At 63.8% G+C, this 57,671-nt stretch carries 48 protein-coding genes (2 of these 48 running past the window's edge); 22 read left to right on the top strand and 26 right to left on the bottom strand.

The features are described from left to right. The 12 genes from HNE05_RS01955 to HNE05_RS01900 all read left to right on the top strand — a co-directional run. Nucleotides 1–560, top strand: the 3' portion of a protein-coding gene (locus HNE05_RS01955) for a TRAP transporter small permease (protein ID WP_173211502.1). 73 nt of this gene lie to the left of the window's left edge; only the last 560 of its 633 coding nucleotides appear in the window; its start codon lies beyond the left edge, outside the window; its stop codon occupies nucleotides 558–560. Further along, nucleotides 557–1,840 (top strand): C4-dicarboxylate TRAP transporter large permease protein DctM, encoded by a 1,284-nt coding sequence (gene dctM, locus HNE05_RS01950; protein WP_173211501.1) that lies wholly within the window; start codon nucleotides 557–559, stop codon nucleotides 1,838–1,840. Before HNE05_RS01955 ends, dctM begins: the two co-directional genes overlap by 4 nt. A gap of 711 nt (nucleotides 1,841–2,551) precedes the next feature. After that, nucleotides 2,552–4,084 carry a glycosyltransferase gene (locus HNE05_RS01945; RefSeq protein WP_173211500.1) on the top strand — a complete coding sequence of 511 codons (1,533 nt, stop codon included), beginning with the start codon at nucleotides 2,552–2,554 and terminating at the stop codon, nucleotides 4,082–4,084. A gap of 17 nt (nucleotides 4,085–4,101) precedes the next feature. Further along, nucleotides 4,102–5,235, top strand: a complete 1,134-nt coding sequence (locus HNE05_RS01940; protein ID WP_173211499.1) for a PilZ domain-containing protein — start codon at nucleotides 4,102–4,104, stop codon at nucleotides 5,233–5,235. A 21-nt stretch (nucleotides 5,236–5,256) separates the two neighbouring features. Next, nucleotides 5,257–6,582 carry a sel1 repeat family protein gene (locus tag HNE05_RS01935; protein WP_173211498.1) on the top strand — a complete coding sequence of 442 codons (1,326 nt, stop codon included), beginning with the start codon at nucleotides 5,257–5,259 and terminating at the stop codon, nucleotides 6,580–6,582. After that, complete coding sequence (locus HNE05_RS01930) at nucleotides 6,579–7,979, top strand: alginate export family protein (RefSeq protein ID WP_173211497.1); 1,401 nt, start codon at nucleotides 6,579–6,581, stop codon at nucleotides 7,977–7,979. Before HNE05_RS01935 ends, HNE05_RS01930 begins: the two co-directional genes overlap by 4 nt. 17 nt (nucleotides 7,980–7,996) lie before the next feature. Further along, entirely contained in the window at nucleotides 7,997–9,424 is a 1,428-nt protein-coding gene (locus HNE05_RS01925) for an MBOAT family O-acyltransferase (RefSeq protein WP_173211496.1), read from the top strand. Between the two features lie 9 nt (nucleotides 9,425–9,433). Then, the gene (locus HNE05_RS01920) at nucleotides 9,434–10,543 is read left to right on the top strand and encodes an alginate O-acetyltransferase (RefSeq protein ID WP_173211495.1); all 1,110 of its coding nucleotides are present in this window, start codon (nucleotides 9,434–9,436) and stop codon (nucleotides 10,541–10,543) included. An 11-nt stretch (nucleotides 10,544–10,554) separates the two neighbouring features. Continuing rightward, nucleotides 10,555–11,208: an alginate O-acetyltransferase AlgF gene (locus HNE05_RS01915; RefSeq protein WP_173211494.1), complete on the top strand. Its 654-nt coding sequence runs from the start codon at nucleotides 10,555–10,557 to the stop codon at nucleotides 11,206–11,208. A gap of 7 nt (nucleotides 11,209–11,215) precedes the next feature. Further along, nucleotides 11,216–12,598: an alginate O-acetyltransferase AlgX-related protein gene (locus HNE05_RS01910; RefSeq protein WP_173211493.1), complete on the top strand. Its 1,383-nt coding sequence runs from the start codon at nucleotides 11,216–11,218 to the stop codon at nucleotides 12,596–12,598. After that, the gene (locus tag HNE05_RS01905) at nucleotides 12,589–13,692 is read left to right on the top strand and encodes a polysaccharide lyase (protein ID WP_173211492.1); all 1,104 of its coding nucleotides are present in this window, start codon (nucleotides 12,589–12,591) and stop codon (nucleotides 13,690–13,692) included. The genes HNE05_RS01910 and HNE05_RS01905 overlap by 10 nt, the downstream gene beginning before the upstream one ends. Before the next feature lie 16 nt (nucleotides 13,693–13,708). Next, nucleotides 13,709–15,199 carry a right-handed parallel beta-helix repeat-containing protein gene (locus tag HNE05_RS01900; RefSeq protein ID WP_173211491.1) on the top strand — a complete coding sequence of 497 codons (1,491 nt, stop codon included), beginning with the start codon at nucleotides 13,709–13,711 and terminating at the stop codon, nucleotides 15,197–15,199. A 13-nt stretch (nucleotides 15,200–15,212) separates the two neighbouring features. Here the strand turns inward: HNE05_RS01900 and HNE05_RS01895 are convergent, their stop codons facing one another. From HNE05_RS01895 to thiI, 5 genes are all read right to left on the bottom strand, one after another. Continuing rightward, the gene (locus tag HNE05_RS01895; protein WP_173211490.1) at nucleotides 15,213–16,268 is read right to left on the bottom strand and encodes an HAF repeat-containing protein; all 1,056 of its coding nucleotides are present in this window, start codon (nucleotides 16,266–16,268) and stop codon (nucleotides 15,213–15,215) included. A 222-nt stretch (nucleotides 16,269–16,490) separates the two neighbouring features. Further along, a complete protein-coding gene (gene cptA, locus HNE05_RS01890) occupies nucleotides 16,491–18,272 on the bottom strand; it encodes a phosphoethanolamine transferase CptA (protein WP_173211489.1) in 1,782 nt (593 codons plus the stop codon). 97 nt (nucleotides 18,273–18,369) lie between these two features. Then, nucleotides 18,370–20,430 carry a methyl-accepting chemotaxis protein gene (locus HNE05_RS01885; protein WP_173211488.1) on the bottom strand — a complete coding sequence of 687 codons (2,061 nt, stop codon included), beginning with the start codon at nucleotides 20,428–20,430 and terminating at the stop codon, nucleotides 18,370–18,372. 243 nt (nucleotides 20,431–20,673) lie between these two features. Further along, a complete protein-coding gene (typA, locus tag HNE05_RS01880; protein ID WP_173211487.1) occupies nucleotides 20,674–22,485 on the bottom strand; it encodes a translational GTPase TypA in 1,812 nt (603 codons plus the stop codon). Nucleotides 22,486–22,615: 130 nt separating this feature from the next. Continuing rightward, nucleotides 22,616–24,073, bottom strand: coding sequence for a tRNA uracil 4-sulfurtransferase ThiI (thiI, locus tag HNE05_RS01875; protein ID WP_173211486.1), 1,458 nt, complete (start codon nucleotides 24,071–24,073; stop codon nucleotides 22,616–22,618). Nucleotides 24,074–24,401: 328 nt separating this feature from the next. On the opposite strand from thiI, the gene glnA reads away from it, so the two are divergent. The 5 genes from glnA to ntrC all read left to right on the top strand — a co-directional run bounded on the left by glnA (nucleotide 24,402) and on the right by ntrC (nucleotide 30,059). Further along, nucleotides 24,402–25,808 carry a glutamate--ammonia ligase gene (gene glnA / locus HNE05_RS01870; RefSeq protein WP_173211485.1) on the top strand — a complete coding sequence of 469 codons (1,407 nt, stop codon included), beginning with the start codon at nucleotides 24,402–24,404 and terminating at the stop codon, nucleotides 25,806–25,808. A gap of 132 nt (nucleotides 25,809–25,940) precedes the next feature. Beyond that, nucleotides 25,941–26,501, top strand: a complete 561-nt coding sequence (locus HNE05_RS01865) for a DUF4124 domain-containing protein (RefSeq protein ID WP_173211484.1) — start codon at nucleotides 25,941–25,943, stop codon at nucleotides 26,499–26,501. Between the two features lie 32 nt (nucleotides 26,502–26,533). Continuing rightward, nucleotides 26,534–27,154: a DUF4124 domain-containing protein gene (locus HNE05_RS01860; protein ID WP_173211483.1), complete on the top strand. Its 621-nt coding sequence runs from the start codon at nucleotides 26,534–26,536 to the stop codon at nucleotides 27,152–27,154. Between the two features lie 389 nt (nucleotides 27,155–27,543). Beyond that, nucleotides 27,544–28,623 (top strand): nitrogen regulation protein NR(II), encoded by a 1,080-nt coding sequence (glnL, locus tag HNE05_RS01855; RefSeq protein ID WP_173211482.1) that lies wholly within the window; start codon nucleotides 27,544–27,546, stop codon nucleotides 28,621–28,623. A gap of 2 nt (nucleotides 28,624–28,625) precedes the next feature. Then, entirely contained in the window at nucleotides 28,626–30,059 is a 1,434-nt protein-coding gene (gene ntrC / locus HNE05_RS01850; RefSeq protein WP_173211481.1) for a nitrogen regulation protein NR(I), read from the top strand. 389 nt (nucleotides 30,060–30,448) lie between these two features. Here the strand turns inward: ntrC and HNE05_RS01845 are convergent, their stop codons facing one another. The 17 genes from HNE05_RS01845 to HNE05_RS01765 form a co-directional block, all read right to left on the bottom strand. After that, nucleotides 30,449–35,071, bottom strand: coding sequence for a DUF6701 domain-containing protein (locus HNE05_RS01845; RefSeq protein ID WP_173211480.1), 4,623 nt, complete (start codon nucleotides 35,069–35,071; stop codon nucleotides 30,449–30,451). Beyond that, a complete protein-coding gene (locus HNE05_RS01840; RefSeq protein WP_240008803.1) occupies nucleotides 35,068–35,421 on the bottom strand; it encodes a pilus assembly protein MshP in 354 nt (117 codons plus the stop codon). The genes HNE05_RS01845 and HNE05_RS01840 overlap by 4 nt, the downstream gene beginning before the upstream one ends. A 34-nt stretch (nucleotides 35,422–35,455) precedes the next feature. Next, on the bottom strand, nucleotides 35,456–36,202 hold the full coding sequence (locus HNE05_RS01835; RefSeq protein ID WP_338053209.1) for a type II secretion system protein: 747 nt from the start codon (nucleotides 36,200–36,202) through the stop codon (nucleotides 35,456–35,458). Nucleotides 36,203–36,360: 158 nt separating this feature from the next. Beyond that, on the bottom strand, nucleotides 36,361–36,819 hold the full coding sequence (locus tag HNE05_RS01830) for a type IV pilus modification PilV family protein (protein ID WP_240008801.1): 459 nt from the start codon (nucleotides 36,817–36,819) through the stop codon (nucleotides 36,361–36,363). After that, a complete protein-coding gene (locus HNE05_RS01825) occupies nucleotides 36,816–37,265 on the bottom strand; it encodes a prepilin-type N-terminal cleavage/methylation domain-containing protein (RefSeq protein WP_173211478.1) in 450 nt (149 codons plus the stop codon). Before HNE05_RS01825 ends, HNE05_RS01830 begins: the two co-directional genes overlap by 4 nt. 7 nt (nucleotides 37,266–37,272) lie before the next feature. Continuing rightward, nucleotides 37,273–37,731, bottom strand: coding sequence for a type II secretion system protein (locus tag HNE05_RS20535; RefSeq protein ID WP_173211477.1), 459 nt, complete (start codon nucleotides 37,729–37,731; stop codon nucleotides 37,273–37,275). 19 nt (nucleotides 37,732–37,750) lie between these two features. Beyond that, complete coding sequence (locus HNE05_RS20530; RefSeq protein ID WP_173211476.1) at nucleotides 37,751–38,290, bottom strand: type II secretion system protein; 540 nt, start codon at nucleotides 38,288–38,290, stop codon at nucleotides 37,751–37,753. A gap of 18 nt (nucleotides 38,291–38,308) precedes the next feature. Next, nucleotides 38,309–38,827, bottom strand: a complete 519-nt coding sequence (locus HNE05_RS01810; protein WP_173211475.1) for a hypothetical protein — start codon at nucleotides 38,825–38,827, stop codon at nucleotides 38,309–38,311. After that, nucleotides 38,824–40,059 carry a type II secretion system F family protein gene (locus HNE05_RS01805; protein ID WP_173211474.1) on the bottom strand — a complete coding sequence of 412 codons (1,236 nt, stop codon included), beginning with the start codon at nucleotides 40,057–40,059 and terminating at the stop codon, nucleotides 38,824–38,826. Before HNE05_RS01805 ends, HNE05_RS01810 begins: the two co-directional genes overlap by 4 nt. 337 nt (nucleotides 40,060–40,396) lie before the next feature. Then, nucleotides 40,397–42,121 carry a GspE/PulE family protein gene (locus HNE05_RS01800; protein WP_173211473.1) on the bottom strand — a complete coding sequence of 575 codons (1,725 nt, stop codon included), beginning with the start codon at nucleotides 42,119–42,121 and terminating at the stop codon, nucleotides 40,397–40,399. Then, nucleotides 42,121–43,479, bottom strand: coding sequence for a tetratricopeptide repeat protein (locus HNE05_RS01795; RefSeq protein ID WP_173211472.1), 1,359 nt, complete (start codon nucleotides 43,477–43,479; stop codon nucleotides 42,121–42,123). Before HNE05_RS01795 ends, HNE05_RS01800 begins: the two co-directional genes overlap by 1 nt. Next, nucleotides 43,476–44,408 (bottom strand): ExeA family protein, encoded by a 933-nt coding sequence (locus HNE05_RS01790; RefSeq protein WP_173211471.1) that lies wholly within the window; start codon nucleotides 44,406–44,408, stop codon nucleotides 43,476–43,478. Before HNE05_RS01790 ends, HNE05_RS01795 begins: the two co-directional genes overlap by 4 nt. Before the next feature lie 4 nt (nucleotides 44,409–44,412). Continuing rightward, nucleotides 44,413–46,008, bottom strand: a complete 1,596-nt coding sequence (locus HNE05_RS01785) for a pilus (MSHA type) biogenesis protein MshL (protein ID WP_173211470.1) — start codon at nucleotides 46,006–46,008, stop codon at nucleotides 44,413–44,415. Nucleotides 46,009–46,013: 5 nt separating this feature from the next. After that, a complete protein-coding gene (locus HNE05_RS01780) occupies nucleotides 46,014–46,334 on the bottom strand; it encodes a Type II secretory pathway component (RefSeq protein ID WP_240008800.1) in 321 nt (106 codons plus the stop codon). After that, nucleotides 46,327–46,995 (bottom strand): type II secretion system protein GspM, encoded by a 669-nt coding sequence (gene gspM, locus HNE05_RS01775; protein ID WP_173211468.1) that lies wholly within the window; start codon nucleotides 46,993–46,995, stop codon nucleotides 46,327–46,329. Before gspM ends, HNE05_RS01780 begins: the two co-directional genes overlap by 8 nt. Then, nucleotides 46,988–47,596, bottom strand: a complete 609-nt coding sequence (locus HNE05_RS01770; RefSeq protein ID WP_173211466.1) for a PilN domain-containing protein — start codon at nucleotides 47,594–47,596, stop codon at nucleotides 46,988–46,990. The genes gspM and HNE05_RS01770 overlap by 8 nt, the downstream gene beginning before the upstream one ends. Beyond that, nucleotides 47,596–48,519, bottom strand: a complete 924-nt coding sequence (locus tag HNE05_RS01765; RefSeq protein WP_240008799.1) for a type IV pilus biogenesis protein PilM — start codon at nucleotides 48,517–48,519, stop codon at nucleotides 47,596–47,598. The genes HNE05_RS01770 and HNE05_RS01765 overlap by 1 nt, the downstream gene beginning before the upstream one ends. A 102-nt stretch (nucleotides 48,520–48,621) precedes the next feature. On the opposite strand from HNE05_RS01765, the gene trmL reads away from it, so the two are divergent. Next, nucleotides 48,622–49,083, top strand: coding sequence for a tRNA (uridine(34)/cytosine(34)/5-carboxymethylaminomethyluridine(34)-2'-O)-methyltransferase TrmL (gene trmL / locus HNE05_RS01760; RefSeq protein ID WP_173211464.1), 462 nt, complete (start codon nucleotides 48,622–48,624; stop codon nucleotides 49,081–49,083). A gap of 290 nt (nucleotides 49,084–49,373) precedes the next feature. Here the strand turns inward: trmL and secB are convergent, their stop codons facing one another. Genes secB through HNE05_RS01745 form a run of 3 tightly spaced genes read right to left on the bottom strand, consistent with a single transcriptional unit; the run spans nucleotide 49,374 to nucleotide 50,564 of the window. Next, a complete protein-coding gene (gene secB / locus HNE05_RS01755; RefSeq protein ID WP_173211461.1) occupies nucleotides 49,374–49,859 on the bottom strand; it encodes a protein-export chaperone SecB in 486 nt (161 codons plus the stop codon). A 35-nt stretch (nucleotides 49,860–49,894) separates the two neighbouring features. Beyond that, nucleotides 49,895–50,149, bottom strand: a complete 255-nt coding sequence (gene grxC, locus HNE05_RS01750) for a glutaredoxin 3 (RefSeq protein ID WP_173211459.1) — start codon at nucleotides 50,147–50,149, stop codon at nucleotides 49,895–49,897. A gap of 1 nt (nucleotide 50,150) precedes the next feature. Next, nucleotides 50,151–50,564: a rhodanese-like domain-containing protein gene (locus HNE05_RS01745; protein WP_173211457.1), complete on the bottom strand. Its 414-nt coding sequence runs from the start codon at nucleotides 50,562–50,564 to the stop codon at nucleotides 50,151–50,153. Nucleotides 50,565–50,706: 142 nt separating this feature from the next. Here HNE05_RS01745 and gpmI point away from each other — a divergent pair, with 142 nt between their 5' ends. From gpmI to HNE05_RS01730, 3 genes are all read left to right on the top strand, one after another. Beyond that, the gene (gene gpmI / locus HNE05_RS01740; RefSeq protein WP_173211455.1) at nucleotides 50,707–52,242 is read left to right on the top strand and encodes a 2,3-bisphosphoglycerate-independent phosphoglycerate mutase; all 1,536 of its coding nucleotides are present in this window, start codon (nucleotides 50,707–50,709) and stop codon (nucleotides 52,240–52,242) included. Between the two features lie 250 nt (nucleotides 52,243–52,492). After that, nucleotides 52,493–53,734, top strand: coding sequence for a murein hydrolase activator EnvC family protein (locus HNE05_RS01735; protein WP_173211453.1), 1,242 nt, complete (start codon nucleotides 52,493–52,495; stop codon nucleotides 53,732–53,734). Nucleotides 53,735–53,775: 41 nt separating this feature from the next. After that, nucleotides 53,776–55,083 carry a S41 family peptidase gene (locus tag HNE05_RS01730; RefSeq protein WP_173211451.1) on the top strand — a complete coding sequence of 436 codons (1,308 nt, stop codon included), beginning with the start codon at nucleotides 53,776–53,778 and terminating at the stop codon, nucleotides 55,081–55,083. Nucleotides 55,084–55,435: 352 nt separating this feature from the next. Here HNE05_RS01730 and HNE05_RS01725 read toward each other — a convergent pair whose 3' ends face one another. Further along, complete coding sequence (locus HNE05_RS01725; RefSeq protein WP_173211449.1) at nucleotides 55,436–56,197, bottom strand: substrate-binding periplasmic protein; 762 nt, start codon at nucleotides 56,195–56,197, stop codon at nucleotides 55,436–55,438. 221 nt (nucleotides 56,198–56,418) lie between these two features. Between HNE05_RS01725 and HNE05_RS01720 the strand changes: the two genes are divergently transcribed. Beyond that, nucleotides 56,419–57,671 carry the 5' portion of a type I secretion system permease/ATPase gene (locus tag HNE05_RS01720; protein WP_173211447.1) on the top strand. 469 nt of this gene lie beyond the right edge of the window, so 1,253 of the gene's 1,722 nt are visible here — the first part of the coding sequence; it begins with the start codon at nucleotides 56,419–56,421; its stop codon lies off the right edge, out of view.

Here is a 57,671-nt window from a genome sequence, read left to right as displayed (position 1 = left end):
TGGTGACCTTCGTCTACGTCATCCTCAACAACCTCTACACCCTGTTCTACAACCTGGCCGACCGCTGGCCGGCTGCCAGCGATCTGCTGTTCAGCATCGGCGACGCCATCCTCGCCGGTGCCCAGGCGATGACCTGGAGCAACGCGCTGAGCAAGGCGCTGTTCGCCTGGCTGATCTTCTTCGGCCTGTCCTACGGCGTGCGCACGGCCGGGCATATCGGCGTCGATGCGCTGGTCAAGCTGGCCTCCAAACCGGTCCAGCGCATCATCGGGGTGATCGCCTGCCTGTGCTGCCTGGTCTACGCCGGGCTGCTCAGCGTGGCCAGCTTCGGCTGGATCCAGACCCTGTTCACCGCCGCCATCGGCGCCGAAGACCTCGGTCACTACGGCGTGATGCAGTGGCATATCGGCCTGATCGTGCCGGTTGGTTTCGCCCTGGTGTTCATTCGCTTCGCCGAGGTGCTGGTGCGCATCCTGCGCGGCCAGCAGACCGGCCTGGGTCTGGCCGACGAGGCCGCCGAAGCGGTGAAACTGAGCGAACACGAGGAGCACAAGCCATGACCGTCCTGTTCCTCTTTCTGCTGTTGTTTCTGCTGATGTTCATCGGTGTGCCGATAGCCATTTCCCTCGGCCTGGCCGGCTCGTTCACCATCATCCTGTTCAGCCAGGACTCGGTGCGCTCGCTGGCGATCAAGCTGTTCGAGACCAGCGAGCACTACACCCTGCTGGCCATTCCGTTCTTCCTCCTGGCCGGTGCGTTCATGACCACCGGCGGCGTGGCGCGCCGGCTGATCGACTTCGCCAACGCCTGCGTCGGGCATATCCGTGGCGGCCTGGCGATTGCCGCAGTACTGGCCTGCATGCTGTTCGCCGCGTTGTCCGGTTCGTCGCCGGCCACGGTGGCGGCGGTCGGCTCCATCGCCATCGCCGGCATGGTCCGCTCCGGCTACCCGCAGGCGTTCGGCGCCGGCATCGTGTGCAACGCCGGCACCCTGGGCATCCTGATTCCGCCAAGCATCGTCATGGTGGTGTACGCCGCCGCCACCGAAACCTCGGTGGGCAAGCTGTTCATGGCCGGCGTGATCCCGGGCGTGCTGCTCGGTCTGACGCTGATGGTGGCGATCTACATCGTCGCAGTGAAGAAGAACCTGCCGGCGCTGCCGCGGGCGACCTTCCGCGAATGGCTGGGCGCCGCACGCAAAGCGGTGTGGGGCCTGCTGCTGATGGTGATCATCCTCGGCGGTATCTACTCCGGCATGTTCACGCCCACCGAAGCCGCCGCCGTGGCCGCCATCTACTCGGCCTTCATCGCCCTGTTCGTGTACAAGGACATGCGCGTGCGCGAGGTGCCGAGGGTGCTGGTGGAGTCGGCCAAGCTGTCGATCATGCTGATGTTCATCATCGCCAACGCCATGCTGTTCGCCCATGTGCTGACCACCGAGCAGCTGCCGCAGCAGATCACCGCCTGGGTGATCGAGGCCGGCCTGACCCCGGTGATGTTCCTGCTGGTGGTGAACATCGTGCTGCTGATCGCCGGCGCCTTCATGGAGCCTTCGGCGATCATCCTGATCCTCGCACCGATCCTCTTCCCGATTGCCATGAAGCTGGGCATCGACCCGATCCACCTGGGCATCATCATGGTGGTCAACCTGGAGATCGGCCTGGTCACCCCGCCAGTGGGGCTGAACCTGTTCGTCACCTCCGCGGTGACCGGCATGCCGCTGACTGCCACCATCCGCGCCGCCATGCCCTGGCTGATGCTGCTGCTGGCGTTCCTGGTGCTGGTGACCTACGTGCCGTGGATCTCCCTGGCGCTGCCAACCTGGCTGGGCATGAACTGACGCCCGGCAGCGCAAACCGACTGACGCAACTTTTGCCCGGCCTAGTGCCGGGCTTTTTATGCCGCAAAGCCCAGGCACCATGCTCCGGTAGACACGCCGCCCCGGCTCTGCGTCAGGCCAGTGCCAAAACCTGCCCGGCCCGCTCTCGCCGCCCCAAAATGGTCTCCCTCAGCGGTCCGTACCACCGCTTTTTAATTCCTCTTTGTTATTTATTTAGTTCAAAAAGAAATAACGCCAAAAAATCGGCGTAAAAGTAACTATCTGTTTTTATAGATTTTTATAACAAATATTGGCCATTTGTTGCGTAACTTAGGACCGCCACCCCAGGCATTCACGCAACTGCAAAAAAATTGGCGCAGCCTTTGCACTTGTAACAGCGAACGTGACCGTGACTGTGAAGTAGCTCGCTTGGCATCGGCCCTCATAAAAAGGCCTAGCCCTGTTGCCTGTATCGGTAGATGCCGTCTGGCCGCAGAACGAAAAGCCCAATCGAGCTCAGTACGCCACTGAACTGCCGTGATCTGAACCAACGATCTACCTTCCAGGATGAGGGGTTAGGCAATGGCTACGGGTATCCACGCAGCAGGCCGCACAGGACCTGCCACAACGTCAGCGCACATCAGCGAAGCCAGGGCAGGCGAGCGTGCCGAACGACATCGCCGCATCGCCGGCCTCTCTACGCGAGCCCTGCGCAAGGCCGAGGGCTGAGTCATGCCCATTCAGCTTTCGAGCAGCGCCCAGGCGCTGTTCCAGGGACGACTGTGCGCCCGGTTTTTTGCCTGGGCCTGCCTGTTCGGCGTGCTGGCCACCTTCGCCGAACTGATTGACCCGCGCCTGCTCGACCCCTCGCACCGGCATTTCATCTTCCTGATCGGCGCCATCGGCATGTGGCGCTATGGCAATGCGGCCATGCACTACCTGCGCGGCATGTACTTCCTGCGCTGGCGCTTCCCGCGCATGCGCCGGGCGGTCGAGGCCATGGGCGAGGCCGCGTTGCCGTCGCAGATGTTCATGGTGGTGACCAGTTTCCGCATCCCCACCCACACCACCTTCAAGGTCTACCGCTCGGTGTTCCAGGAAGTGCAGCGCCTGCCGGTGCCGTGCACGGTGATCGCCTCGATCGTCGAGAAGGCCGACGAGAACTTCATCAAGCAGATCATGCGTGACGAGGTGCGCGGGCGTGACGACATCAAGCTGGTGATCATCCGCGCCCGTGGCACCGGCAAGCGCGATGGCCTGGCCCACGCCTTCCGCGCGCTGTCGCGGCAGATGCCACTGGAAGACGCGGTGGTCGGCGTGGTCGATGGCGACACCATGATGCTGCCCGGCTGCGTGGAGAACGCGGTGAAATTCTTCGCCTACCTGCCCAGCGTCGGCGGCATCACCACCAACGAATTCTGCGAGGTGGAAGGCGGCAAGCTGATGCGCGAGTGGCACGCCCTGCGCTTCGTCCAGCGCCACATCAACATGTGCTCGATGGCCCTGTCGCGGCGGGTACTGACCATGACCGGGCGGCTGTCGTTCTTCCGCGCCAGCGTGATGACCGAGCCGGGCTTTATCCAGGATGTCGAGGCCGACTTCCTCCAGCACTGGCGCCTGGGCCGCTTCCAGTTCCTCACCGGCGACGACAAGTCGTCCTGGTTCAGCCTGATGCGCGCTGGCTGGGACACCTTCTACGTGCCCGACAGCAACACCCTGACCGTGGAGCATCCACCAGACAGCAACTTCTTCCGCGCTACCCGCCAGCTGATGTTCCGCTGGTACGGCAACTCCCTGCGGCAGAACTTCCGCACCACCCGCCTGCTCGGGCTGCGGCATCTGGGGCTGTTCACTATGTATGTGCTCTACGACCAACGCGTGTCCATGTGGACCAGCCTGCTTGGCCTGGTGACCTCGGTCGCGGCCGGCCTGATGTTCGGCATCGAGTTCCTGCTGGTCTACCTGTTCTGGGTGCTGCTGTCGCGCACCCTGGTAACGCTGCTGTTGCTGTTCGCCGAGCACCCGGTCGACCCGCTGTACCCGCTGGTTCTCTATTACAACCAGATCGTTGGCTCGGCGATGAAGGTCTACGCCCTGTTCCACATGGATCAGCAGAGCTGGACCCGGCAGAAGACCACCCTCGATCGCAGTAGCGAGGGCTTCGACATGGCTCTCAACCGTTGGTCTTCGAAAACCATGCTGGCCTCCTCCATCGCCCTGTTCCTGGGTGCGGTGGCCATGCTGCTGACCCTTTCCCAACCCTGATCCGAGGCGAGTGCCCCATGACGAGCGCCATTTCCAGCCCTGCGGCAAACGTGGTCCATGAAGCGGTCGACGAGCGCCAGTATGTGCGCACCAAGATCCCCGCACGCGTGCTGCTGCACAGCGGCAGCGAAGACATCGAGTGCGAGATCGAGGACATCTCCCTCGGTGGCCTCGGCCTGCGCTGCCCGCGCGAACTCAAACCCGGCAGCCTGCACAACGCTTCGATCCAGCTCGACTTGCACAAGGTGGTGCTGAAGATCGACGCGCGGATCAAGGTGACCTCGCAGCAGGGCGAGGTGATCGGCGCCCAGTTCATCGACCTCGATGGGCAGAAGCGCGACATCCTGCGCTACATCATCAGCGCCTACATGTCCGGCGAGATCGCCGACGTCAACGGCCTGTTCAACGTGATGCAGCGGGAAAACTACATCAAGCAGCGCAAGCACAAGTTCGCCGCCGAACGCAGCCTACTGGAGCGCGTACAGGCCGTGCTCGGCAGCCTCCTGTACCTGCTTGCCGGCCTGCTTATCGCCGGGGTGCTGGCCTACAAGGCCTACCTGTTCTTCTTCCGCGTGCCGGCCACCCAGGCCATCGTCAGCGCCGACGCCCATGTCATCAGCATGCCGGAAAACGGCTATGTGAAATTCCTCGTGCCGGCCGGCACCGAGCGGGTCAAGGCCGGCCAGCCGATCGCCACGGTGTCCACCCAGCTGGCCACCAGCTTCACCACCCCGGCCGATCTCAAGGCCCTGGCCGACATCAGCCAGACCGACCTGCAGGCCCTGCTCGGCCGTTCGCTGATCGAAACCACCATCGCCAGCCCGTGCGACTGCTACCTGTACCTGCCGAAGAAGATGACCGACGGCTACGGCTACAAATTCGCCGAGCTGGTGCACCTGATCCCGGTCGAGGAAAACAGCCTGTTCGTCAGGGCCAGCTTCCCCTTCGACAAGCTCAAGGACCTGGGCGACATCGGCTCCATCGACCTGCAGGTGTTCGGCGTCGGCGAGAGCCTCAGCGGCACGGTGATCGGCTCGGCCCTCGACCCGCTGACCCAGGAACTGCTGCTGCAGATCAGCCCGGCCAAACCCTTGCCCGTGACGGCCTACCAGAAGCCAGTCGCGGTCGATCTGTTCAAGCGCCTGCTGTAGGACGACCAGGAGAACCGCAGCATGACCAGGACTTTGCCGCTCAGCCTACTGCTCGCCGCGCTGGCCGCCAGCTCCGCCCAGGCCGCCAGCCTGCAGCAGATCGAATACCGCCTGCACCAGGACCCGCAGGCCGATGTCGAGGCCGACCTGCGCCTGCTCGCCGGCCGTGGCGACCGCGCCTCCATGCAACTGCTGGCCGATGTGCTGGCCGGCTCGGCGGATCAGGCGCGCCAGCAGGAAGCCGTCGCGCTGTACCAGGCAGCCTTTGCCGATGGCCAGGGCCAGCTCGGCGCCCTGGTGGCCCTGGCCAACTTCAGCGAACGCCAGGCCAACGGCCTGGAGGCCCAGCGCGGCTTTTTCCAGGCGGCCGTGCAGCGCTTTCCGGCGACCCGCGATCCGAACAGCGTGCAGGTCAGCCTCGACCTGTTCCTGGTCTACCCCGAGCTGTATCAGCCGGCCCAGGTGCGCGAGCTGATCGCCCTGCACCAGCGCGCCTGCACCAGCACCTGCGCCGCCCCGCTGTACCGCGCGCGCCTGGCCGAACAGCAGGGCCAGCGTGCACTGGCCGACAACCTCTACCTCAGCGCCCTGCGCAGCGATGCGCGGGCGGTGGATCGCTACTACCAGTTCCTCGGCGAGCAGCAGGACGAACTGTTCCCGGCCCGGGTCAGCAGCCTGCTGGGGCAGATCGACCAGTTGCCGGTGGCGGTGGTGCAAGCCATCGGCAGCCTGCTCAGCGGCATTCCCCGCGAGCATGATCCGCAGGTCATGCAGTGGCTGGACAACGCCATCGCCCGCCACGCCGACCAGGCGCTGGTGTCCAAGGCCAGCTACATGATGTCGGCGCCGCAAACCTACAGCGCCGAGGAAGTCTTCGCCCTGATCGACCAGGTCGAGCTGACCCGCCCGCAGGAGGGCCGCGCCCTGCGCGCCTCGGCCTACATGGTGCGCGGCTGGAGCAGCCTCGACCCGTTCAAGGCACAGGACATCATCCAGGGCCTGCTGGCCGAGGGTTATCAGAACGCCTACCTCAACCTCGGCGAGCTCTACAGCATGGGCGGCCTGGATGAAGTCGATCAGGCCAAGGCCATCGAGACCTACCGCATCCTCGCCGCCCGCGGCGTGCCCTCGGCCTACTACCGCATCGCCACCCTCTACGGCGGTGGCAAAGGCATCTGCCACGACAAGGTCAAGGCCTACGCCTACGCCAAGATCGCCGTGGACGGCGGCGAACTGGGCGCGCGCAAGTTCCTCAAGGAACTGGAAGCGCAGATCAGCCAGGAGCAGCTGAGCCAGGCCCTGCAGGCGCGCAGCGGAATCATCCGCGAAATCGAGGCGGCGCTATGAAGCGATCCTTGCCCCTGCGCCACTACACGCCCTGGCTGCTGGCCCTGAGCATCGGCCCGGCGCTGGCCGCGGAAACGGAAAGCGTGGTCGGCGAACCGAGCAGCCTGCCCAGCCCCGAGGCGGCCGCCGCTACGCCCAGCCCCTTCGAGCTGGGCCACAAGCTCACCGTACAGGGTGGCTATGGCCCGGAAAACTCGCAGCCCGGCAATGACGACAAGGGCTTCTACGGCCTACGTTACGAACCTTCATTGAGCTGGCGTTCGAGCGAACCACAGTGGCCGAAATGGCAAGCCTTCGGTCGCGCCTGGCTCAACTACAACAGCTCCAGCCAGGCCAGCACCGGCCTGCAGGACGAGAACAGTCAGCAGATCGAATACTTCAGCGCCGAGCTGCGCGAGTTCTATGTGCGGCGCAACCTGCTCGGTGACGACCCGCGCTTCTCCCTCAGCCTGGGGCGCCAGCGCTACGCCGACCACTTCGGCATCTGGTGGGACGACAGCCTGGAGTCGCTGCGCCTGAACTTCGACGACACCTTCGCCCGTGGTTTCGTCGCCGTTGCCCAGCAATTGCACAGCTACAACAGCGACATCAAAGCGCTGGATGACAGCGAGCGCGACATCGCCTACGCCATGGGCGAATACGCCCTGCGCTGGAGCGGCGAGAATTGGGCCGGCGTGCGCCTGCTGTTGGAGCAGGACCATTCCGGGCGCGATGCGGATGACCCCAGCGACTTCGACGGCGCCCGCGCCGGGCTGTTTTTCCACGGTGATGCGCTGAGCGTCAGCCCGCTGTTCAGCGACTACCACCTGGAACTAGTGGCGCTCGACGGCGATGTCGAGCTGGCCAGCGGCGATGAACAGGACCGCAGCGGCTGGGCCGTGCTCGGCGAGATCGGCAAGCGCTTCCACGCCCTGCCCTGGACCCCGCGCCTGGCCCTGCATGGCGGCATCACCGACAAGCCGGACGCCAGCGACGACGGTTTCTACCTCAACGCCATCCAGTCCGACCGGGTGGCCAACCCCGACACCTACAGCAGCGGCCTGGTCAGTTCCTTCATCGGCGTCGACCTGCGCAACCTGGCCTATTACGGCATCGCCCTGGAAACCCAGCCGCAGCCGCGCCACCACCTCGACCTGCGCTTCAGCGACCTGTACCTGCGCGATGCCGACGGTGCCGTGCCGATCAGCCTGGGCGAGCCGGCCGAGCAGAACGGCAGTCGCTCCCTGGGGCAGACCCTGGACCTCAATTACTACTGGGAAATGTTCCCGCTCGCCCTGCAAGACAAGCACGTGCAAGTCAACGCGTTGTTCACCGCCAGCTATTTCCGGGCGGGGGATGCCATCGGCAACCTCGACAACGATTCCCAACTGTCGTTCGGCGTCGTACTGCGCTACTAACCCACATAGGTGTCGCCATGGTCTTTACCTCGAACATCTTCCTCTGCCTGTTTCTCCCGGTATTCCTGCTGGTCTACTACCTGGTGAAGGACAGCTGGCGCTCGCATGTCATCGTACTCGGCAGCTACATTTTCTACGCTTGGTGGCGCCCGGACTTCCTCCTGCTGTTCGTCGGCATTTCCTACTGGAACTACTGGTTCGGCATGCTGATCAAGCGGCGCGTCGACGGCGAAGACAAGCGCGCCGCATTCCGCCTGCTGTGCCTCGGCGTGGCCGGCAACCTGGCCGCACTGGGCTACTTCAAGTACGCCAACTTCGGCTTCGAGGTGCTCAACGACGTGTTGCAGCCGCTGGGGGTCAACACCTTCACCCTGGAACACATCATCCTGCCGCTGGGCATCTCCTTCTATGTGTTCCAGGCCATCAGCTACATCGTCGACATCTACCGCAAGGATGCCGAGCCGACGACCCGCTTCGTCGACTTCGCCGCCTTCATCGCCCTCTTCCCGCAACTGATCGCCGGGCCGATCCTGCGCTACAGCCTGATCGACAAGCAGCTCAAGCAACGCACCCACTCGCTGGAACTGTTCAGCCTCGGCGCGGCGCGCTTCATGCTCGGCTTCGTCAAGAAGGTGCTCATCGCCGACTCGCTGGCGCCCATGGGCACGGTGATTCTCGGCGAGTCGCAACCGCAGATGGTGGATGCCTGGTTCGGCATGTTCATCTCCCTGCTGCAGCTGTATTTCGACTTCTCCGGCTACAGCGACATGGCCATCGGCCTGGGCATGATGATGGGCTTCCGCTTCGCCGAGAACTTCAACCAGCCACTGCTGTGCCAGAGCATGACCGAGTTCTGGCGACGCTGGCACCTGACCCTGGCGGACTTCCTGCGCGACTACATCTACATGCCGCTGATCCGCTCGCGGACCATGAAGGCCGAGGGCGCACTGTTCTGCACCATGCTGCTGTCGGGCTTCTGGCACGGCGCAAGCTTCGCCTACATCCTCTTCGGCCTGTACTTTGCCGTGCTCATGTTGATCGAGCGGCGCATGGGCTGGGTGACCAAGGTCAACGGACCCTATCGCTTGCACCGCAACCTGATTGCCGTGGTACTGGTGATGGGCGTGATGCCGTTCTTCATCACCGGCGATATCGACCACGCCGTGAATATCCTCACCGGCATGTTTGGCCTGCGCGGCCTCGGCTCGCTGGATGCCTACTTCATCGAGACCTCCAGCATGACCGTGGCCTTCACCGGCCTGGCCATCCTCTGGATCATCCTCGCCGGGCGCATCAACCTGCGCTACTACGCCGGACACAAGCAGGGCTACTGGATGCAGCACGTCGGTGGCCTGGGCACGCTGCTGCTGTGGGCCGGTTTCGGCCTGTCGCTGAGCCGCCTGGCCGCCAACTCCTTCTCGCCCTTTCTCTACTTCCAGTTCTAGGAGGCTGCCATGTTTCCAGTGATGAATTCCGCACACAAGTTCAACGGCATCGCGTTTATCCTGATGCTCGCCGCGCTGCTGCTGTACTCGCTGCCCAAGGTCGTCGGCTTCGCCAAGACCCAGTCGCCGGCCGAGGCTGCCGAGCTGTTCATGAGCGGCCAGTTGCTGCGCCAGTTCGAGGACTACTACGACAAGGGCTTCTTCCTTCGCGATCCGTCCATCGAACTCTGGGCCAGTGCCCAGTACCTGCTGTTCCGCGAAGGCTCCAGCGGTGTGATGCTGGGCCGCGAAGGCTGGCTGTTCACCAACGAGGAATACCGTCTGCCCAACGCCTACCAGCAGGCATTGGACAGCAACGTGGCGAAGATCGCCGCGGTGGAGAAAACCCTCAAGGCCCATAACAAGCGCCTGATCGTGCTGCCGCTGCCGATGAAGCTGGACGTCTATGCCGAGTACGCCTCGCGCACGCCGAACAGCCGCTCGCAGCAGCTGTACGGTGACTTCATTGCCCAGTTGCGCTCCAGCCGCATCGAGGCGACACCGCTGCGCGATGCCTTCCTGGCGCAAAAAGACCAGCAGCCGCTGTTCCTCAAGACCGACACCCACTGGACGCCCTTCGGCGCGCGTCTGGCCGCTCAGGAGCTGGCCCGCCAGCATCCGGAACTGATCGGCAGCGCCACCTACAGCTCGCGCCAGGTGGCCGAAAAATCCCTCGACGGAGACCTGGTCAACTACCTGCAGTTCAACCGCGAGCTGGCGCCGGAGCGCTTCACCCCATCGCCGCTGGCGGTCTTCGAAACCCTCAAGGACAACCAGGAAGTCAGCGACGCCGCGCTGTTCGGCGACAGCGAGCAGCCGATCATGCTGGTCGGCTCCAGCTACACCAAGATCGACGACTGGAACTTCCAGGGCTTCCTCAAGGAATCGCTGCAGACCGATCTGCAGACCACCGCCGTCGAGGCCCGCGGGCCCTATTACGCGATGGAGCAGTTCCTCCAAGGCAAGCAATTGCAGGACCCGAGCATCACCACGGTGATCTGGGAATTCCCCCTGCGCACCCTGCTCAGCGAAGAGCCGACCACCACTGGCTGGCAAGTCGCCGCCAATCAATTCTTCTAAGGAGCCTGACCATGAAACCTTTCCTGTTCGCTGCCGCCCAACCTCTTTTGCTCGCCATGGCCCTGCTCGGCTCGCTGCCCGCCAGCGCGCAAGACGGCAACGCCGCACTCTACGACGCCGTGGCCCCGGCCGGGTCGGCCTATATCCGGGTGCTCAACCTGGCGCCCGGCGGCGCCGAGATGATGGTCAGCGGCAAGAGCGCCGCACAGAAGGTCGGTGCTGGCCAGCTCGGCAACTACCTGTTCATCACCCCCGGCGCGCACAAGGTGACGGTCAACCAGAGCAGCGTGGAGATCAACCTGCAGCCGAAGACCGCCATGACCCTGGTCTACAACGGCAGCGGTCTGGTGCAGATCGCCGACGAGTACGTCGAGGACACCAAGAAAGCGCAGATCGCCTTCTACAACCTCACCGACAAACCCATGGCGCTGAAGACCCTCGACGGCAAGCACGCCGTGGTCGACGGCGTAGCGCAGAACGGCACTGGCACGCGCATGGTCAACGAGGTCAAGATCGGCTTCGCCGCCTATGCCGGCGAACAGAACGTGGCCAAGTTCGGCGAGCTGTTCCTCAAGAAGGGCCGCTCCTACTCCTATGTGGTAGTCCCGGAGGGCAGTGGCTACCGCGCCATCGGCCTGATGAACGGCCTGGACAGCATCAAGTAGAGCGCCCATGAAGACAGCCCAGCGCCTGATCGCCAGCTTACTGCTGCTTGCCACACCGACCCTGCAGGCCGATGAGCAGTGCGGCCTGGAATGCCTGCTGTGCCCCGGCCTGGCGGACTCCTCGCACTATGCCGAAGGCATCATGAAGGCGATGAAGCACATCGCCCCCGGCGAAGGTACCTGGCTGTTTCGTTCCGAGGTCGACCTGAGCAACCAGTTCGGCATCCCGGCCGAGATGCAGCCGCAGTTCCGCCGTCTGATCGATGCCTTCGCCGCCAAGCAGGTGCAGGTGGTGATCGCCGTGCAACCGACCCGCGGCATGATGCACCGCGACAAGGTACGCGCCGACAGCGCCTACGGCTTCGACTACGCCCTGGCCCGGCGCAACCTGGAAACCTTCCTCGGCCAGTTGCGCGCCGGTGGTGCCCTGGTGCCGGACATCCTGCCGCTGGTGGATAAGCCGCCACAGCCGGATTACTTCTTCCGCCGTGACCACCACTGGACACCAACCGGCGCCCAGGTCACCGCCCGCATCGTCGCCGACGCGGTGCTGCAGCAGCCGTTCTACGCCGGGCTGAGCAAGAAGAGCTACCGCACCGAGCCCAGCGTCATGGTGCCCAAGGACGGCACCATGAGCCGCGGGCTGAAGCGCATCTGCGGCAACAACTACGGTTTCCAGTATGTGCGCGGCTTCCAGACAGTGCCGGCAGGCGACGACATGAGCGCGCTGTTCGAGGAGGCGGCGACTCCAGAGGTGATCCTGGTCGGCACCAGCAACTCGGCCAACCGCGACGACGAGACCAAGAACTACAACTTCGACGGCTACCTCAAGGAATACCTCAGCGTCGACATCCTCAACCTGGCGCTGCCCGGCGCCGGCCAGGAAGGCGCGCTGCTCAACTACCTGCAGTCGGCCGACTATTCGCCGGACGCACCGCCGAAGATGATCATCTGGGAGCTGCCGGCCAGCTTCCGTCTGGAAGACCCGTTGATGTATCGCCAGCTGCTGCCGGCGATCCAGGGCGGCTGCGGCAAAGGCCAGGTACTGGCTAGCCAGCAGAGCACGCTGCCACCGCTGCAGGTCGATCAGCGCCTGGAGATCCTCAGCAACAGCGGCGCCCAGCGGCAGAACTTCGCCGACCTGCCGGGCTTTCTCGATATCAAGCTGAGCGACAAGAACCTCAAGGACTTCTACATCATCACCTATTACGACAATGGCCAGCGCGACAAGGTCTGGTACCGCCGCGAGGCCATCGTCGAGGGCGGCCAGTTCTACCTGGAGCTGAGCAAAGCCAAGGAATTTCGCGGCGCCAACCTGCTCTCGGTGTTCCTCGAACCCACCGCGGCGCTGACCGAGCCGGGCAGCGTGGAGATCAAGCTATGCCGCTGAAGCTGAGCGCGCTGAGCACGCTGCTGGTCCTCGCCGCCAGCGGCGTCCAGGCACAGTCGATCTGGCCGCCGCAGCCCAGCGCGCTGAGCGCCGAGGTCGGCGACTACCGTGCGGCGAGTTGCCCCAAGCCCGTGCTCAAGCCCTATACCGGGCCGCTGCTGATCGACAGCAAGTACGACCAGAGCGACGCCAGCAAATCGACCCTGAGTGGCAAGCAGTCGAAACAGTCGAAGGAACTGCACGCCCACCTCACCGCATTCAACCAGCGCCTGGCGCAGTTCGCCGACTACTACCTGGCCGCCAGCAAGCCACAACAGGCGACTGTCGCCCTGGCCTGCCTCGACCAGTGGCTACAGGCCTGGGCCGTGGCCGGCGCCCTGGAAAGCCGCGAGACCAACAAGACCGGGATCGCCGCACGCAAGTGGTCGCTGGCAGCCATCGCCTCCACCCTGCTCAAGACCCAGGCCCTGAGTGGCGGCCAGCCGCAGCTATCGCCGCAGCAAGAGCAGTGGCTGGCGCGCCTGGCCGAGCTGGTGATCGAGGATTACAGCCCGCGCCAGCAACCCGGCTTCGCCTATTTCAACAACCACGATTACTGGGCCGCCTGGGCCGTTGCCGCCACCGGCATGCTGCTGGAGCGGCCCGCCTATATCGCCTGGGGCGAGCGCAACTTCCGCCTGGCGCTGGCGCAGATCACCCCGTCCACCCAGGGCGACTATGCCTACCTGCCCAATGAACTGGCCCGTGGCCGCCTGGCCGCCAACTACACCCACTACGCCCTGGTGCCGCTGATGCTGCTGGCCGAGTCCAGCCAGCGCAACGGCCCCGGTCTGAGCGCGGCGGATGCCGCCAAACTGCAGCAACTGGCCAACTTCGCCGTGCGCAGCGTGCTCGACGCCGACGCCCTGAGCGAGCTGCAGGGCAAAGAACAGGAAGCGGTGCCAGCGCACAAGATGACCTGGCTACTGCCCTTCCTCAGTCGCTATCCGCAACACACCCTGGCGCGCCAGCTGTACCAGGACGAAGACGGCGCCGTGGATGCCTACGGCCAGCTCGGCGGGCGCCTCAAACCGCTCTACCCCAACCTTCCCTGACCTGCGAGGTGCCACCGTGGCCCGGCTCACTGCATCCCTCGGCACACTGCTCGTCGCCCTGCTGCTGGCTCCACCGCTGCTGGCGCAGACCCTCTATCGCCACCAGATCGAGGCACTGCCCAGCCAACCGCAGCAACAGGCCCTGGCCGAGTTGCTGGCCAGCAACAGCCCGAGCGTGACGGCCACGCAACTGGCGTTGAGCCTGCCAGCGGGCCGCGCGCGGGTCAGCCAACCACCGCTGTTCTCCGCCCAGAGCGGCAGCTGGCCATTCGAGCCGTTGGTCGGTAGCGGCCTGTTCAAGGTCATCGCCGCCTATCAGAGCCAGCACCCACGGGCCCTGCAGATCGACGCCGGGAGCATCGACCTGGCCCAGCTGGAGCGCGCGGTGGCGAACCCGCAGATCCTGCGCCGGCACAAGGACGGTTACCTGCTCAGCTACCCGCTGTTGATCGGACCCAAGGCCGCCCTGCTGATCAACGACACCCAGCTGTACCTGAACAGCCGCAGTGGCGCCGCGCTGATCAACCAGGGCCAGCTGCAGCTGCAGCGCAGCCAACTGCAGAGCTGGAGCGGCAGCATGGACAGCGACGACCCGGCACTGTTTCGTCCCTTCATCCTGGCCTGGGCCGGCAGCAGCACCTGGATCGAGGACTCCAGCCTTACCCGCCTGGGCTACAACGCCCACCTCACCCGCGGCTTGAGCACTCGCCGCAGCGCCAGCCAGGGGGCGGGCGTGGCACCTGCCCGGCTGCTGATCCGCCACAGCCGCTTGCGCGAGATGGCCAGCGGCGCCGAGCTGCACGATGCCCTGGCGCTGATCGACGACTCGCGTTTCGACGACCTGCAGCAGTACGCCATCGACCTGCACGACAGCCGCCTGAGCCTGCGCCTGAATCGCATCAAACACGTGCGCAACCAGAGTGCGATCCGCATTGCCGGGGCCAGCAGCGGCGATGTTACGCAGAACCTGATCCTCGCCAGCGGCAAGGCCGCCATCGAGGTCAGCGCGCAGTCGGGCGAGCTGAGCCTGCGCGACAACCTGATCGGCAACAGCGGCAGCCACGGCATCCAGCTGCAAGGCCACAGCGGCGGGCGCCTGCTACTGGCCGGTAACTTGATCGCCAACAGCACCGGCAGCGGTATCGACGGCGAGAACCTCGACGCCGCGCTGATCGTCGCCAACCGCATCAGCGCCTCGCCGGACTACGCCATCAGCCTGCGCGGCAGCCAGGCGCAGCAGGGCGAGATCGGCCTGTTCGACAACCAGTTGGCCAGCAGTGGCAAGTCGATGATCCGCAGCGAAGGCGTGCGCCAGCTGCAATTGGGCGGCAACCGTTTCCAGGGCGTAGCGGTCAACCAGGCGCTGCTGGCAGGCGACCTGCAGGCGGTGCAGAGCCTGCTGCTGGAAACCACGCTCAAGCAGGGCTGCTTCGCCCGCCTGCTGCTCACCAGCACGGACCTGCCGATCATCCCGCAACCGCAGGTCAGCCACTGTACGCAGGGCTAACAGCCCGAGGTGCTTACTCTGCTGGCGGCTCTTCGGCGGCGGGCTGTTCATCGAGCAAAGGCGCCAGCAACAGCGCATGGGTGCGCCCGCCTGTGTCGCGACCGAGGGCGGTGATAACGCCGCGCTCGTTGATCCCCAGCGCCGCCTCGACAGTCCAACCATGAGCATCGGGTAATAGCGCGTTGAGGTTGCGCATACCCTCGGCCTGGCTCCAGACAAAGCCCTGGGCCGTGGTGGCCGTATCGCTCTGGCCGACCACGCTGCCACTGTCATTGACGCCCTTGGCGTAGCTGTTGTTGCCGCCCAGGGTGCCCAGGTCCTGCATACCCGTGGCGGGTGTCCACAGGAAGGCATGTTCGACGCCCCCCGCCGTGGCGTAGCCGACCACGCTGCCGTTGTTGCTGATCGCCTTGCCGTAGCTCTTTCCGCCATCCAGGGTGCCGAGATCCTGCATGCCCTGGGCACTGTCCCAGCGAAAGGCGTGGGTAAACGGACCGATATTGCTGAAACCGGCGACCTGTCCACTGTCGTTGATACCGGTGGCGTAGCTGTTGCTGCTGGCCGTGCCGAGGGTGCCGAGATTCTGCATGCCGGTTTCGGCCGTCCAGAGATAGGCGCGGCTCTTGCCCGTACTGATCTGGCTGTAACCGGCCACCTGCCCGGCATTGTTGATTTCGCGGGCATTGCTGGTGGCGCCGCCCAGGGTGCCGAGCAGTTGCATGCCGGTCGCAGCTGACCAGATGAAGGCCTGCTCGCTGCTGCCCTGCAGACCATAGCCGACCACCTGCTGCTGGTCATTGATGCCATAGGCGTAGCTGGTATTGCCGCCCAGGGTGCCGAGGTCGAAGATGCCACCGGCCGCCGTCCAGGCAAAGGCATGGGCGCCGAACCCGGCATAGCTGTAGCCGACCACATCGGCATTCTCGTTGAGGCTGTGCGGCACACTGTAGGAGTTGGGCACCAGGCTGCCGAGATCGATCAGGGCATAGAACTGGGCTGAGGCATGTTGCGCGAGCACCACGAGCGCGATGCCGATGGTGACTGCAGTCGGTTTGAAGACGCTGGACATGACACATGTACCCCAATGCAAAGCATGTGAGGGCAGATGAGCAAGGGCACGGGGCCAGAATTGGGAGAGAGGTATTACCTGCCACTTTCAAGCAAGTGGTCTGGCTTGATTAAGTGCCGCAAAATCTCTGCAGTCAAGGGCGCGCCCGGCCTGCGGGGGACTTTGTCGACATTGCGGCAGCCGGGCCGCCGAACGGTAGCCCGATGGACATTAGAAACGCCGTTACAGCTCCGCCGCAGCCTTTTCCTTGGCCGCTGGCACACGATCAGCCTGTACCAGGCCGGCAGCCTGCACCTTGGCCTTCGGGCGAATCAGGCTGAAATCAATCAGGCTCTTAGGTTTCAGCGGATCGCCAATCAGTAGCGGGCGCGCCTGGAACTGAGCACTGACCAGGCTCTTGCTCGGCTCATACTCGTCAAAGCGCAAGTGGGCCAGATCCGCCAGGGTGTGGATGAAATGCTCGCTGCTGTAGGGCCGTCCCAGCACATCGGCAAAACCGCGTGGGTCACTCTCGCGCCACTGCGGGGAACGCCAGAGGATGAACGGCACGGTGTACATCGGCGCAGTAGGCCGCCCTTCGTTACGCCCGAGGATATCGGCAGCCGGGGCATCAAACACCGCTTCACCATGGTCAGACAGGTAGAGCAGGAAGCTGCGCTGCTGCTGGCTGTCGAGATTCTTGATCAGGCTGGAAACCACATGATCGTTGTACAGCACGGCATTGTCGTAGCTGTTGTAGGTCGGCAACTGATCCTCGGTGACCGTGGCCGGCACGCCTTGCGCATCGCTGAAACGCTCGAAGCTCTCGGGATAGCGGAAGCGGTAGCGCATGTGCGTGCCAAGCAGGTGCACCACGATGAATTTACGTGGTGCCGGGTCGGCGAGCATCTTGTCGAAAGGCGCCAGCACATCGCCGTCGTACTGGCGGGCGTTCTGGTTGCGGTTGTTGTTCAGATAAACCTGCTCGTCCGCCTGCTTGGAGAAGGTGGTGAGCATGGTGTTGCGCTCGGTCAGTGTCTGCTGGTTGGTAATCCAGAAAGTCTTGTAGCCGGCCTGCTTCATCATGTTGAGCACCGATGGCGTACTCAGGTAGGCGTCAGGGTTCTGCTGGTCGGCAAAGGTCAGCACCTGCTGCAGGGCTTCGATGGTATAGGGCCGCGGGGTAACCACATTGTCGAACACATCCAGCTGCTCGCGCAGGGCATCCAGCTCCGGTGTGGTCTGCCGTGGGTAGCCGTACAGACTCATACGTTGGCGATTGGTCGACTCGCCGATCACCAGAACCAGGGTCGCTGGCGGGCTGCCGGCCAGATCCTGGAGATTGCGCAATGGCGGCACCGCCGCGTTACTGGCCAGCCAAGACTGCATCTGCTCCAACTGCTCACGATACTTGCCATAGCCGACCACCAGTTGCCAGGGGACTGCTGGCTGCATGCGGGTTTGCAAGTGCTCGACCGCCTCGCTCCAGCGGTCCTTCTCCACGTACTCCTTGCTCAGTGGATAGCCCAGCACCAGCGTCAGCACCATCAGCGGCGCGGCGACCCGCAAGCGCGACGGTAGATGCACCGGGCGCAGACGGCGCCATAGCAGCAGGGCGCCGAGACCGTAGGCGAGGAAGGCCGGAACCATCCACCAGGCGAAGTAATGCGCCATGTACTCACTGCCTTCGCTCACGTTCGACTCGAACATGATGAAGATCACGCTCTGCGAGAACTCCTGGCCGTAGATCAGGAAGTAGCCAAAGGCAACCAGTGAAGACAGCCACAGCACTGCACCGAGAACGGCAGCGAAAAGCCGCGCGCGTTGCGGAAAAAGCAGCAAGGGCGCCAGCCAGATCGTGCTCATCAGCAAGGCCTGACGGAAACCACTGAAACCGGCGCCATCACCCAGCAGGATGAGCAAATGCGTCACCCCGGAGAAATACCAGAAGAACAGGTACATCCAGCCCAGGCCGGCCCAGTCGATACCCGCCCGCTTCATCGCCACCCGCTCAGTTACCGCCATTGCCGCCCAGCCCTACGCAGTCGATCGCCGGGAATTGCCGGCCTATCTGCTCACTGTGCGCGGTCAGCCGTGAAAAGTTCGTCAAATACCGCTGTGCTCACTGCAGATGAAAGTGTGCGGTGTTCTGCGCCAGGCTGCGGCTGCCTGCGCTCAGGCGGTCGGCCACGCCGTGTACGGCCTGGGCGCCATCGAGTAGGCGCGCGGCGGCCTGGTCGACCTGCTGGATATTGCCGCTGACCTCCTCGGCCGTCGCCGCCTGCTGCTCCACCGCCGTGGCGATCTGGGTGAGCATGTCGCTGACCCGCTGCACGGCACTGGCGATCTCGCCCAGGTGCTCGCCCAGCTCGGTGACCGCTCCGGCATCCACCTCGGCCTGGCCGCAAGCCGCCTGCATCAATTCAACCGACTGCACGGCCACACGCTGCAGGCTTTCCACCGTGGCGCTGATCTCGCGGGTCGACTCCTGGGTGCGTTGCGACAGGCTGCGCACTTCATCGGCGACTACGGCGAAGCCGCGGCCCTGCTCGCCGGCCCGCGCCGCTTCGATAGCCGCGTTGAGGGCGAGCAGATTGGTCTGCTCGGCGATGCCCTTGATCACATCGACCACCCGGTTGATCTGCTGCGCCTGTTCACGCAGCTCGCCGAGTGCCGTGGCGGCATCGCCGAGCTGACGGGTCAGCTGATGCATGCTGGCCGTGGTCTGCACGCTGCGCTGGTTGCTGGCCTCAGCCACATGACGGGTCTGGGTGGCATCCTGGGCGGCCATCTCGCAGTTCTCCGCCACGCTCTGCGCGGTGGCAGCCATCTGCGTGGCGGCCGCGGCGATCTGACTGACCTGCTGTTGTTGCTGTTCCACCGCACGCAGCGCCACCTGGGCCTGGTCGCTAAGCACAACGACCGTATCGCCCAGCTCGGCCGTCTCCTGGTTGACCCCCTGCAACGAACCACGCAACTGCGCCACCGCGTCGTTGAGCGCCACACCGATCAGCGCCAGCTCATCCTGGCCATGCACGGTGACATGGCTGCGCAGGTCGCCATCGCGCAACTGCTGCGCCAGCGCCGTGATGCGCGCGGCACTGGCGCGGATCGAAGCCTGCAGGCAGAGCAAGGCATACAGCGCCAGCACCACCATGGTCGTGAAGGCGCCGAGGGTCAGAATCAGCGCACGCAGGGCCTGCGCCCGATACTGCTGCAGGCGCTGGTCGAGCGCCGCCAGGGTCGCCTCCTGCAGGCGGGCGATATGCGCCTGGGTGGCATCCATGCCCTGCTCGAAACTGGCCACGTCGAGGCTGATGCCGCCATCGCCATACATCTTCTGATCGAGCTGCTGGAGCCAGCCGTCGAGCCCGGCCAGGCTCTGTGCATAGCTTTCCTTCCAGGCCGCCAGCGACTTGGGCAGCTTGCCCTCGAGGTTTTCGCCGAACTTGCCCAGCTGCAGGCGCGACTCGCCGGTGGCGCTGCGGATCTCACGGAGCTGCAAACGGCTCTGCAGGCTGAACTGGCCGGCGGCTACCGCGCCCTGGCCCACGCTGGCCAGCACCCCCAGTTGCTGTTGCAGGCGCGGCGCGCCCTGGGTGGACATCTGCATCAGCAGGTAGGTTTCCAGCCAGGGATCGAGAATCAGCCCGCTCTCGGTGGCGATCTGCTCACGCAGGCTGACCAGCTGCTGCAAGGCCAGGGTGAACCGGTCATAGGCATCCGGCCACCAGCCGACGCTGCTCAGCGCCTGGCCACCGAGGCCCTCGCGTAGGCCCTGCAGAGTCTGCAGGCGCTCCGTGACATGGCTGCTGGCAGCCTCGTCAGCAAGCACCTGCTGCAGCTGCTGCAGCGCCTCATCCAGGCCCGCCTCGCCCTGCTGCAGGCGGGTCAGCGCGGCCTGGGACTCGGCACTGGCTTGGCGATTACGCTCGGTGGCCTTCCAGCGCGCGCTCAGGTTGCGCTGGGCCACCAGCGCCAGTTCGACCCGATCCAGCGCCTGCAACTGACGCACCCCAGAGCGCTCGCCATCGACCACCCAGAGCTTCTCCAGGTAGGTCTGGCCAATCACCCAGGCGGCATAAGCCAGCGGCAGGATGAACATCAGCGCCAGCAACTGGAACTTGCGGGCGAAACGGAAGCGCTCGAGCGTGCGCATCCCCGGCTTCAATAACGCGTTCATCGCCGAACTCCTCAATCAGACGAACCTGCGGAGCGCTGGAGCCAGCAATTGCCGAGCCAGGCGCTGCACACCCCGAGACTATTCGATAGCTATCGCCAGCCTCGCCGACTTCATGAGTGAAACGATAGAAGCAATGCGCCACTAACCTGCATAAATGCGTCATGCGGCGCTTTTCCCGCGCAAAAACGACAACGCCCCCGCAGGCTGGGCCGGCGGGGGCGTTGGGGACAGCTCAGCTAGAAGTTACTTCTTGCTGTGGCGCTTGCGGTCGGTTTCGCTGAGGAACTTCTTGCGCAGACGGATCGACTTCGGCGTGACTTCCACCAGTTCGTCGTCATCGATGAATTCCAGGGCCTGCTCAAGGGTGAACTTGATCGGCGGCACCAGGGCGATGGTTTCGTCTTTGCCGGAAGCACGCATGTTGTCGAGCTTCTTGCCTTTGGTGGGGTTGATCACCAGGTCGTTGTCGCGGCTGTTGATGCCGGCCAGCTGGCCTTCATAAACTTCCTGGCCCGGCTCGAGGAACAGCTTGCCGCGGTCCTGCAGGGTTTCCAGGGAGTAGGTCAGCGCCTTGCCGGTGGCCATGGAAACCAGCACGCCGTTCTGGCGGTGGCCAACTTCACCGGACTTGATCGGGCCGTAGTGGCTGAAGGTCGAAGTCAGGATGCCGCTGCCCGAGGTCATGGTCAGGAAGGAGTTACGGAAACCGATCAGGCCACGGGCCGGAATGGTGTACTCCAGACGGATACGACCCTTGCCATCCGGGACCATGTTGGTCAGATCGCCCTTGCGCAGGCCCATCTGTTCCATCAGGGCACCCTGGTGGGTTTCCTCGATGTCGACGATGACGTTCTCGTAGGGTTCCTGCTTAACGCCGTCGACTTCCTTGATCACCACTTCCGGACGGCCGACAGCCATCTCGAAGCCTTCGCGACGCATGGTTTCGATCAGTACCGAGAGGTGCAGTTCGCCACGGCCGGATACCTTGAACTTGTCGGCGCTGTCGCCTTCCTGAACACGCAGGGCGACGTTGTGCAGCAGTTCTTTTTCCAGACGTTCCTTGATGTTGCGGCTGGTGACGAACTTGCCTTCTTTACCGCAGAACGGCGAGTCGTTGACCTGGAAGGTCATGGACACGGTCGGCTCGTCGACGGACAGCGGCGGCAGGGCTTCGACGTTGTTCATGTCGCACAGGGTGTCGGAGATGTACAGCTCGTCCATGCCGCTGACGCAGACGATGTCGCCAGCCTGGGCTTCGCCGACTTCGACGCGGTGCAGGCCGGAGTGACCCATGATCTTCAGGATACGGCCCTGACGCTTCTTGCCGTCGGCACCGATGGCCACCACCGGGGTGTTGGTCTTGACGCTGCCGCGAGCGATGCGGCCGATACCGATAACACCGAGGAAGCTGTTGTAGTCCAGCTGCGAGATCTGCATCTGGAACGGGCCGTCGACGTCGACTTTCGGCGACGGTACGTGATCAACCACGGCCTGGAACAGGGCGTCCATGTGGTCGTCCATCTTCTCGTGGTCCAGACCGGCGATACCGTTCAGGGCGCTGGCGTAGACGATCGGGAAGTCCAGCTGCTCTTCGGTGGCGCCGAGGTTGTCGAACAGGTCGAAAATCTGGTCAACCACCCAATCCGGACGCGCGCCCGGACGGTCAATCTTGTTGATCACCACGATCGGACGCAGGCCGGCCTTGAAGGCCTTCTGGGTCACGAAACGGGTTTGCGGCATCGGGCCGTCCTGGGCGTCGACCACCAGCAGTACGGAGTCAACCATCGACATCACGCGCTCTACTTCACCGCCGAAGTCGGCGTGGCCGGGGGTGTCAACGATGTTGATGTCGTAGCCGTTCCATTTCAGGGCGGTGTTCTTCGCCAGAATGGTGATGCCACGCTCTTTTTCCTGGTCGTTGGAGTCCATCACGCGCTCGGATTCCAGCTCTTTGCGGTCGAGGGTGCCGGACAGGCGCAGCAGTTTGTCTACCAGGGTGGTTTTGCCATGGTCGACGTGGGCGATGATGGCGATATTGCGGAGATTTTCGATCACGGATGTCGTCTCGATTGATGATTCTGAAGTCGTTGGCGGCGCAGTTTACGCAGCCTGGATGAATAGCGGGTGAATGCGCGGCCGGTCGGGAGGGCGATGACGGATGCTGCCGCCCAGCAGGCCCGCGCGCTTAATGCGGGCGATAGACGCGAACATTGGCATGCCCCTCGCTCAGTAGATGGTGGGCATGCAGGCGACTCATCACGCCCTTGTCGCAATACAGCAGGTACTGGCGTGTTTCATCCAGACCCTTGAAGCGATTGTTCAACGCGTAGAACGGCAGGGTTTGCACCTCGATGCCGGGAAGCGTAAGCGGCTCGTCTTCGGCGGCATCCGGATGGCGGATATCGAGGACGATCTGCCCGGCCAGCACCTCGGCCACTTCCTCGATCTGCAGGTCCTGACCCAGCTCGTCGATCACCCGATCGACGGTGATCCGCGTAGCGCGCTCCAGGGCGCGTTCGAGGATGGCCATGTCGAAGTGGGTTTCTTCATGTTCGATGCGCCCCGGCTTGGCCCGGGTGGTCGGGTTGACCGATATCACCCCGCAGTACTCGGGCATGTTCTTGGCGAACTCGGCGGTGCCGATGGCCGTGGCGGTGTCGATGATGTCCTGCTTGTGCGCGGCGATCAGCGGCCGCAGCACCAGCATGTCGGTGGCCGAGTCGATCACCGAGAGGTTAGGCAGGGTCTGGCTGGACACCTGGCTGATCGCCTCGCCGGTGACCAGCGCATCGATGTTCAGCTCCGCCGCGATACGGCTGGCCGCGCGCAGCATCATGCGCTTGAGGATCACGCCCATCTGGCTGTTGTCGACCTTGCCGAGTATCTCGCCGACCACCTCCTCGAACGGCACACTGATAAACAGTACGCGGTGCGAGCTGCCGTACTTCTGCCACAGATAGTGGGCCACTTCCATCACACCCAGCTCGTGGGCGCGGCCGCCGAGGTTGAAGAAGCAGAAGTGGCTGAGCAGGCCGCGGCGCATCATCTGGTAGGCGGCGACGGTGGAATCGAAGCCGCCGGACATCAGCACCAGGGTCTGCTCGATGGAGCCCAGCGGATAGCCGCCCAGGCCTTCGTGCTGGGCATGGATGATCAGCAGGCGCTCGTAGCGCACCTCGAAGCGCACTTCGGCCTCGGGCTGCTTGAGGTCGATGCCAGCGGCACCGCACTCGATACGCAGGCGACTGCCAACGTGGCTGGCCAGCTCCATCGAGCTGAAGTCGTGGGTGTTGCCGGCACGCTTGCAACGCACAGCGAAGATCTTGCCGGGCAGCTGGGCACCAAAATGCGCGCGGCATTTCTCGAAAGTGTCATCGAAATCGACGTAGGGGTATTCGTGCACTTCGAGAAAGTGGGCGATGCCGGGGGTGTTGCGCAGACGCTCGAACATCTGCGCCTGAAGCTTCGGCTCGCGCACCTGGCTGATCAGGTCGAGGTTGTCCCACTCGCCCTGCACCTCCAGCTGGGGGTCCAGGTCACGCAGCACCGTGCGGATGTTCTTCGCCAGCTGGCGGATGAACTGCTTGCGCACCGGCCGGCTCTTGATAGTGATTTCCGCGAAGGGTTTGACGATGAGTTTCATGGGACAGCGCGTACGCCAGGCAACCAAAAAAGAGGGGCGCGGATTATAGCGGAAATTGCTCAAGGTTTAACCAAAAACAATAAGGTAGTTTGCCAAAGACCTAAAATGGTGCGCACTAATTATTTAAAGACCCAAAATGGTGCGCGCAGCTGTATAAATAATCGCCACAACCCGCGAAAACCCTGAGTTATGGGCCGCACACCCATTCCGGGGCACTGGCACGCAATTTGCTCCCTTGTGAGGCAGGTTGCCATGACGGACTATCCCGCCGGGCTTCACCGAACTTTTGAGGGCTCACCTTTCGAGCCTTATCCACCTGGAGGACAGCATGTCGAAGTCGATTCAACTGATCAAAGAACACGACGTGAAGTGGGTAGACCTGCGCTTCACTGACACCAAGGGTAAGCAACACCACGTGACCATGCCGGCCCGTGACGCCCTGGACGACGAATTTTTCGAAGTCGGCAAAATGTTCGATGGCTCGTCCATCCATGGCTGGAAAGGCATCGAAGCCTCCGACATGATCCTGCTGCCGGTCGACGACACCGCGGTACTGGACCCGTTCACCGAAGAACCGACCCTGATCCTGGTCTGCGACATCATCGAGCCGAGCACCATGCAAGGCTACGACCGCGACCCGCGCTCCATCGCCAAGCGCGCCGAGGAATACCTGAAGACCACCGGTATCGGTGACACCGTATTCGTAGGCCCGGAGCCTGAGTTCTTCATCTTCGACGAAGTGAAGTTCAAGTCCGACATCTCTGGCTCCATGTTCAAGATCTACTCCGAACAAGGCTCCTGGAACACCGACGCCGACATCGAAGGCGGCAACAAGGGCCACCGCCCGGCCGTCAAAGGTGGTTACTTCCCGGTTCCGCCGTGCGACCACGACCACGAAATCCGTACTGCCATGTGTAATGCCATGGAAGAAATGGGCCTGGTCATCGAAGTTCACCACCACGAAGTGGCGACTGCCGGTCAGAACGAAATCGGCGTGAAGTTCAACACCCTGGTTGCCAAGGCTGACGAAGTTCAGACCCTGAAGTACTGCGTGCACAACGTGGCTGACGCCTATGGCAAAACCGCTACCTTCATGCCGAAGCCGCTGTACGGCGACAACGGTTCGGGTATGCACGTGCACCTGTCGATCGGTAAAGAAGGCAAGAACACCTTCGCTGGCGAAGGCTATGCCGGCCTGTCCGACACTGCCCTGTACTTCATCGGCGGCATCATCAAGCACGGTAAGGCCCTGAACGGCTTCACCAACCCGTCGACCAACTCCTACAAGCGTCTGGTCCCGGGCTTCGAAGCTCCGGTCATGCTGGCCTACTCGGCGCGCAACCGTTCCGCCTCGATCCGTATCCCGTACGTTTCCAGCCCGAAAGCCCGCCGCATCGAAGCGCGCTTCCCGGATCCGGCTGCCAACCCGTACCTGGCCTTCGCAGCACTGCTGATGGCCGGTCTGGACGGTATCCAGAACAAGATCCACCCCGGCGACGCTGCCGACAAGAACCTGTACGACCTGCCGCCGGAAGAAGCTGCCAACATCCCGCAAGTTTGCGGCAGCCTGAAAGAAGCGCTGGAAGAACTGGATAAAGGTCGCGCGTTCCTGACCAAGGGCGGCGTTTTCTCCGACGACTTCATCGATGCCTACATCGAGCTGAAATCCGAAGAAGAAATCAAAGTACGCACCTTCGTACACCCGCTGGAATACGACCTGTACTACAGCGTCTAAGCTAGCCGCGTGATGAAAAGGCCTCCTTCGGGAGGCCTTTTTTTTGCGCCGCAACACGCTGGCAAAGCCGCGTGCTTGCCAGCCAGCCCTACAGATGCAAGGCTTAGGCACAGCTCACCCGGGAGTACACCGATGCGCCTGCTCACCGCCTGCCTGCTTTGCGCTATCGCGCTGCCTGCTGCCGCGCAGATCTACAAGTACACCGACGCCAACGGCAACACGGTGTTCACCAACCAGCCACCGGAAGGCCAGGCTGCGGAAGCCGTCGAGCTGCCACCGACCAATACCGTCGAGTCGCAACCGCCCGGCGCCGTCGAGCCGCAAGAAACTGCCGCCGCCACTGGCGCTGCCTACCAGGTGCTGCAACTCACCGACATCCCCAGCGATGAAGCGCTGCGCGCCAACAACGGCACTTTCACCGTCGGCGTGCAGATTGAGCCCCGCCTGCAGGCCGGCCATCTACTGCGCCTGCTGCTGGACGGCCAGCCGTATGGCCAGGCCAGCAATGTCACCCGTCTGCAACTGGTCAACATCGACCGCGGCGAGCACAGCCTGGCCGTCGAGGTGCTGAGTGGCGACCAGCAGATCCAGCAAAGCCCGGCCGTGACCTTCACCGTACAGCGGGTCAACACCAGCAGCCCAGCCCTGCGCCCGCCACCACCGAAGCCCCCGAAGCCCAAGCCAGCCCCGTGATCAAACCCTGCCACGCGAGCAAACCTGACACTATGTATCGCCTGCTTTTCTGCCTGCTGCTCTGCTGTACCGGCCTGCCCACGCAGGCCGGGGTGTACACCTACATCGACGCCGACGGCAATCGCGTGTTCACCGACCAGCCACCGTCCGGGCAGGCCCAGCGTATCGAGATGGCGCCCTCAAACAGCATGAGCGGCAGCGACACCCCGCCGCCCGTGCCACTGACCATGGAAGAGCCCAAGGCTCCGGTTTACCAGCTGCTGCGCATCATCATTCCCGAACCCGATGCCACCATCATCGAGCCGAGCGGCGACCTGATCGTCACCGCCAGCAGCGAACCCAACCTGCAATCAGGACACAACTTTCGCCTACAACTGGATGGCCAGCCGGTCGGCGCGCCGGGGCGCAGCCCGGTATTCCCGCTCAAGAATATCGACCGCGGCACCCACCAGATTTCCGTGGAAATCCTCGATGCCGAGGGCCGCATCCTCGAGCGCACCCCCAGCCAACCCTTCCACCTCAAGCGCATCTCCCTGGCACAGAAACGCCAGGCCAACCCGTGCAAGAAAGCCGACTACGGCGTACGCCCGGAATGCCCGCTGAAGGACAAGCCGAAAGAGCCCAAGGATATTCCGCTGATCCCCTTTATCTGAGCCCCCCCCGCAGGGTGCGCTGTAACGCATCCCCACCCTGCGAGCATTCCCGTGCGCACAGCGCCCCTACGCAAGGGGAACTCAGGCCCCGCATCTCCAGTTCGTAACTTCACGCCCTCACCTACTAGATGCAGTGACTACCTCGGCTGTGCTTTTCAATAGCCTGCCAGCCCAAGAAAGCGCAGACAGGCTCCGCCCCTGCAAAGCAATGCACCATTTTGACGCACCGATCTGCACCGATTTCTATACTCTCCCTGTTTTGGTTCACCCCTTACCCCGCGAGCTGCGCTGAAACGTAGCTGAAATGGCGGCGCCAGCAGATAACACGCGTCTTTTCGGGGCTTTGGTTTGCTTCTTGCATTTTCCTGCCCATTGCCGGATGCCTGCCCATGACCCTGAACGACACACTGCACCGCCTGCTGCTGGACAACCTGACCACTGCGACCATTCTGCTCGACGGCGACCTGCGCCTCGAATACATGAATCCCGCGGCGGAGATGCTCCTGGCCGTCAGTGGCCAGCGCAGCCATGGCCAGTTCATCAGCGAACTGTTCACCGAGTCGCCGGAAGCACTCAGCTCCCTGCGCCAGGCCGTCGAACATGCGCACCCCTTCACCAAGCGCGAAGCCATGCTCACCGCACTGAACGGGCAGACCCTGACCGTCGACTACGCGGTAACGCCGATTCTCAGCCTTGGTCAGACCCTGCTGCTGCTGGAAGTGCACCCGCGCGACCGCCTGCTGCGCATCACCAAGGAAGAAGCGCAGCTGTCCAAGCAGGAAACCACCAAGATGCTGGTGCGCGGCCTGGCCCATGAGATCAAGAACCCGCTCGGCGGCATCCGTGGCGCCGCCCAGCTGCTGGCCCGCGAGCTGCCGGAAGAAAGCCTCAAGGATTACACCAACGTGATCATCGAGGAGGCCGACCGCCTGCGTAACCTGGTCGACCGCATGCTCGGCTCGAACAAGCTGCCGTCGCTGGCCATGACCAACGTGCATGAAGTGCTGGAGCGGGTCAGCAGCCTGATCGAAGCCGAATGCCAGGGCAGCATCACCCTGGTGCGTGACTACGACCCGAGCATCCCCGATGTACTGATCGACCGCGAGCAGATGATCCAGGCCGTGCTCAATATCGTGCGCAATGCCATGCAGGCACTGGCTGGGCAAAGCGATCTGCGCCTGGGCCGCATCAGCCTGCGCACCCGCACCCTGCGCCAGTTCACCATCGGCCACGTGCGCCACCGCCTGGTGGTGAAAGTGGAAATCATCGACAACGGCCCGGGCATTCCAGCCGAGCTGCAGGAAACCATCTTCTACCCCATGGTCAGCGGCCGTCCGGACGGTACCGGGCTGGGCCTGGCCATTACCCAGAACATCATCAGTCAGCACCAGGGGCTGATCGAGTGCGAGAGCCACCCCGGCCATACCGTGTTCTCGATCTTCCTGCCCCTGGAACAAGGAGCCTCTTAGTCATGAGCCGCAGTGAAACCGTCTGGATTGTCGATGACGACCGTTCCATCCGCTGGGTGCTGGAAAAGGCCCTGCAACAGGAAGGCATGACCACCCAGAGTTTCGACAGCGCCGACGGCGTGCTAAGCCGCCTCGCCCGCCAGCAGCCGGACGTGATCATCTCCGACATCCGCATGCCCGGCGCCAGCGGCCTGGAATTGCTGGCGCGCATTCGCGACCTGCACCCGCGCCTGCCGGTGATCATCATGACCGCGCACTCCGACCTGGACAGTGCCGTGGCCTCCTACCAGGGCGGCGCCTTCGAGTACCTGCCCAAGCCGTTCGACGTCGATGAAGCGGTCTCCCTGGTCAAGCGCGCCAACCAGCACGCTCAGGAACAACAAGGCTTGAGCGTACCGGTGGAGCAAGCACGCACCCCGGAAATCATCGGCGAAGCGCCGGCCATGCAGGAAGTCTTCCGCGCCATCGGCCGCCTCTCGCATTCCAATATCACCGTGCTGATCAACGGCGAGTCGGGTACCGGTAAAGAACTGGTCGCCCACGCCCTGCACCGTCACAGCCCGCGCGCGGCCTCGCCGTTCATCGCGCTGAACATGGCGGCGATCCCCAAGGACCTGATGGAATCCGAGCTGTTCGGCCACGAGAAAGGCGCCTTCACCGGCGCGGCCAACCAGCGCCGCGGGCGCTTCGAGCAGGCCGACGGCGGCACCCTGTTCCTCGACGAGATCGGCGATATGCCGGCCGATACGCAAACACGGTTGCTGCGCGTGCTGGCCGATGGCGAGTTCTATCGGGTCGGGGGGCATACCCCGGTCAAGGTCGACGTGCGCATCATCGCCGCCACCCACCAGAATCTGGAAACCCTGGTGCAGGCCGGCAAGTTCCGCGAAGACCTGTTCCACCGCCTCAACGTGATCCGCATCCACATCCCGCGCCTGTCGGATCGCCGCGAAGACATCCCCACCCTGGCCCGCCACTTCCTCGCCCGCGCCGCCCAGGAGCTGGCCGTCGAGCCCAAGCTGCTGAAGAGCGAAACCGAGGACTATCTCAAGCACCTGCCGTGGCCAGGCAACGTGCGCCAGCTGGAGAACACCTGCCGCTGGATCACTGTGATGGCTTCCGGCCGCGAAGTGCATGTCGACGACCTGCCGCCGGAACTGCTCACCCAGCCCCAGGAAAGCGCGCCGGCGAGCAACTGGGAGCAGGCCCTGCGCCAGTGGGCCGACCAGTCCCTCGGCCGTGGCCAGTCGAGCCTGCTGGACAGCGCCGTACCGACCTTCGAGCGGATCATGATCGAGACCGCCCTCAAGCACACCGCCGGCCGCCGCCGCGATGCCGCCGTGCTGCTGGGCTGGGGCCGCAACACCCTGACCCGCAAGATCAAGGAGCTGGGCATGAAGGTCGACGGCGCGGATGACGACGACGGCGACGAATAAGCCGCAGGCTTAGCGCAAGCAACTGAGAACGGGCCCAATCGGGCCCGTTTCTTATGGCGATCTCCTGTTATCTGTTGTGCAGGCGGTGGCGCAGGAGCGGTTGCAGACACGAACACCCAGATCGCGCCCCCATGCGCCAGAGCAATGCACCTGCCTCAGCCCGGTGCACCCTCGCAGCCCAGCAGCCAGCCAAATCAGCCGCGAGCGACCCGGCCGAGAAACGCTGAAACCCAGTATTCACAAGGCCTGCAGCCAACGTAATAAAACTGGCACACAGCCTGCATAGACTCTAGCAATCCCAGTTTTGGGGACCTTGGTACAGGCAGGCCGGGGATTCCCCTCTTTTACAAGCCCAACAAAAAGGCCACCTTCGCAGGTGGCCTTTTTGCTTACTGGCGGTACAGTTCGCGGCGGAAGATCAGCGGCGCGGCGCCCTTGTAGATGCCGAAGGTGGCAAGACCACGCGCCAGCTGGCGGTTGGCGCCATCCCAGGGGTACTGTAGCCAGGCCTGCGAGTCGGGAAAGCTGACCTGCAGCGAGCCATCATTGCCAGCCCCCGGGGCGCTCAACTGCAGCTTACCGACGCCGGCCAGGGGGGGCACCAGGGTCGGCGTAGTTTCCCCGGCAGCCAGGTTGCCGGTGTACTGATCCAGTGCAGGCGCCCCCAAGACGGTGCAGGTATCCATCCCTTCAGTCAGGAAAGCCCCGCCGGCGACGTTCTGCCAGGTTTCCAGCAGCAGCGGCAGATCCAGGGCCTGCAGCTCAGAACCATGGGCGTTGTCGATGCGCAGGCGGCCCAGCCGCACCTGACTGCCAAGATTCGCGCTGGCGTTGACCGTGAAGTCGTAGCTGTAATCCAGGCAACCACCGCCGCTACCGTGGCAGACCACCTGCCCCTGATCGACCTCGCGCAGGCTGGCCGCCGCAAAGGTCTGCCGGATCTGGGCCGCAAACGGATAGTCGTCGCTACCGGGCAACGCGGCGGGCTGGTAGAGCAGTCGCTCGCCCGTCCAGCGGTAGGTACGCGCCCCATCATCGCCATCGCTGACTCCTTCAACGGCCAGCGTGGCCGCCCCCTCGCTGACCAGGCGCGCATCCCGGGCCGGGATGCCGGTAATCGAGCTGTAGCTGCCCACAGCAGGATCGGCCAGCTTCCAGAAGCCCTCCCGGTCGTAGTTCCGGGTGGCATCGCCCGCGCGGTTCCTGGCCGTGAGGGTCAGGGTCGGCTGGCGATTGCTGGCAAAGCCGATCGGCTGGCCCTGGTAGCTGAAGGTGCTGCCACAGCTGGGCGTCAGGCTGGCGCTGCCCTCGGCACTCAGATAGGCGGGAATGAAGCGACCGACCAGATCGCGACTGCCGCCGCCGACCGTCTCGCCGAAGTAGCTGACTGCCGGCGTGGCGCTGAGCGTGAAAACGCCAACCTCGGAGATGGCGGCAGCGACCTCGGTCTGATTGCCCAGGGCGTGGTCGTAGCTGTTTGGCGTCACGTCGCCGGGTTCGCCGCCGGCAGGGGCCTGCACCGCACTGCTCAGGCGGATGCCCGAGTGGCGGAAGTTCGGCGTGGTGATATTGCCGCTGCACAGTGCCTGCGCGGTCGAAGCCTCGCCATCGCTCTCCCAGCCCACCGCGCGGATGGTCAGGGGGAAGGCATCGCCGGCGCGAATGCCGCCGGGGAAGACAGCGCAGTCGGCATCGGCGCTGGCGCAAGTACTCTCGGTGCTCAGGCACAAGCCATAGGGTTTGCTGACGAATACTCCGTCAACCGTTCGCTGCTCAAGTACCAGCCCCTCATCTGCATTCCCAGCGCTGCCCACATAGCGGGCAGTGAGCTTCATCTGCCCGGCATCGTCATAACGCACGGTCAACGGCGCGGTGCCTGTGGCATCGAAATGCAGGCTGACATCGGTGGCCGTACCGGTGACTGTGCTGCCATTGACCACCACCGGCTGGCTGCCACTACCCGGATCGATATAGGCGGAAGTGAACTGCACAATGCGATCCACATCGGCAAACGCCGGCACGCACTGCAGGACATTGTCTGATTTGCGCACTGCGCTGATGGTCGCCGCCGTCGGCTTGGCCGCCAGCATATTCGGCACCTGCAGCAGCAGGCCGCTGTCGGCATAGTTGATCTGGCAGCCTGCGGTCGAGCAGACCGGCTGGCTATTGGGCTTGGTCGCCGGCACCGAGGACTGCACGCCGAGGCTCACCGTGCCGGCCGTGGCCACGCTCAAACGGGCTTGCGCCGTACCGCCATTGAAAGTGATGGTATTGCCACCACCCTGAGCCGGGCCAACAGCGGACCAGTAGCTGGAGGGCGTGAGAGTGACGCTGACGTCATTGGTATAGAGGCTGCTGCAGCTGCTGTTGAGGCAGGCGCGGATGGTGACCGGCTGCGGATTGCAGGTCAGCGCGGTGCCGCTGTAACTGAACTCGAAGTGATCGATCTGCTGGCCGATGGGGTTGATATCGGTGGCGCAGACCTGCAGATCGTCCAGCTCGTGGATATTGGTCGAGCCGCCGGTGGAGCCGGTCAGCGACAAGTAGAAGTCGCTGGGCAGCGGGGCCTGGCTGTTGGCCGCTGCCAGTACATTGACTGCATTGAGGCCATTAAGCACGACAAAACCAGCGCCGCTATCACGCTCCACGGTGACTCGCGCCTCGTTGCTGAAGCGACCATCCATGGTGATGCGGTAGATGTGTCCGGGCGCTGCCGCAGTGCTCGCCGCGTTGTCGACTCCGGGACTGAGGCCGGCCGGGGTTCCGGCGATATAGCGGTAACCACTGGTTCCGCCGGTAGCACTGGAACCGCGGATGGCCACCGAGTCGGGCCGTTGTTGCTGCGGATTGCCCCCACCCTCGACGGAAAAGTTACCGTACTCGTCGATCCCCACCCCCAGCCAGCCACCGGCAAAACCGGGGTTGGCCGCATCGCCACGGGTGCCGTAGCCCAGCGGGCCGCCAAAGGCGCCCGGCTGCGGCGTTACCGTGGCATCCGACAGCACCACGGCTACACCATCGGCGCCGCTGCCGTTGTAGGCGTAATACTTGAACTGCACCTGGATATAGTTGCCCGCCGCCGGGAACAGGCGCTGCAGGGTGGACGAGGTCGATACGTTGCCCTGGTTGCTGGTCAGGCGCATGCGCTGGCCAGTAACCGTCGGCGTGAACGCCGTAGCGCCGCGGCTGGCCACCGCCCAGTCGTCGCCCAGGCTGCCATCCTGGAAGTCGTCACTGAAACACTGCAGGTTAAGGCCGCATGAGTGCCGCTCGGCCACCAGGGCACTGATCTGCGCGTCACTGAGCGCGCCGCTGTAGATGCGCAACTCATCCAGCTCGCCATTGAAATAACGGCCAGCCGTGCCCTGGTCTGCGCCCAGTTGCAGGGGGTCGCCATTCGCCAGCGGAGTACCACCGAAGCTGGCCTGGCCAGCCAGAGTGCCGTTGATATAGATGCGCTGGTCACCCGGCGCATAACGGATCAGCACATGGCTCCACTGCCCCACCGGCAACGCCGTGGTGCTGTTGAATTGATTGGTGGCGCCGCCGGTGGTCTGCCACCACCAGTTGATCGTGCCGCTGGGGTTGAGGTGGAACTCGTAGTTCTCATCCTTGGACAGGATGCTCATCAGCCCCGAGGCCGGCCGCGTGCGTGGCTTGACCCACAGGCCGATGGTAAAGCTGCCCGACAGGTCGAGCAGGTTGTTGTCGGCGCGCTGCACGTACTGGCTGGAAGCGCTGTTGAACGTGCCATAGCCGCAGGTGCCCTGGGCATTGACCTGCGGCAGGGCCGGCGCGCTGCTGGCCGTGCTGGCGCCATTCAGCACCGTGCCGTTGAGGGCATTGCTGGTGCTGTCGAGCACCTCGCCAGCCGCGCCGGTCCAGCTGGCTTCATCGAGGGACCAGCTCAATATCTGGGTGGCCACAGGCGAACAGGCATTGGCCGGCGTCGAGTTGGGCACGCAGGTACCGGTTACCGTGCTGGGGCTATTGACGAAAATGGTCGAGTAGCTGGGTGCGGTCAGGTTGCCGAAAACAGTCGAGTTATTCAGCGTCACCGCACCGCTGTTGGCGGTAACGTTTACGCTGTTCTGTGCATTGCCGACGGTGCTGTTGGTGAAGGTCACTGTGCTTGCGCCGCTGACCGAGCCGCTGGTCATGGTTACACCGGAAAACACCGCGGTGTTGTTCGTCGCCACAAAATCGCCAGCGATGGTGCCGCCGGTAATGCTCAGGCCCGAGGAGTCCGAGCGCGCGCCGGCCAGCAGGTCGGTGCCATTGCTGGTGACGTTGCAACAACCGCTGCGCACTAGGCCGCCGACACTGCCGCCGCTGAGACTCACGGTGCCGCTGGTGCTGGTCAGGCTGCCACTGACCAGGGTTCCGCTGGTGTTGATCGAGCCACCGCTGCTGACCGCGCCGCCGACGCTACCGGCGGTGAGGCTGATAATGCCGTAATTGCTGGCAGCATTGCCGGCGATGGCCGTGCCGTTAGTGGTGAGATTGCCAGCGATACTGACATTACCGGCAACGCTGCCGCCGCTCAGGGTGGCCGTGCCACTGCCAGTCACCGAGCCGCTGACGCTGGTGCCCGCCAGATTGATCGGGCCACTGGCGGTGGTCACCGATCCCTCGATGCTATTGGTGCCCGTGGCGGTGATACTGCCGGAACTGGTTTGTAGACTTATGTTCTTGTCGACAGTGCCTATGGTGTTGCTGTTCAGGCTGATGTTGTTGTTGGCGACAACAGTGATATGGGTAAGGGTTTCACCACCGGTGGTGCGCACCCGCAGCACATCCCCCGCATCCAGGGTGAGCGTACCGCTACAAGTGAACACACTGCCGCTGCTGCTCCAGCTCCCGGAACAGATCGAGCCCCCGCCGCCACTGGGGGTGGCGTTGTTGCTTCTAAAGGTATAGGTCGCGGCGAAGGCTATATCGGCCAGCAGCAGGACTGGCAACAACAATGCCCAGCGATAGCGTCGGGCTGAGTCCCGAAAATGCACGCTCATGGCTTCTCCACCACGGCGGTCAGCTTGCGATAGGCGTAATCCGGGCTTGCGGGGGTGGCGAAGGTCGCCGTGGCTTCGATCGTATAGAACAGCGTCGCGCTGGTCTTACCCTCTTCCTCCAGCACCGGCGTGCTGCTGGACGTGCAGCTCATCAGCACGGCAAAGCCATCCAGGGTGAAATCGGCGCAGGTCGCATCGGCGAGAATCCGCGCAATGCCATATTCCAAGCCGGCCCGAGCAGCCTGATAGGCCCGCGCCTGCTGGATAGCCATGCTATTGGTGGCGTTTTGCGTCACGGCCAGACGCGCCATCACGGCGATCACCGCAGCAATGATGATGATCACGAACATCGCCGCGACCAGGCCGAAGCCAGCTTGGCGAGAGTCAGGGCGCATTGTCGACATGAACCTGCTGTAAGAGGGTGATGGTTTCGTCGTCCTGGGTTAGCGACAGACGGATGGTCAACAAGCCACTACGGGTATTGGTCGCGCTGGCATAAGAGAAAGAGCAGGCAGAAACGGAATTGACCAGCAACGATTCGGTAGCCCCGGAACCATCGAGGTTGGGCGACACAGAGCGCCAGAGTCGGCCACCGCCATCGCACCTGTAGCCCACCACCTCATTGGCCAGATAAAAACGGTGCTGTGGGGAAGCATATTTAAAGCGGAAGCCAGGAAGAGTCGCGCTCAAGCTTCCCCCACTCCAAGTGAAGGCTTTAGGTGAAATAACCGATGGAGAGGCCGTGTCATCCAGCTCCGTGGTATTGGTGTTATAGATAATCAGCCAATGTGGAGTCGTGGTGCTCAGAGGGGTAATCGGGGTAAGAACATCAATCGTGCACAGACCTGTTGCGGAGCAAGCCGGAGGGTCTTGCCGTGCTCCACTCGCGTCAGGCTGGTTGGCCCGATAACGCCCGGCATTAGCAATCGACAGCATCTGGATTGTGTCGCCACTGTGAACCAACGAATTCGGCACCGCCAGGCGTACATCGCGTGCCATGCGGTTGAGCGCCCCGGCGGCCAGGTCGACCAGCTCGGCACGCCGGCTCTGATCGACGAAGCTCTGCAGCGGGTTGGACATCACCGTGCTGATCAGCACCGCCACCACCCCGGCCAGGGCGATCACCATCACCAGCTCGACCAGGGTGAAGCCGCGAACGGCGCGAGGACAAAGGGCTAAGGACTTAGCAGCAAACGCAGCATTTGTAGGAGCGAGCTCTGCTCGCGAAGCGGTGACGCAGGACCATTCGCGAGCAGAGCTCGCTCCTACACCAGCAGGCGGGTACGTCATCAATAGCTCGTCCGGTAACCGGCAAGCTCAAGGAGCTGCCCGGCGGGGTCGTTCACTGTGACGGCGATGCGCAAGGCAGCCACACCCGGCGCAGGCCCGAGGTCTTGCGCCGTAACCGTCACCTGCACCTGGTAGCCACTCAACGCGGTTATGGCGTTCCCACGCGCATCGTGAGGCGCCTCGGCGAGGTTGTGATAATCACCAACATCGTCGAAACAACTACGCCCGCAATCGGCCAGGCCATCCGGGTCACTAAACGCCTGCAGGGTGATTTCTTCCATGTAGGCCTCGGCAATCGCCAGGCTCTGCTGGCGCAACATAGGGTCGGCCGAACGCCCAGTGATCGCCGCCATGGCCGAGAACATCGCGGCAGCGGCAATGCCGAGGATGACGATGGTGATCACCAGCTCGACCAGGGTCATGCCGCGCTGCGCACCTTGGCGGGTGGGCAGGCTCATGGCGTGGTCTCGATAAAGCCGGTGGCCAAGTTGACGGTGAGGGTGAACGCCCCACCGGCAAAACTGGCGAAATTCGCGGCACCGGTAGCGGTACCCAGAGAGTCAAAAGTGACATTCAGCGTTGGGGCAACACTGACATTCTGCGGATTGCCCGCGGTGTAATCGCCGCCGGAAGGGTTGGCGACCGGGTTGCCGGAAGCAACCCCGCCACACGCTGCCGCATAGGACAGCGCATACCCTGTGCCATCGACCCGCGCGCGAATCTGGCAGCCACTGGCCAGGGCCAGCTTCTGCGCATAGCGCACGGCACTCAGGCTTTCTTCGTAGTACAGGCGCTCATCGAACACCTGTCGATCGAAGAAACGCGGCCCCACTACGACGGCAAGCGTGCCGATGATCACCATGACCATCAGCAGCTCGATCAGGGTGAAGCCGCGCCCAGCCATCCCGGGCTTAACAACCAGCAGTAGTTGCAGCCGTAGGCGCAGTGATCACTGGAGCAGCACCAGCTGCCGCAGCGGCATAGGTGAAGGAGCAGGTCGCAGGCGTCGGAGCACCCGCTATTTGAATTACCAACGCGGCAGTGCCACCGCCAGAGGTGCTGAATTCAGAGCTCAGTTGGGCCGCTGCGACAATACCGGCAGCATCGGCTGTCGGATAGAAGTTGGCCATGGTAATAGTCGTTCCTTCCAACGTGACCGAGCCGGCAGCCGCAAGGTTTTTAGCCAATGAGGCGGAATGAGCCACCGCAGCAGCCGCCCGAACCGAACCCAACGCGCCATTTAAAGTCGCAATTCGGGCATCTTGTCCAAGGTTGGCAAACCGGGGCAACGCAAACGCCGCCAGAATCCCGAGAATCACAATAACCATGATCAGTTCGATCAGGGTGAAACCGCTCTGTTGCTTTTTCATCGTTCTACTCCTGACTACATCAAATGAAGGTGAAGGTCACAGTGCCAGTATTGGCGTCATAGGTGATCGTGTCGTCCTCACCATCCAGCTGGTAGGTGAAGGTACAAACGGTGCCGTTAGCCGTGGCGATATAGTCGACAGCTGCGGCGCCAACGCCGTTGGTCGGGGCCGAACCCTGCAGGATGCTGTCGAAAACCTGGTTGCAGGTCGCCGGGGTCATAGCCACGGTAGCTGCTGGGGCACCCGCACGGGCGGTGCCAATCGGCCAGCCATTGGCATTCACATCGACGGTGCCGTCACCGAAGCCACCCACGTTGATTTGGCAGGTATTGCTGGCAACGCAGCCGTTACCGTTTACACCGCCATTGCGGTTCAACTCGTACTGCGAGCGTACCAACAACACCGCCGAAGCCAGACCACCAGAGATGCCCTTAACTGCTGCTTCGTGGGCATCCTTGGCCGAGTTAATAAAGCGCGGCAACGCGACCGCAGCAAGAATGCCGAGGATGACGATGACCACGATCAATTCGATCAGGGTAAAACCTTTGCTGTTTTTCATTACTTTCCCTCAGTGACTTCAATACCCCGCCGCAGACAACTCCGCAGCGGGTACCGCTTCAAGCTCCAGGGCGAAAGCCGCACCCGACGATTGTGACGCAGTTGGCATTCCATCGGGAACCACCAACAACCGCCAGGCACGCACTTCACCCTGCCCTCTTGTCCATCCGTCGGCAAAGCGCGCCCGGTAGATCACCCAGACCTTCCCTGGGAGCCAGTACCAGCAGCCGCTTTGCGGTGCATCACCGGCGGCCAGTTCGCCGCAGTAGTTGTCCTGCTGCCAACGCAGCAGAACAAACGGATTCCTCTTGCGCCAGGCAGGCTCCAGCACCTGATCCTTGCCCATTTGCTCAGCTGTCAGGCTATTCAGGCTGGCAGCCAAGTGCTCGCGGGTAGCCTCCATCGCCCGCCTTTCACTGACCTGGGCGATCTTCCAACCCAGCGCCAGCACTATGCCCAGCAGTATCAGCAAGGCCCCACCCCAGCCGATCCGGCGCATGTTGCGCACGGTGTAATCGGCATCGTAATCAGGCCTCATCCGCCGCCCTTGGCCACCGAGGCCAGGTCCCACATCGGCAGAAACACCCCTAGCGCCAGCACCAGCACCATGATGCCCATGGCGACGATGAGGATCGGCTCGATGGCATCGGCCAGCTGCTTGAGGTCGTAATCCACTTCCTGTTCATAGAAATCGGCGACTTCGACGAACAGGTCATCCAGCGCGCCGGTTTCTTCACCGACCGCCATCATCTGCAACACCAACGGGGTAAACAGACCACTGGTGGAAGCCGTGCTGGTCAGCGCCTCGCCGCGCTCAACGCCCTCGCGCATGCCGATAATGGCCTGGCCAATAAACAGGTTGCCGACGCTGGCGCTGTTGATCGACAGGGTTTGCAGCAGCGGCACGCCGGCGCGGTACATCATGGCGAAGGTGCGGGTAAAGCGGGCCAGGGCGATACGCTCGAACACACCGCCGACGATGGGCAAGCGCAGCTTGATCTGATCCCACTTGAGCGCGCCGGCGTCAGTCGCGGTCCAGCGGATGAAGCCGTAGATGGCGCCAGCAAACAGCAACAGCAGCAGCCACCAGTAATCCTGGAAGAACTCGGAGGTGCCGATCAGCAGCCGAGTCGGCCAGGGCAGCTCGGCCTTGAACTGCTCGAACACCTTGGCGAATGCCGGGATCACGAACATGTTGATCACCACCAGCGCCACGCCCATGGCCGACAGCACGAAAAGCGGGTAGCGGGTGGCCTGCTTGATGCGCTTGCGCGTCTCGCGCTCCATCTCCAGGTAGCCGGACAGCTGCTTGAAGGCCTGGTCGAGCTGGCCGGTGTTCTCACCGACGCTGATCATGCTGATGAACAGGGTGTTGAACACCTTGGGATGGGCATGCAGGGCCACGGCCATGCTCACGCCGCCTTCGAGGTCGCTGCGCACGGCCTGCAGCACTTCACGAAAATATTCGTTGCGATGGGACTCACCCAGGCCGCCGATGGCGCGGATGATCGGCACGCCCGCCTTGCTCAGGCTGTACATCTGCCGGCAGAAGATGATCAGTTCTTCCAGGTCCACGCGCTTGCTGCGCAACAGTTCCTTGATGCTGGCCAGCACATCATCGTTACCCTGGGCGGCCTGCTCTTCGATGCTCAGCGGGGTGATGCGCTCGGCCAGCAGCTCACTGGCCAGGTTGTCGGCCGAGCCGCTTTCGCGACTGCCGCTGACCTTGCTGCCCTGGGCGTCACGGCCGGTGTAGCGGAACTGGCTCATGGGTAACGCCCGCCCGCGCACAGCTCCCCTCTCCCACTGGTGGGAGACGACTGCATGGATGCAGAAGGTAGGGCGACGCAGGACGCCAAAGCCGAGGGGTTGGGGGAGTTGGAAAGGCCCGCGGCAGGCACGTAGCCCGGATGCAATCCGGGAAGCAGGCAACTCCGTTCCCGGATTGCATCCGGGCTACCAAAGCGCCCTCTCCCCGGCCCTCTCCCGTAAACGGGAGAGGGGGCTTTGACTGGAAGCTTTCGAATGACAGCCAAGCTACCGGGCACCTGCATCCATACCCCTTCTCGCATAGCGAAGGGGAGACTGCATACACGCCACCCGCGCATCACACCAGCACCTCGTCGGTGAGGGTGGCGCAGACCTTGAGCACTTCCTCGACGCTGGTCACCCCGGCCAGGGCGTAGTCCAGCGCGCAGGACGCCAGCGGGCGGTAGTGGGCGCTGGCCTGGGCCGCTTCGGCGAAGCCTTGTGGGTCGTTGCGGCGCAAGGCGGCAATCATGCCGTCGTCCATTTCCAGCAGTTCGTAAACACCAATACGCCCGGCATAGCCGGTGTTGTGGCACTGGTGGCAACCGGCGCCACGCTTGAAAGTGCGTCCGGTCAGCGGCGCGCGGTGCAGGTTTTCCAGCCACAGCAGTTGGCGCGGCTCGGGCGTATCCGCCTCCATGCAGTTCTCGCACACGCGACGGATCAGGCGCTGGGCCAGCACCGCATTTAGCGAAGTGGCGACAAGGAACGGCTCAGCGCCCATGTCGATCAGGCGCATGGCCGAGGTCAGGGCGTCGTTGGTGTGCAGGGTGGACAATACCAAGTGACCGGTGAGCGCCGCGCGCAGGCCGATCTCGGCGGTTTCCTGGTCACGCATCTCGCCGATCAGCACGATGTCCGGGTCCTGGCGCAGGGCGGCGCGCAGCACGCGGGCGAAGCTGAGGTCGATCTTGGCGTTGACCTGTACCTGGTTGACCCGCGGCAAGCGGTATTCCACCGGGTCTTCCACGGTGATGATCTTCTTCTCCGGGCTGTTCAGTTCGGACAGGCCCGCATACAGAGTGGTGGTTTTGCCGGAACCGGTGGGGCCGGTGACCAGCACCAGGCCGAACGGGCGCTGCAGCAGGCGACGGAAGCGCACCAGCATGTCGGCCGGCATGCCGCTGGTGTCCAGGTTGGAGACGCCGCCGCTCTGGTCGAGCAGACGCATCACCACCGACTCGCCGAACTGCACCGGCATGGTCGACACCCGCACGTCGATAGCGCGACCCTTGACCCGGATATTGAAGCGCCCGTCCTGGGGCAGGCGCTTTTCCGAGATATCCAGGCCGGACATGATCTTCAGGCGCATGACCAGCGCCGAGGCAACCCGCGCCTCCTTCATCACCTGCTCGTTGAGCACGCCGTCGATGCGCTGGCGGATACGCACCAGGCCTTCGTCCGGCTCGATGTGGATGTCCGAGGCCTTCATCTGCACCGCGTCCTCGAACAGCGTTTGCAGCAGGCGCACCACCGGCGCTTCGGTGTTGTTGTCGGCGCCCAGTTTGGACAGGTCGAAGTCGCTGTCCTTCAGCTCGCCTTCCAGCTCGCCGGCGATCGAGGCGATCTCGCTGGTGCGCCGGTACACGGTGTCGAGGGTGGCCAGCAGCTCGGCCTCGCGCACCACGGCCGGGTTGACGCGGGTCTTGAGGATGCGCTCCATCTCGTCGAGAGCGAACAGGTCGAGCGGGTCGGACATGCCGACCAGAAAGCCGCCGCTTTCGCGCGACAGGACCATGGCGCGGAAGCGCCGCGCCATGGCTTCCGGCAGGGTCTGCACCAGTTGCTGGTCGAACTTGAAGTGCTTGAGCTCGATGAACGGGATCTTCAGCTGCTCGGACAGCGCGGTGAGCAGCTTGACCTCGGCGACGAAGCCCATGTCGACCACCGTGCGGCCGAGCTTGGAGCCGGTGCGTTTCTGTTCCTGCAGGGCCAGCTGCAATTGCGCATCGCTGATCAGTCCGGCCTGGATCAGCAGGTCGCCGAGCCGCAGCTTGCGCTGGCGTAGATCATCCTGGGTCATCAACGACCTCCCAGCGCCGTGGCGCGTTCACTGGCGAAGCGTCGGGCGCTATCGTCCAGGCCCAGCCCCTGCAGGGCCAGGCGGTAATGGCGGGCGGCCTCGGCCGATTGATCGAGCTGTTCCAGGGCGATCGCCAGGCCCAGCTGCCAGGTGGACTGGCTCGGACGCAGGGCGGTCATGCGCCGGTACAGCGCGGCGCTTTCCTGCCATTGGCTGGTCTGCTGGTAACTGGCGGCCAGCAGGGCGAAATAGGTCGGTTCCTGCTCCAGCGCCGGGGCGTTCTGTTCCAGGGTCGCCACCGCGCCCTGGGTATCGCCGGCTTGCAGTTGGCTGCGCGCCAACAACAGGCGCAACTCGCTGTCATGGGGCATTTGCGCCAGTTGAGCGGGCAACCAGCTGAGCAGGCGCTGCTGCTCGCCACCAGCCAGATAGGCGCGGGCCAGCCAGCGCAGCACTTCCGGGTCACGGCCGCGGCTTTTCTGCAGGGCTTCCAGCTCGCGGATGGCGCGCGGGTAGTCACCGTCCTGCAGGGCCTGACGGGCCTGGACCAGGCCATCCGGGCGATAGGGCGTGACGCTGACCTGCGGCGGATCGCTGGGGGGCGCAACAGCGGCCGGCTCGGCGGCCACTGGCGGCGCAGGCGCATCGCTGGGTAGCGGGGCAGTGGCCCAGGCCGGCAAGGCCGGTTCGGCCTGCACGGTAGCGGGTTCGGCAGCGGGCAGCTGATCCAGTTCCACGACCGGCTCGGGCTCTACTGGCGCCGCCGTCAGCGGCACTTCCAGCCACAGCACCCAGCGATCGCCGGCCGGTTCCAGGCGGTCACGCACCTCCAGGCTCTCGCCCAGCCCGACCAGCAGTACCTGCACATCCGCACCCTGCGCCTCGACGCGCCAGGACAGGCTGCTCCCATCCCGCTGCACGCGGCCGCGCTGGGCTTCGCCCGTCAGCGTCACACCCGGCAGGCGCAGGCTCACCGCCCCGCTCTCCTCGGTGCGCTGATAGGGCACCGAGCGATCCAGCAGCAGCTGCAGCACCAGACCGCGACTATCGTGTTGTGGCAGTACGTCGAGCAGGCGCGGCGCGGCCACGACCGGCGCCAACGACACCGCTTCGTGCTTGGGCAGCACCCCGCCCCAGGGGATCTGACCGTTGACCACCCGACCGATCATCAGGCCAACCAGCAGGCCGAGCAGAATCACCGCCGCCATCCAGATCGAACCCCGGCGCATGCGCTCGGCGCGCTCACGACGGGAAGCCGCCGCTTCATCCACGGCGTGCAGGCCATCCAGTTGCAGGCGCTCGGCAGGCGCTGCGCGACGCTCTTCGAGGTCGCGCAGCATGTCGTTGACCAGGCTCATGGCAACCACTCCCGCCACTGCGCCAGCCAGGGCCAGGCACCGATCACCAGCAGCAACGACAGACTGGCCGCCGCCAGGCCCCAGCCCAGCCAGGGCGTGGTGCTGCGCAGAAATGGCTGAGCCCCTTCGGTATCCAGCTGGGCGCGGCGCACATGGCTAACGCTGATCTGCCGCCGGCCTTCGCCATAGGCCACCATCAGCGCCTTGTGCGCGAGAATGTTGAGCAGGCGCGGAATGCCGCCGCTGCCACGCACCAGGCGGCGAATCGCGGCAGCGGAGAACAAGGGTTCGCCGCGATAACCGGCCACGGCCAGGCGCTCGTTGAGGTAGCGGGCGGTGTCCTTCACATCCAGCGGGCGCAGGCGGTAGGAAAAGGTGATGCGCTGGCGCAGCTGGCGGAACTCGTTGCGCTCCAGGGTGGCGTCCAGCTCCGGCTGGCCGAACAGCACCACCTGCAGCAGCTTGGCCTGTTCGGTTTCCAGATTGGTCAGCAGACGCAGGGCTTCCAGGGTCGCGGTCGGCAGGGCCTGGGCCTCGTCGAGCAGCACCACGGTGCTCTTGCCGGCGGCAGCCAGCTCGATCAGGCGCCGATGCAGCGCATCGAGAATGCCCTGGGCATCCAGATCCTCGATGCCCTCGACCCCCAGCTCACGGGCCAGCGCCTGGCGCAGGCCAACCGGGCTCATGCCGGGGTTGGGCAGGTAAGCCAGCTGGTAGCGTTCGCCCTCCAGCAGGTTGAGCAGTGCACGGCAGAGCAGGGTCTTGCCGGTGCCGACCTCGCCGGTGACTTTGATAAAGCCTTCACCTTCACCGAGTGCCACGCGCAGCAGATTGAGGCAGGCCTGGTAAGGCGCCAGCTGCACCAGGAACCCGGTGTTGGGGGTCAGCGCGAACGGCTTCTCGCGCAGGCCGAAGAAGGCTTCGTACATCGCCTTATCTCAGTTCCTTGAAGGCTTCCGCGCTCTTGCGCAGCTCATCCAGCCACACTTCGTCGCTGACCACCTGCGGGCGCATGAGGATCACCAGCTCGCTCTTCTGCAGGGCCTTGCGCTGCTGTTTGAACAGCGGGCCAACGAAAGGCAGGGTGCTGGCCCACGGTACTTCGGCATCCTCGTTCTCGTTGGTGCTCTGCAGCAGGCCGCCAATTACCACCACCTGGCCACTGCGCGCCCGCACGATGGAGTCGGACTGGCGCGAGGTGGACAGGGCCAGTGGCAGGTTGAAGACGTTGTCCTCGCCCAGCACGATGGTCTTGTTCTGGTCCTCGACGCGGCTCACCGTCGGCCGCACGTGCAGGGTGACGACATCGTTCTGGTCAATCTGCGGGGTGACATCCAGCGAGATGCCGGAGAAGAACGGCGTCAGGGTGATGTCCTGGGTCGGCTCGGTGACCCCGGCAGCCGTGGTCGTGGTGCTGCTCGACGACACTTCGGTGACGAAGAACTCGTCGGTGCCGACCTTGATCACCGCCTTTTGATTATTCAGCGTGGAGATGCGCGGGCTGGACAGCACCCGCACCTCGCCCTGAGTCTGCAGCAACTGGATCAGTCCGGTGAAGTCGCCCAGGTTCAGCACGCTGCTGAACACGCCGCCGATACCGGTCGGCCCAGTAAGGGTTTCACCGGAAATACCGGCACTGACATCGCTGCCCAGTTGTTCCCAGCTGATGCCGGCCTGGAAGCCGTCATTGAGCTGCACTTCGAGAATCTTGGTTTCCAGCACCACCTGACGCTGCAGGTTGCGTTGCGCCTGTTCGAGGAAACGCGCGACGTTCTCCTGATCGGCACTGTTGGCGCGCACCACCAGCAGGCTGGCCTGCGGGTTAACCACCACGCTGTTGCCTTCCTCACCACCGACGATCATCGCCACCACTTCGCGCACTTCACGCCAGAAGTCGACATCGCTGCTGGTGGTCACCTGGCTGGCATTGAGCGTGGTCACCGAGCTGTCGCTGGAGCTGCTGCCGGTATCGCTGTTACTGCTTTCGCTCTCGTCACTGACCACCTGGCCGGAGCTGACGCGGGTGTCGGACACGCCCACACGCTGCAGGTTGAGATAATTGAGGTTGTAGCTGCGGGTGATCGCCCGGTTCGGCAGGATCTGGTAGCCATAGCTGCTGCGGCGGAAGTCATAGCCATAGCTATCGCGTACCGCCGCCAGCACTTCTTCCAGGGTGACCCGGCGCAGGCTGAAGGTGATGTTGCCGGTCACCTCCGGATGCACCACCAGGTTCTGCCCGGCGCCTTCCATCAGGCTGAGGAAAAACTCGCGGGCCGGCATGTCCTTGGCCGACACATCGAAGCGCGGGCCGCTACCGATACTCAGCGAACTGCTCAACGGCGGAATCAGCGAGGCCTGCACCGCTGGCGGCGGCATGACCTTGTTCTGCCCCTGGGCCTGTTGCAGGCTTTCGTCGAGCAGCTTGCCGCTCTGTTCATAAAGTTGCGTATCGCCATCAATGAAGGTCTGGCAGGCGCTCAGCAGACAGGCCAGGCTCAGCAGGCCGAGACGCGGCAGGAATGTGTTCATAGGCTTCATCGGCTCGGTTTCAATACGGGTTCGGCCAGGCGCAGCAATTGTTGCTGGCCCTGACGTTCAATCAATACGCTGTGTGCGTGGATGGCCAGCACGCGGGCTCCAGCATGCTCTTCGCCGACCCGCAGGGTGCTACCGCCGATCACCGCACGGCTGCCCTGGGCGCCCCGCAGGATCGCTTGCAGCACCAGCGGTGCCTGCACCTCGCCGGCGTTCACGACCGGCAGCAGGTTGGCCGGCGGCTGGGTCGGATCGATGGCGGGTGCGGCATGAGCCAGGCCACCCGCCAGCAACAGGTTCAGCAGCAACAATCTAGACACCGACCCACCCCGCCTGGCGACTCAAGGTATACAGCTTAAGGCTGATCTTCGCCTGGGACGGCCCACCTTCACCGACCTGGTAATCCAGGCTGTCCCAGTTGAGCTTCCAGCCGCTGGCCTGGACCGCCTGCAGATAGGCCAGCAGGTCAAAATAGCCGCCTTGCAGCTGCAGATGCAGACCATGCCGATAGAGAGTGACCGGGGCCGGCTCGGCGCCCGGCTCAAGCTTGACCGGCGCGGCGCCGGGCAACTGCATGGGCTCGCTGAAGCTTTCCAGGCCGACCAGGCGCAGGCGCGGTTGGGAACGCAGCAACTCCGCCAGCACGGCCTTCATCTTCTGCGGCGTGACCAGCTCGGCGGTGTTCTGGTCGATCTGGCTGATCAGCTCCTCGCGGCTGGCCGAGGCCGCCAGCAGGGCGCTGCGATAGGGGATATTGGGATCGGCCGCCAGCTTCGCCTGCAAGTCGGCCAGACCGGTCTGGGCCTCCAGGCGCCGTGCCTCGGTCACCTTGTAACTGGCTTGTTGCTTGGCCAGGCGCGCACTCAGCGGGTCGCCGAGCAGCAGCATATAAAGCAGTGCACCGACCACCAGGCCGACACTGAAGGCCAGCCACTGCTCGCGCGGCGCCATGCCATGCCAGCGTTGCAACCAGTTATTCATTGCCCGGCTCCTTGTCGCCAGCCTGGGAGGACAGATCGAAATGCAGCAACTGGTCGTCGCCGCGCAGCACTTCGAAACGGGCGAATTCGCGGCCCTGGAAGACCGGGCTCTGGCCGAGGCGCTGCAGGTATTGCGGCAGCAGCTCCTGGTCCTGACTGCTGCCCTGCAGACGCATGTGCGTGCCGCCGGCACTCAGGCCAATGCCGCTGAGCCACAGGCCGCTCGCCGGATGATGCTCGGCCAGTGCCTGCAATGGCGCGACGAACCCCGCCGTGCGCTGGCTGGCCAGCACCTGCAGGTAGCCGATCAAGCGCTGCAACTGCTGGTTGTCTGCCTCACGGGCCGCCAGCTCCAGCGGCAGGCCACTGTCCAGCTGCGGCTCGACGAAACTGGCCTTGGCCGCGGCCAGCAGAGTTTCCTGCTCTTGCGCCGCCACTTCGGCCTGGCTCAGTTGCGCAGCACCCTGGCGCAGCTGCCAGCCTTGCCAGGCCGCATGGGCCAGGCACAACAGCACCAGCACGGCCAACAAGGCCAGCATCTGGTTTTTCTGCGGGCCGCTGCGCTGCTGTTTTTCAATCTGATAGAGGTTGAGGTTCTGCATCAACCGACCTCCTGCCGCAGCGCCGCACCTACCGCGGCCATGCAGTAGGCCTGCTCGGCTTCGTCGAGCGCGGCAGTGGCCTGCCCGGGGAACAGTTCGCGCAGGTCGAGGGCCTGCAGCTTGACCGCCAACCCCGTGGACAGGGTTTGCAGAACGGCCGCGCCATTGCGCTTCATCGGCAACAGCAACAGACGGTTGATGTAGCCCTTGCCCAGCTGGCTTTCGAAATAGTCGAGCGAGCGCTGGATTTCCAGGGTCACCGCGCCGAAATCATCACCGGCCTGATCCAGGCCCTGCTCGATACGCCGCGCCATGTATAGATCGGCAGCATGCTGCACACAGATCAGCCCCTCGCTGGAGCGCAGGCGCAGCAACGCCAGATTCATGCCCTCGGCTCCAGCCAGCAGACCGAGGTTGCGGAAGGCCATTTCGGTGACATCGATACTCTGCAGCTGCAGCCCGGCCTGCGCGCACAAGTCGGCCCAGGCCTGCATGCGTGCCTTGCTCAGCACCGCGCAATAGGCCATGCGCGAACGGCCACGGTAGGCATCATCGGGCAGGGCGAAGGCATCGACAACCACCTGCTCCAGCGGCTCGGCGATCAGATCCTTGATGCGCCAGCGCATGGCGTCGCGCAGCTCTTCGCTGGGCACGTCGGGACTGTCGAGCAGGAGCATCTGGTAAGTGGCGGGGTGCAGCAACAGGTTGACCGGGGTGCCTTCCAGGCTCAGCTCGGCAACCATCTTCTTCAGCACGGCGGGCTGTTCAGCCGGCACAGCCTGGCGGAACTGGCAGTCGAGCAAACGCGGGGTTTCACCGGCCACGCGCAGCACGCGCGCCAGGGCAATTCCCTCAGGCCCGGTTTCGATACCGAGCAGACCGTCCGCTGTTATTTTCTTTCTCGCGAACCACACCAACTGCATGCCCCCTACTTACCCAGTGCACATCATCCGCCACCAAGGCCGACGATGGGTGACAACACGCAGTAGAATGCGTGCCATCTGCCCTGTCCCTGAGCCTGACCCATGTTCCATGTCGTCCTGTTCCAGCCCGAGATTCCACCCAACACCGGCAACATCATTCGCCTCTGTGCCAACACCGGCTGCCAGCTGCACCTGATCGAGCCGCTGGGCTTCGAACTGGACGACAAGCGCTTGCGTCGCGCCGGGTTGGATTACCACGAATACGCGACATTAAAACGCCATCAGTCATTGAGCGACTGTATCACAGTTACCCGTAGCGACAGGATATTGGCATTTACCACAAAAGCCAGTCACAGCTACGCACAAATGCAGTATCGACGCGGCGATATGCTGCTGTTCGGCCCGGAAAGTCGGGGCCTGCCAGCAGAGATACTGGAGCAGATCCCCGACCCACAGCGCCTGCGCATGCCGATGCGTCCGGAGTGCCGCAGCCTCAACCTGTCCAATGCCGTGGCCGTGGTGACGTACGAGGCCTGGCGCCAGCATGACTTCGCCATGGAGTAGGAGCGAGTTCTGCTGGCGAACCCTGGCCAGTTCAACGCGTCGCGAGCAGCTCACGCCAGGCCAGGTAAATCGAGACAGAAAAAAAGCGCCCCGCGGGGCGCTTTTTTCATTACCGCAGGCATAGAGCCTGCTTACGATCTCGCGAGCTAGAGCCAGACAAGGCGCTACACCAGTAACAGCCTTCGGCTGGTCAAACGGCCGAGGGAGCGGAGTTTACGAGCTGTAAATGAGCATCCCGAGGCCAGTTTTAACGCAGTATGGCCGACGCGCAGCAGATCGTGGGCAGGCTCTTAGGCCTGAGCGGTTTCCGCACCGGCGGTCTGCATACGCTGCAGCTCCTGGGCGTAGAGGGCGTCGAAGTTCACCGGTGCCAGCATCAGCGCCGGGAAGGAGCCGCGCACCACCAGGTTGTCCAACGCTTCACGGGCGTAGGGGAACAGCAGGTTCGGGCAGAACGCGCCGAGAGTGTGGCTCATGGACGCGGCATCCAGGCCCTTAATCAGGAAGATGCCGGCCTGCTGCACTTCGGCGATGAAGGCGGTCTCTTCGCCAGTCTTCACGGTGACCGAGAGGGTCAGCACCACTTCATGGAAGTCGCCATCCAGGCCTTTTTGCCGGGTGTTCAGGTCCAGGGCGACGCTCGGCGCCCACTCCTGGCGGAAGATTTCCGGGCTCTTCGGCGCTTCGAAGGACAGGTCCTTCACATAGATACGTTGCAGGGAGAACTGTGGGCCTTGCTCGGCTTGGGCGGCGCCGTTGGTAACTTGCTCGGTCATGACGAAGTCTTCTTATTACGGGTTACGGAAAGGGTTCAGGCCTGTAGCAGCGCGTCCAGCTTGCCAGCGCGCTCCAAGGCATAGAGGTCGTCGCAGCCACCGATGTGGCGAGTGCCGATCCAGATCTGCGGTACCGAAGTACGCCCGGCCTTGCGCGTCATCTCGGCGCGCGCCTCGGGTTTGCCGTCGACACTGATTTCCTGGAAAGCCACACCCTTGCTGCTCAGCAACTGCTTGGCACGGATGCAGTAAGGGCACCAGGCGCTGGAGTAAACCACGACCTCGGGCATATCACTTGACCACAGGCAGGTTGTCGCCACGCCAGCTGGCGATGCCGCCACCCAGTTTGGCAGCGGTGAAGCCGGCTTTCTGCAGCTCGCGGGCGACGCTGCCGGCATGCTGGCCCATGGCATCGACCACGATCACGGTCTTGGCCTTGTGCTTGTCCAGCTCGACCATGCGACTGGCCACCTTGTCGAAGGGGATGTTGATGGCGCCAACGATATGGCCACTGGCGAAATCCTTGTTGTTGCGCACATCCAGCACCACAGCCTGATCGCTGTTGACCAGTGCGGTCAGTTCACGGCTGGACAGGCTTTTGCCACCCTTGCGCAGTTCGGTGACGATCAGCAGCACCAGCAGGAAGGCGAAGCAGGCAGTCAGTACATAGTGGTTAGTGGCAAATTCAATCAGGTTGGCCAACATTGCGCGGTTCCAGGGCGTTAAAATGCCGGCCAGTATACACAGCATGCCTTATCGGCCAAGCCCCGCCGGGCGGTGACGCGGCGGGCTTATGGCCGTAAAATGCGCGACCTTTTTGCTCACCATGCACAGCGAGCCAGCCCCCATGAGCGCCACGCCCAAACCCCTGGTCCTGATCATCCTCGACGGCTTCGGCCACAGCGACAATCCCGAGTACAACGCCATCCATGCGGCCGACACGCCGGTCTACGACCGCCTGCGCGCCACCCAGCCGCACGGCCTGATCTCGGGCAGCGGCATGGATGTCGGCCTGCCGGACGGACAGATGGGCAACTCGGAAGTCGGCCACATGAACCTCGGCGCCGGCCGTGTGGTGTACCAGGACTTCACCCGGGTGACCAAGGCGATCCGCGATGGCGAGTTCTTCAGCAATGCCGCCATCACCGGCGCCGTGGATAAGGCGGTCAGTGCCGGCAAGGCCGTGCATATCCTCGGCCTGCTCTCCGATGGCGGCGTGCACAGCCACCAGGACCACCTGGTCGCCATGGCCGAGTTGGCCGCCCAGCGTGGCGCCGAGAAGATCTACCTGCACGCCTTCCTCGACGGCCGCGACACCCCGCCGAAAAGCGCCCAGCCGTCGATCGAGCTGCTTGACGCTACCTTCACCAGGCTCGGCAAGGGCCGTATCGCCAGCCTCACCGGCCGCTACTTCGCCATGGACCGCGACAACCGCTGGGACCGTGTCGAGCAGGCCTACCACCTGATCGTCGAAGGCCAGGGCCAGTTCAATGCCGCCAGCGCCGCAGAAGGCCTGGCCGCCGCCTACGAGCGCGGCGAGAGCGACGAATTCGTCAAAGCCACCACCATCGGTGCGCCGGTGAAAGTCGAAGACGGCGACGCCGTGGTGTTCATGAACTTCCGCGCCGACCGCGCCCGCGAGCTGACCCGCGCGTTTGTCGAACCCGGCTTCAAGGAATTCGAGCGCACCCGCGTGCCGCAACTGGCCGGCTTCATCATGCTCACCCAGTATGCCGCGAGCATCCCGACGCCCAGCGCCTACAAGCCGGAAGCGCTGACCAACGTGCTCGGCGAATACCTGGCCAACAATGGCAAGACCCAGCTGCGCATCGCCGAGACCGAGAAGTACGCCCACGTCACCTTTTTCTTCTCCGGCGGCCGCGAAGAGCCATTCGCCGGCGAAGAGCGCATCCTTATCCCCTCGCCAAACGTCGCCACCTACGACCTGCAGCCGCAGATGAGCGCCCCGGAAGTCACCGACCGCATCGTCGACGCCATCGAGAACCAGCGTTATGACGTGATTATCGTCAACTACGCCAACGGCGACATGGTCGGCCACACCGGCGTGTTCTCTGCCGCCGTGGCTGCGGTGGAATGCCTGGACGCCTGTGTCGGGCGCATCGTCGCGGCGCTGGACAAGGTCGGCGGCGAAGCGCTGATCACCGCCGACCACGGCAACGTCGAGCAGATGGAAGACGAGTGCACCGGCCAGGCGCACACCGCGCACACCTGCGAGCCGGTGCCGTTCATCTATGTCGGCAAGCGTCCGGCCACCCTCCGCGAAGGCGGCGTGCTGGCCGACGTGGCACCAACCCTGCTGACCCTAATGGGCCTGCCGATTCCGGCGGAAATGACCGGCACCAGCATCATCAGCCTGCAATAAGAGCCAGTCTCGGATCTGCTGCGCGTCGGAAAAACTGCGTTGAAAACGGCTTCGGAATGCTCATTTACAGCTCGTAAACTCCGCTTCCTCAGCCGTTTTCGCCTTGTTTTTCTCTAGCTCGCGAGATCCGAAACAGACTCTAAAGCGCTCCGCGTCGCGAAACGCCTGCCGGTCAGCACCGGCGGGCGTTTTTTTTGCGCAACGCGACGGGCATACTAGGCCGTCTCCTACCCCAGGTGCTGCTCAGCCCATGTTTCGCGTCCTCGCCCTGATAGTCCTGACCAGCCTGCTCGCTCCGGCCGCCTTCGCCGACGAGAAAGCCGCCGCCCAGCAACAGCTGGAAGCCGCCCGCGCCGATGTCGCCGAACTGAAGAAGCTGCTGGAAAAACTGCAGAAAGAAAAATCCGGCGTACAGAAGGACCTCAAGCGCACCGAAAGCGAGATGGGCACCCTGGAGAAGCAGGTCAAGGGCCTGCAGCAGGAAATGAACAAGAGCGAGCAGGAGCTACAGCGTCTCGATCAGGAGAAAAAAAAACTCCAGCAATCGCGCCTTGAACAGCAACGACTGATCGGCATCCAGGCCCGTGCGGCCTACCAGGGCGGCCAGCAGGAGCCGCTGCGCCTGCTGCTCAATCAGCAGCAGCCGGAAAAATTCTCGCGCACCCTCACCTATTACGACTACCTCGGCAAGGCACGCCTGGAGCAGTTGGCGGCCTTCAACGAAACCCTGCGCCAGCTGGCCAATATCGAGACCGATATCACCACCCAGCAGACCCGCCTGGTCGAGCAGAAGAGCGCCCTGGACAGCCAGCGCGAGCAGCTCGCCAGCGTACGCAAGGAGCGTCAGCTGGCCTTGGCCAAACTGAACAAGGAATACAGTGCGCGCGACAGCAAGCTCAAGGCCCGCCAGCAGGAACAGGCCGAGCTGACCCGCGTACTCAAGACCATCGAGGAAACCCTGGCCCGCCAGGCTCGCGAAGCAGCAGAAGCACAGCGCCTGGCCCTGCTCGAACAGCAGCAGGTTCACACCCCGAACAACAAACCACTGCCCCTCGGCCCGAGCGTCACCAGCTCCGGCGCCAGCTATGGCGGCCCTTTTGCCAGCGCCAAGGGCAAGTTGCCGTGGCCGGTCGACGGGCGCCTGGTGGCTCGTTACGGCTCACCGCGCGGCGGTGACTCGCGCACCAAGTGGGACGGCGTGCTGATCGGCGCCAGTGCCGGCAGCCAGGTGCATGCCGTGCATGGCGGGCGCGTGGTGTTCGCCGACTGGTTGCGTGGCGCCGGGCTTCTGGTCATCCTCGACCATGGCAATGGTTATCTGAGCCTCTATGGCCATAACCAGAGCCTGCTGAAAGAGGCCGGCGATATCGTCAAGGCTGGCGAATCGATCGCCACCGTCGGCACCAGTGGCGGGCAGGACACGCCCGCACTGTATTTCGCCATTCGCCAGCAGGGCCGCCCGAGCGACCCGGCGCAATGGTGTCGCGGATGACAGCCCGAGGCTGGCATTGGCAATTATTCCTGGGAGTTCACATGTCGCATTTCCACCGCCTCACCCCTCTCGCCCTGGCCCTTGGCCTGCTGGTCGGCAGCCCTGCCCTGCAGGCTGCTCCCGAGCCGGTGGCGGCGCCCGTGGAAAATGCCAAGGCACCGCTGCCGCTGGATGAGTTGCGCACCTTTGCCGAGGTGATGGATCGCATCAAGTCGGCCTATGTCGAGCCGGTGGACGACAAGACCCTGCTGGAGAATGCGATCAAGGGCATGCTCAGCAACCTCGACCCGCACTCCGCCTACCTGGAGCCGGAAGACTTCGCCGAACTGCAGGAAAGCACCAGCGGCGAGTTCGGCGGCCTGGGCATCGAAGTCGGCATGGAAGACAGCTTCCTCAAGGTGGTCTCGCCGATCGACGACACCCCCGCCTCGCGTGCTGGTATCCAGCCCGGCGACCTGATCGTCAAGATCGACGGCCAGCCGACCAAGGGCCTGTCGCTGATGGAAGCGGTCGACAAGATGCGCGGCAAGGCCGGCAGCAAAATCGTCCTGACCCTGCTGCGTGAAGGCGGCCAGCCGTTCGACGTGGAGCTGCAGCGCGCGGTGATCAAGGTCAAGAGCGTGAAGAGCCAGCTGCTCGATGACGGCTACGGCCTGGTGCGCATCTCGCAGTTCCAGATCAACACCGGCGAGGAAGTCGGCAAGGCCCTGGCCAAGCTGCGCAAGGACAACAACGGCAAGCTGCGCGGCATCGTCCTCGACCTGCGCAACAACCCCGGCGGCGTGCTGCAGGCGGCAGTGGAAGTCACCGACCACTTCCTCAAGAAAGGCCTGATCGTCTACACCGAGGGGCGCATCGCCAACTCCGAGCTGCGCTTCAATGCCGACCCGGCCGACGCCAGCGAAGGCGTGCCGCTGGTGGTGCTGATCAACGGTGGCAGCGCCTCGGCCTCGGAGATCGTCGCCGGCGCCCTGCAGGACCACAAGCGTGGCGTGCTGATGGGCACCGACAGCTTCGGCAAGGGCTCGGTACAGACCGTGCTGCCGCTGAACAACGACCGCGCACTGAAGCTCACCACGGCCCTGTACTACACGCCGAAAGGCCGCTCGATCCAGGCCCAGGGCATCGTCCCGGACATCGAAGTGGCGCGCGCCAAACTGACCCGCGAGCAGGATGGCGAGAGCATCAAGGAAGCCGACCTGGCCGGCCACCTGGGCAACGGCAATGGCGGCGCAGACAAACCCAGCGGCAAGAAGAGCGAAAAACCAGCCCGCCCGCAGGACGACGACTACCAGCTCAGCCAGGCCCTCAACCTGCTCAAGGGCCTGAGCGTGACGCGCGGCGACTGAGCCCATCGGCGCCCCACACAAAGCCCGGACAGCTCCCTGATGCTGTTCACATAAAAACGCCGCGATTTCGCCCAGGAATCGCGGCGTTTTTCTGCGACGGGCAAACTGTAGGAGCGAGCCCTGCTCGCGAACCGGGCATCCCATAAAGCTTCGCGAGCAGAGCTCGCTCCCACGGCCTGAGTGTTTTACCGGCCCCGATACCGTTGCAACGGGCTTTTGATCCAGTCGTAGCCCGGATGCAATCCGGGAAACAGGCCGCTCCGCTCCCGGATTGCATCCGGGCTACGGTGCTGAGCCAGTCTGCAGCCACAAAAAACCCGGGCAAGCCCGGGTTTTTCTTTAGCGGCGGGTATCACTCCAGGTAGCTAGCGAGCACCTTGTCGATGAAGCCCTCAGCACGCATCTTGTCCAACTCGGCCTGCAACTTGTTCACCACTTCATCCGGGGTTTCCGGGTTGAGGGCGAGGAACAGTTCGGCACTGTCGAAACGCAGCACATTCTTCAAACCCGTGACGCCTGCCTGCTTGGCCAGATAGCGCCCCGCCGGATCACCGGTGGCCCACAGATCAATCCTGCCGGCCTGCAGCTTCTCGACGTTGTCCTGATCACGGAACGCCGTCTGCGGTTCAAGCCCCTGGGCAACCAGATGCTCGGCAATCGCGTCACCTTTATAGGCGCCGACGCGGTATTGCTTGGCCTGCTCCAGGCTGTTGATAGTGATGGTGCTATCGGCCTTGGCCAGCATTACCCAGTCATCCGGACCAATCGGACCGACCCACTTGAACAGCTTCTCGCGCTCCGGCAGCCGGGCGGCGACGAACACGCCGTGGTTGGGCTTTTCCAGCGCCAGCTTGTAGATCCGCGCCCAGGGAAAGCGCAGGGTCATGTGGTAGTTGATGCCGGCACGCTTGAACATCTCGCGCACCACTTCCACGGCGATGCCCTTGAGGTTTTCCTCGCGGGCGTAGTTCTTGTCGTTGGTCGCCATGTTGTAAGGCGGGAAGTTCTCGGTCATCAGAATCACCGAGTAGTTCTCGTCCACTTCGGCGCGAGCTGCACCGATGTACAACAGGCTTACCCCTATTAGCGCGACCAGCAGACGCTTCAACGACATAGCTGCTTCCTTATAAAAATACAAAGCCGGAGTATAACTTAAGCAACATCGACCCCAGCCGAACGCAACACATCTTCGCTCCAAGGTCTCTTCACTTGCCACACGCAGATTGCCCCATGCGGCTTGCACACGCCAGCAGCCAGTGCCACACAATGCATGCATGCCAAGAGCAATCGATAGTGGCATCATGCTGCGATTCGTAGAGAGACCTGTATTCACCCATGCGCCTACGCCTCGACCCTACCCGCGATATCGATGCAGCGTTACTGCGCTACCGCAGTCTGTTCTGGGTCATCGCCCTGTTCAGTGGCGTGATCAACCTGCTGACCATCGTGCCGGCCATCTACATGATGCAGGTGTTCGACCGGGTGATGGCCAGCCGCAACGAAACCACCCTGCTGCTGTTGACCATACTGGCTCTCGGCCTGTTCCTGCTCAGCTCACTGGTCGAGTGGATACGTGGCCAGGTGATGATCAAGATGAGCGCCGGCATCGACCTCGACCTGGGTGAGCGTCTGTTTGGCGTGGCCTTCCAGAAGAGCCTCAAGGAGCACAATGCCAACCCGGCACAGGTGCTCAGCGATCTCAACGCACTGCGCCAGTTCCTCACGGGCTCGGCCTTGATCTCGCTCCTCGACCTGCCCTGGATGCCGATCTTTCTCATCGTCACCGGCCTGCTGCATCCCTGGCTGGGGCTGTTCACCCTGCTCGGCGCACTGATCCTGTTCGCCCTGGCCATCTGGAACGAGCATGCCACCCGCAAGGGCCTGGACGAAGCCAACCAGATCTCCGTGCACTCGGCCAAATACGTCAACAGCACCCTGCAGAATGCCGAAGTGATCCAGGCCATGGGCATGCTGAGCAACCTGCAGAAACGCTGGGCAGCCATGCAGCAACGGCTGATTGGCGCACAGTCCACGGCCAGCGACAAAGCTGCCGGTATCTCCACCATTACCCGCCTGGTGCGTACCGCCTGGCAATCACTGGCCATGGGCTTGGCCATGCTGCTGATTCTCGACGGGCAGATTTCCGGTGGGGTGATGATGGCGGCGGGCTTCCTGATCAGCAAAGCCATGCTGCCGGCCGAGCAGGCCATCAGCTCGTGGAAGCAACTGGATAACGCCAAGGCCAGCTACAAGCGCCTGTGCGATTTACTCGAAGAGTTCCCGCGCAAGCTTGAGCGTATGACCCTGCCGGACCCGACCGGGGCGATCCGCATAGAGCGCCTGGTGGTAACACCACCGGGCAGCAAGCGCCCGGCCGTCAACGGCATCGACCTGGCCCTGGCCAAGGGTGAGGTACTGGCCATCATCGGCCCGAGTGCCTCCGGCAAGTCGTCCCTGGCTCGCGCCATGGTCGGGGTCTGGCCACCCAGCTACGGCTCGGTGCGTCTGGACGGTGCCGAGATAGGTCAGTGGGCCAGCGAAGCGCTGGGCCCCCACCTGGGCTACCTGCCGCAGGACATCGAGCTGTT

The organism is Pseudomonas campi, assembly GCF_013200955.2.
GTDB lineage: Bacteria > Pseudomonadota > Gammaproteobacteria > Pseudomonadales > Pseudomonadaceae > Aquipseudomonas > Aquipseudomonas campi.
This window is presented reverse-complemented; position numbering and strand designations above follow the sequence as displayed.

What these genes read in the sequence shown, in the direction of transcription:
- dctM (WP_173211501.1), top strand. Translation starts at nt 557, where the DNA reads ATGACCGTCCTGTTCCTCTTTCTGCTGTTGTTTCTGCTGATGTTCATC.
- HNE05_RS01945 (WP_173211500.1), top strand. Translation starts at nt 2,552, where the DNA reads ATGCCCATTCAGCTTTCGAGCAGCGCCCAGGCGCTGTTCCAGGGACGA.
- HNE05_RS01940 (WP_173211499.1), top strand. Translation starts at nt 4,102, where the DNA reads ATGACGAGCGCCATTTCCAGCCCTGCGGCAAACGTGGTCCATGAAGCG.
- HNE05_RS01935 (WP_173211498.1), top strand. Translation starts at nt 5,257, where the DNA reads ATGACCAGGACTTTGCCGCTCAGCCTACTGCTCGCCGCGCTGGCCGCC.
- HNE05_RS01930 (WP_173211497.1), top strand. Translation starts at nt 6,579, where the DNA reads ATGAAGCGATCCTTGCCCCTGCGCCACTACACGCCCTGGCTGCTGGCC.
- HNE05_RS01925 (WP_173211496.1), top strand. Translation starts at nt 7,997, where the DNA reads ATGGTCTTTACCTCGAACATCTTCCTCTGCCTGTTTCTCCCGGTATTC.
- HNE05_RS01920 (WP_173211495.1), top strand. Translation starts at nt 9,434, where the DNA reads ATGTTTCCAGTGATGAATTCCGCACACAAGTTCAACGGCATCGCGTTT.
- HNE05_RS01915 (WP_173211494.1), top strand. Translation starts at nt 10,555, where the DNA reads ATGAAACCTTTCCTGTTCGCTGCCGCCCAACCTCTTTTGCTCGCCATG.
- HNE05_RS01910 (WP_173211493.1), top strand. Translation starts at nt 11,216, where the DNA reads ATGAAGACAGCCCAGCGCCTGATCGCCAGCTTACTGCTGCTTGCCACA.
- HNE05_RS01905 (WP_173211492.1), top strand. Translation starts at nt 12,589, where the DNA reads ATGCCGCTGAAGCTGAGCGCGCTGAGCACGCTGCTGGTCCTCGCCGCC.
- HNE05_RS01895 (WP_173211490.1), bottom strand. Translation starts at nt 16,268, where the DNA reads ATGTCCAGCGTCTTCAAACCGACTGCAGTCACCATCGGCATCGCGCTC.
- cptA (WP_173211489.1), bottom strand. Translation starts at nt 18,272, where the DNA reads ATGGCGGTAACTGAGCGGGTGGCGATGAAGCGGGCGGGTATCGACTGG.
- HNE05_RS01885 (WP_173211488.1), bottom strand. Translation starts at nt 20,430, where the DNA reads ATGAACGCGTTATTGAAGCCGGGGATGCGCACGCTCGAGCGCTTCCGT.
- thiI (WP_173211486.1), bottom strand. Translation starts at nt 24,073, where the DNA reads ATGAAACTCATCGTCAAACCCTTCGCGGAAATCACTATCAAGAGCCGG.
- glnA (WP_173211485.1), top strand. Translation starts at nt 24,402, where the DNA reads ATGTCGAAGTCGATTCAACTGATCAAAGAACACGACGTGAAGTGGGTA.
- HNE05_RS01865 (WP_173211484.1), top strand. Translation starts at nt 25,941, where the DNA reads ATGCGCCTGCTCACCGCCTGCCTGCTTTGCGCTATCGCGCTGCCTGCT.
- HNE05_RS01860 (WP_173211483.1), top strand. Translation starts at nt 26,534, where the DNA reads ATGTATCGCCTGCTTTTCTGCCTGCTGCTCTGCTGTACCGGCCTGCCC.
- glnL (WP_173211482.1), top strand. Translation starts at nt 27,544, where the DNA reads ATGACCCTGAACGACACACTGCACCGCCTGCTGCTGGACAACCTGACC.
- ntrC (WP_173211481.1), top strand. Translation starts at nt 28,626, where the DNA reads ATGAGCCGCAGTGAAACCGTCTGGATTGTCGATGACGACCGTTCCATC.
- HNE05_RS01845 (WP_173211480.1), bottom strand. Translation starts at nt 35,071, where the DNA reads ATGAGCGTGCATTTTCGGGACTCAGCCCGACGCTATCGCTGGGCATTG.
- HNE05_RS01840 (WP_240008803.1), bottom strand. Translation starts at nt 35,421, where the DNA reads ATGTTCGTGATCATCATCATTGCTGCGGTGATCGCCGTGATGGCGCGT.
- HNE05_RS01830 (WP_240008801.1), bottom strand. Translation starts at nt 36,819, where the DNA reads ATGAGCCTGCCCACCCGCCAAGGTGCGCAGCGCGGCATGACCCTGGTC.
- HNE05_RS01825 (WP_173211478.1), bottom strand. Translation starts at nt 37,265, where the DNA reads ATGGCTGGGCGCGGCTTCACCCTGATCGAGCTGCTGATGGTCATGGTG.
- HNE05_RS20535 (WP_173211477.1), bottom strand. Translation starts at nt 37,731, where the DNA reads ATGAAAAAGCAACAGAGCGGTTTCACCCTGATCGAACTGATCATGGTT.
- HNE05_RS20530 (WP_173211476.1), bottom strand. Translation starts at nt 38,290, where the DNA reads ATGAAAAACAGCAAAGGTTTTACCCTGATCGAATTGATCGTGGTCATC.
- HNE05_RS01810 (WP_173211475.1), bottom strand. Translation starts at nt 38,827, where the DNA reads ATGAGGCCTGATTACGATGCCGATTACACCGTGCGCAACATGCGCCGG.
- HNE05_RS01805 (WP_173211474.1), bottom strand. Translation starts at nt 40,059, where the DNA reads ATGAGCCAGTTCCGCTACACCGGCCGTGACGCCCAGGGCAGCAAGGTC.
- HNE05_RS01800 (WP_173211473.1), bottom strand. Translation starts at nt 42,121, where the DNA reads ATGACCCAGGATGATCTACGCCAGCGCAAGCTGCGGCTCGGCGACCTG.
- HNE05_RS01795 (WP_173211472.1), bottom strand. Translation starts at nt 43,479, where the DNA reads ATGAGCCTGGTCAACGACATGCTGCGCGACCTCGAAGAGCGTCGCGCA.
- HNE05_RS01790 (WP_173211471.1), bottom strand. Translation starts at nt 44,408, where the DNA reads ATGTACGAAGCCTTCTTCGGCCTGCGCGAGAAGCCGTTCGCGCTGACC.
- HNE05_RS01785 (WP_173211470.1), bottom strand. Translation starts at nt 46,008, where the DNA reads ATGAACACATTCCTGCCGCGTCTCGGCCTGCTGAGCCTGGCCTGTCTG.
- gspM (WP_173211468.1), bottom strand. Translation starts at nt 46,995, where the DNA reads ATGAATAACTGGTTGCAACGCTGGCATGGCATGGCGCCGCGCGAGCAG.
- HNE05_RS01770 (WP_173211466.1), bottom strand. Translation starts at nt 47,596, where the DNA reads ATGCAGAACCTCAACCTCTATCAGATTGAAAAACAGCAGCGCAGCGGC.
- HNE05_RS01765 (WP_240008799.1), bottom strand. Translation starts at nt 48,519, where the DNA reads ATGCAGTTGGTGTGGTTCGCGAGAAAGAAAATAACAGCGGACGGTCTG.
- trmL (WP_173211464.1), top strand. Translation starts at nt 48,622, where the DNA reads ATGTTCCATGTCGTCCTGTTCCAGCCCGAGATTCCACCCAACACCGGC.
- secB (WP_173211461.1), bottom strand. Translation starts at nt 49,859, where the DNA reads ATGACCGAGCAAGTTACCAACGGCGCCGCCCAAGCCGAGCAAGGCCCA.
- grxC (WP_173211459.1), bottom strand. Translation starts at nt 50,149, where the DNA reads ATGCCCGAGGTCGTGGTTTACTCCAGCGCCTGGTGCCCTTACTGCATC.
- HNE05_RS01745 (WP_173211457.1), bottom strand. Translation starts at nt 50,564, where the DNA reads ATGTTGGCCAACCTGATTGAATTTGCCACTAACCACTATGTACTGACT.
- gpmI (WP_173211455.1), top strand. Translation starts at nt 50,707, where the DNA reads ATGAGCGCCACGCCCAAACCCCTGGTCCTGATCATCCTCGACGGCTTC.
- HNE05_RS01735 (WP_173211453.1), top strand. Translation starts at nt 52,493, where the DNA reads ATGTTTCGCGTCCTCGCCCTGATAGTCCTGACCAGCCTGCTCGCTCCG.
- HNE05_RS01730 (WP_173211451.1), top strand. Translation starts at nt 53,776, where the DNA reads ATGTCGCATTTCCACCGCCTCACCCCTCTCGCCCTGGCCCTTGGCCTG.
- HNE05_RS01725 (WP_173211449.1), bottom strand. Translation starts at nt 56,197, where the DNA reads ATGTCGTTGAAGCGTCTGCTGGTCGCGCTAATAGGGGTAAGCCTGTTG.